Here is a 50,265-nt window from a genome sequence, read left to right as displayed (position 1 = left end):
GAGGAAGGCGATCACGGGCACGATGTCGTCCACGGTGGCGTGCCTGCCGATTGTCGCCTTCACGGTGTCGAGGACATCCTTGCCCATCGACGCCTCGAAGTCGGCCAGGATCGGCGTCTCGGTCGGCCCCGGGCTCACGGTGTTCACCCGGATCCCGTATTTCTGCCAGGCCGACGGTGCCAGCCGCTTCGCGTAGATTATCGCGGCCTGTTTCGACGTGCTGTACACCGGATACGCCGGGTCCTGGCCCTCTTGCCAGCGCTCGACGGTCTCGGCGTCGGTCGCGGCGAGCAGCCCGGCCAGGTCGTCGAGGCGCTGCTGCCAACCGAGGGCCGCCACCGAGGCGACGGTGACGATCGCGCCGCCGTGCCGCAGCAGCGGCAGCATGCCCTCGACCGCCAGTCGCATGCCGAGATAGTTCACCTTCAGCACATCCGCGGCGGGCGCGGTGCCGGGCACGCCGGCAACGTAGGCCAGCAGATCCCAGCCGGGACCGATCCGCTCCAGCAACGCCGCGATGGCCGCGGCGTCGCGCAGGTCGCACTGTTCGTGCCGCGCGGCCGGGGTTTCGTTGGGGCGCAGATCCACCGCGAGTACGTGGTCGCCGCTGTGGTGGAAGTGGGTGGCGGTCGCCGCACCGATTCCCGATCCGGCGCCTATCACCACGATTTTGCGTTGCCCGGAGTCCATGAATACCACCGTTCCGCTGCGCGGATGCGCGTTATAGAATGCTTGACAGTAAGGGTAACTATAAATCAGGCTGTTGGCCGATACAAACGATCTGGGACGCGGTGTGCCCGCCGGATCGCATGAAGACGGATGGAATGGAAGTGCCGCTGATGAGCATGCCGAGCGTCGACGATGCCGCCAGTGTCCTCGCGGACCCGACCGCGTATACCGACGAGGCACGATTGCACGGCGCGCTCACCGCGCTGCGGGCGAAGACTCCGGTGTCGCTGGTCGACGTGCCCGGGTACAAGCCGTTCTGGGCGATCACCAAACATGCCGACATCATGGCGATCGAGCGGGCCAACCGGCTGTTCACGAACTGGCCTCGACCGGTGCTGATGACCGCCGAATCGGATGAGATGCAGGCGGCTGCCGGTATTCGCACGCTGATCCATATGGATGAGCCGCAGCACCGGGTCGTGCGCGCGATCGCGGCGGATTGGTTCAGCCCGAAAGCCATGAAGGCACTGGGTGATCGGGTCGAGCAACTGGCGAAACGCTATGTCGACAAGATGCGCGATGCCGGCGGGGAATGCGACTTCGTGCAGGAGGTCGCGGTGAATTTCCCGCTGTATGTGATCATGTCGCTGCTCGGCGTCCCCGAGACCGATTTCCCCCGGATGCTGAAGCTCACGCAGGAATTGGTCGGCAGCGACGACGCCGAATTGCAGCGCAGCGCACCGTCGGACGAGAAGATGAACTCGCTGATCGAGATGTTCGAGTACTTCAAGCATCTGACCGAGTCCTGGCGGGCGAATCCCACCGGAGACCTCGGATCCACGATCGCCAATGCGCGGATCGACGGCGAACCGCTCTCGGATGTGGACACCATGTCGTACTACGCCATCATCGCCACGGCCGGACACGACACCACCAGCAGCAGCATCTCGGGTGGCGTGCGCGCCCTGATCGAACGTCCTGATCAGCGCGAACGGTTGTGTGCCAATCTGGATTCGATGCCGCAGGCGACCGAGGAGATCATCCGCTGGGTCACGCCGGTCAAGGCGTTCATGCGGACCGCCGCCGAGGATACGACGGTCCACGATGTGCCCATCGCTGCCGGGGAATCGGTATTGCTGTCCTACGTGTCGGCGAACCGTGACGAGGACGCATTCGAAGACCCGTTCCGCTTCGATATCGAGCGGGAGCCCAATAAGCACGTCGCGTTCGGATTCGGCGTGCACTTCTGTCTCGGCGCCGGACTGGCCCGGATGGAGATCAACAAATTCCTCACCGAACTGCTGCCGCGATTGACCTCGATCGAGCTGAACGGTGTACCCGAGCTCAGTGCGACCACATTCGTGGGCGGGCTCAAACATCTGCCGATTCGTTACTCGCTGATGTGACCGGAACACCAGACTCGAATCGACGAACGATCAATGTGGATGAGGACGTAGCGATGACGAATGCCCAGACCTGGGACGAAACCCTCGAAGACCTCGGGCGCCGCCGTGCGCGCGCACAGGCGATGGGCGGGCCCGAACGGGTCGCCAAACATCGCGGCAAAGGCAAGCTCGACGCCAGGGCGCGCATCGAGCGGCTGCTCGATCCCGGCACCTTCCAGGAATTCGGCACCCTGGTCGGTGGTGAGGTCGCCGCCGACGCGATCGTGACCGGTTCCGGACTCATCGATGGCGCGCCGGTGATGGTGGGGGCGGAAGATTTCACAACCCTGGCGGGCAGTATCGCGCCGGGCAGCAATTCCAAACGCTACCGGCTCGCCGAACTCGCACTGCGCAACAAGGTGCCGCTGATAATGCTGTTGGAGGGTGCGGGATTTCGGCCCACCGGCGACCATTACGGGCGCACGCCAACCGATTTGCTGGCCCAGGCGCGATGCTCCGGCCGGGTGCCGATGGTCACCGGGGTGCTCGGCCCCTCGGCCGGGCACGGTGCACTGATCGCCCCGGTGGCCGATTTCGCGATCATGAGCCGGCAGGGCGCGATCTTCACCGCCGGGCCGCCGGTGGTGAAAGTGTCTACGGGGGAAGATATTTCGAAGGAGGATCTCGGCGGGCCGGATGTCGCGCTGCCGAGCGGGCTGATCCACAATCTCGGCGAAACCGACGAAGATGTGCTCGACGCGATCCGCCGTTACCTGTCGTATTTCCCGTCGAGCGCGTGGTCGTATCCACCGGCGGTGGCGCCCGACGAATCGGCCGGGCCGCGGCCGACGCCGGAACTGCTCGACATCATCTCCCGCGACAACCGGCGCACCTACGATATGCGTGCGGTGCTCGATGTGGTCCTTGATCATCCCGACTGGTTCGAGGTGCAGCCCGATTTCGGTGAGGCGATCATCTGCGCGCTGGGCCATCTGGGTGGTCACCCGGTCGCGGTGGTGGCCAACCAGCCACAGGTGTTGGCCGGGTCGATCGATGCCGCGGCCGCCGACAAGGCCGCCCATTTCATCACCGTCGCGGACTCGTTCCATCTGCCGATCGTGTTCCTCGCCGACAATCCGGGAATGCTGCCGGGCAGCGAATCCGAGCAGGATGGCGTATTGCGCAGTGGCGCAAGGATGTTCGTCGCACAGACGGCGGCAACGACACTGAAGCTGCATCTCACATTGCGCAAGGCGTACGGATTCGGGTCCATGGTGATGTCCCTGATCGGATTCGACAGCCAGGTGGCGACCTTCGCCTACCCGGGGGCGACCATGGGTGCGATGAGCGCCGCCGCCCTGAGCAGCGCCTCGCATGCCGAAGAAGATCTCTCGGCATCCCTGCGTGCCATGGAATTGCAGGCGTCGTACCACTCGGCCGAGCACATGGGCTTCGACGAGCTCATCCGTCCGGAGGAGACGCGCAACGCGCTACTGCTGTCACTGCAGCGGGGCATCTACGCCAGGCAGGCCGCGGCCGAGCCGGTTTCTCGCACCGTCATCGTGCCCTGAGTCTCGGGGGGAGACGCCGGACTCTGCCGGCGTCTCGCGACGTGACGTGTGCCCCGTCGAAATTACGTTGCGAGTCAGGCTGTTTCGGCGGCAGCGGTGGCCGCAATACCGAGGAAGGCAGCTACCACTCCACCAGCAGATCGGTGCCGGTGACGAATGCCGCGTCCGGGCCGAGCGGGAAGGCCACCGCGACGGCGATATCGTCCGGCGTGCCCGGTCGCTCGGCCGCGGATATGCCGATCATGGCGCGTATACCGTCGCCGGTGCCGGCCGAGGAGAATTCCTGGCGCCCCATCGCGCTGGAAATGATTGCGGTTCATTTTTGAGAATCACATTCTCTACAGTGGTAACGCTGCTGTACATTCAGGACATGCTGGCGGCGATCTCCGTATCGGACCGGGTTCTATCCCGGGCGCGAAATACTGCCAATTCGCGACTGCCGATACTACAGTATCGCTTACTGTATGCCAGCTACAATGTACTCGAGATGAGGATTTCCATGCGTGTTCCGTCCCTTCGCGCTGTCGCAGCGTCTTGTGGTCTGGTGGTCGTCGCGGCCGCGGCTCTGACCGGTTGTTCCGGCGATGACTCCAGCGCGACCGCTCCGACATCGGCGGTGTCGTCCAGCGCTGCCGCGGCACAAGCCGATCCGGCGACCGTCAAAGCCGTCACCGACGCGTACGTGACCTTCTTCAACGGGGCGGCAACGGCGGATGCGCGGATCGCGGCCGTGGAGAAGGGGCAGGTCTTCGCGCCGGTGCTGCAGGCGCAGGCGGGTAACCCCCAGGCGCAGGGCACATCCGCCACAGTGTCGGCGGTGAAACCGCTCGACGCCACCCATGCCGATGTCACCTACACCCTGCTGGTCGCGGGCAATCCGGTGCTGCCGGATCAGCTCGGCCAGGCGGTCAAGGACGGCTCGCAGTGGAAGGTCACCGCGGAGACCTTCTGTGGCCTGCTGGTGCTGCAGGGAGGTCAGTCCCCGGCCTGCTGATCGGTCGCGGAGCGGGAGCGCCCGGGTGCCGGAACGAAAGTTCCGGCACCCGGGCGCTTTGCGTTGGGGCCCGGCTCTGGCGTGGGGTGGTCGGCTCCGATCGGCGGCCTTTGGTCGAACTCTTGTGCACGGCGTTATCGATAGGTATACAGTAGACATATCTATTCGACCTGCGGCAGGTCGTACGGTAGCAGCAGGCGGCACCCGGAATGGACTGTCACACCGCACTATTCGGTCAGGTCGGTCCGCGCGGCAAGGCTGCGACCACCGCTGTCGTCGAAGCCGGTGCTCGGGTCGGCCACCGGACAGGTCGAAAACGACCATCCGGCGAATTGAAAGGACGCTGATGACTGCGCTCGACTACAAGGCGATCGACGTCGACAACCACTACTACGAGCCGATGGACGCATTCACCCGGCACCTGGACAAGAAGTTCCGGCGGCGGGGTGTGCAGATCGTCCAGGACGGCAAGCACCACACGGCGATCATCGGCAACCGGGTGAACCGGTTCATTCCCAATCCGACCTTCGACCCGATCATCGTGCCGGGCTGCCTGGATCTGATCTTCCGCGGTCAGGTCCCCGAGGGCGTGGACCCGGCGACGCTGATGCAGGTCGAGAGCCTGGAAATGCGGCCCGAATACCAGGATCGGGATGCCCGCGTTGCCGTGCTCGACAAGCAGGGCATCGAAACGATCTTCATGTTCCCGACCTTCGGCTGCGGCGTGGAAGAGGCCCTCAGGGACGATGTCGAGGCGACGGCGGCGTCCCTGCACGCCTTCAACCTGTGGCTGGACGAGGACTGGGGTTTCGACCGGCCGGACCACCGGATCCTGTCGGCCCCGATGATCTCGCTGGCCGATCCGGCGGCCGCGGTCGCCGAGGTCGACTTCGTGCTGGCCCGTGGCGCGCGCGTCGTGCATATCCGGCCCGCCCCGGTGCCCGGTGTCGGCAAGCCGCGCTCGCTCGGTGATCGATCGCACGATCCGGTGTGGGCGCGACTGGCGGAGGCGAATGTGCCGGTCGCCTTCCACCTCGGCGATAGCGGATATCTGAAGATCGCCGCCATGTGGGGCGGTAAGGACACCTTCGAGCCGTTCGGACCGGGGGATGCGCTGGACAAGATCCTCGTCGACGACCGCGCCATCCACGACACCATGGCCTCGTTGATCATCCACGGTGTGTTCGATCGGCATCCGAAGTTGCGGGTCGCCAGTATCGAGAACGGCTCGGACTTCGTGCACCGGCTGGCCAAGCGGATGAAGAAGCTGGCCAACCAGTCGCCCCGCTCGTTCCCGAACGACCCGGTCGACACCCTGCGCGAGCATGTCTGGGTTGCCCCGTACTACGAGGACGATCTGCCGCTGCTGAAGGAGAAGATCGGCGCCGAGCGCATTCTGTTCGGTTCGGACTGGCCGCACGGCGAAGGGCTGGCCGAGCCGGTGGCCTTCACCGACGAGCTGACCGCCTTCGACGCGACCGACGTGCGAAAGATCATGCGCGACAACGCTGTCGAATTCCTGGGGCTGCCCGTCGCGGCCGCCGCGTGAAATCGAGCCCGCGTTGACCGAATGGACTATCGGGGCCGTCTTCGACGCTGTCGCGGCGGCGGTTCCGGACCGGACGATGACAGTCTGCGGCGACCGGCGCAGTACCTTCGGCGAGTCGGCGCTGCGGATCCGGCGGTTCGCGAATTTCATTGCGGCTCGGGGTTTCGGCGAGCACACCCTGCGGCACCGGCTCGATCGGTGGGAGTGCGGTCAGGATCGGGTCGCGCTGCTCATGCGCAACGACCTTTATCTCGACGTGCTGATCGGCTGTATGAAGGCTCGTGTCGTACCCGCGAATATCAACTACCACTACACGGCGCGCGAGATCCGGGACCTGCTGGCGTATGTCCGGCCCCGTGGCATCGTCTTCCATCGATCATTCGGGCCGGTGGTGGCCGAAGCTGCGCCGGACGATGTGGAGTTGCTGATCTCGATCGAGGACGGCAGTGACGCGCCCGTGCCGGTGGGTACGGTGCCGTTCGCGGACACGGTGCTCGAGGGCGACACCGCTGAGGTAATCACCGCTACGCCCGACGATCTGGTGATGTTGTGCACCGGCGGGACCACAGGGCGACCCAAAGGCGTCCTCTGGCGGCAGAGTGATCTCTATGTGGCGTCGATGAACGGCGCCGATCACGAATCTCTCACGCCCGTACAGGATCTCGCGCGATCGACCGAACACGTGTGGTTCGCGGTGTCACCGCTGTCGCACGCCGCCGGCATCATGACCGCCTGCGCGGGGCTGCTGGTCGGGCAGACGATCGTGCTGTACGACGACCGAAAAACCTTCGACGCGCGCACCGCTCTGGAAATAGCGGAACTCGAGAACGCGGCGTTGATGACGATCGTGGGCGACGCCTACGCCGGCCCGCTGGTCCAAGAGCTCCGGGAGCGCTCGTACAACCTGTCCTCGCTGCTGGCCGTCGGGACCGGGGGAGCGGCGACCAACCCACGCCACAAACGGCAACTGCTCGAGTTGCTTCCGCACGTGATGGTCGTCGAGGGGTATGGAGCCTCGGAGACCGGCGGTATGGCCTTCGGGCGGAGTCGACACGGCGCCGAGGTCGAGACGTTCGATCCGGGCCCGGGGGCCACCGCGGTGTCGGCGGACCGCACCCGTTTTCTCGCGCCCGGGGACACCGAGATCGGGTGGGCGGCCAGAATCGGCCGGGTTCCTCTCGGCTATTTCGACGACCGTGCGGCCACCGAGCGCACCTTTCCGGAAATCGGTGGGCAGCGCATGGCAATCCCCGGTGATCGGGCGAGCGTCGCGGCCGATGGCACGCTCCGGTTGCTCGGCCGCGATTCGCTGGTTGTGAATACCGGCGGTGAAAAGGTTTTCGTCGAAGAGGTCGAGGAGGTGCTGCGGGCGCATCCGGGGATATTCGACGCATTGGTGGTTGGGCGGCCGAGTCCACGTTGGGGTCAGGAGGTCGTCGCGCTGGTATGCCTTCGAGTGGGGGAGGAAGTCACCGATGTGGCACTGCGGCAAGTTTGCAAACTCGAGCTGGCCGGATTCAAGGTGCCGAAGGAATTCATTTTCGTAGCGGAGATCCGACGCCTCGGCAACGGTAAGCCCGACTACCGCTGGGCCGCGAAGCGGGTGCTGCCGGGTGTCGCGGAGGAAATTGGGGCATGACTGTGCGCAAGGTAATCGACTGCCTGGTGAACGTGCATTTCGGTGAGCGAGACCAACCGGACTGGATGCTGAAGGTCCGAGACGACTATTTCAAGGGACCGGCGTCGTTGTACGCGCAGGTCGATCTCGCCGAATTGCTCGACGAGATGGACGAGCAGGGCGTCGAGAAGGCGGTCCTGATGTATTCGATGGCGAAACCGTCGAAGACCGCGCTGAAATTCGTCGAAGCGCGGCCGGACCGATTCGATCTGGCTATCAACGGGGTCGATCTACTGCATCCGATTCCTTCCCTGCGCGAACTGGATGCGCTGGTGAACGATCTGCCGGTGGTCTACACGACCGCGGGGCCGAGTTTCTGGGGTGACGGCCGGTATCCGCCGACCGATGCGGTCTACTATCCCCTGTACTACAAATGCGCCGAGCTGGGTCTGCCATTGTGCATGAATACCGGACTACCGGGACCGCCGATTCCGGGTGAGGTGCAGAATCCCATCTACCTGGATCGGGTGTGCTTCCGATTCCCAGAGCTTCGTCTGTGCATGATCCACGGCGCCGATCCGTGGTGGGATATCGCGATTCGGCTGCTCATGAAATACGAGAATCTTCGGCTCATGACATCGGCATGGTCGCCCAAACGGCTGCCGGAGAGTTTGGTGCATTTCATGCGGACCCGGGGCAAGCAGAAGGTGATCTTCGGCTCGGATTGGCCGGTGCTTCGCATGCACAGGGTGGTACCGGAGGCCCTGGCGCTCGATCTTCCCGAAGACGTGCTGGACAACTATCTCTACAACAACGCACAGGAATTCTTTTTCGGTGACCGAGCGGTCGTCGACTGAGTCGCGCGCCGGAACGAGGAGCAAGGGAAATATGGACCGCTACGAATTGCGCAGGCAGGATTACAGCCTGTCGGAAGACCAGACGGAACTCCAAGCGGTATACGCGAAGTTCTTCAAGAGCCGGTGCCCCCTCGAGGTCGTACGGGCGGCCGAACCGACGGGTTTCGACAAGAATCTGTGGGAGCAGCTGTGCGGTACCGGCGCGACCACGATGGCGCTGCCCGAGTCAGTGGGCGGTGACGGTGCGACACTGGTCGACCTCGCCCTGGTCGCGGAGGAACTCGGCCGCGCCATCGCGCCGGTGCCGTGGATCGATCACGTCTGCGCGGCGCGTTTGCTGGCGCGGCTCGGCGCATTGCGGGCCGATGCCGACGGCACGGCCGATGTGGTCGAAGGCAGACAGGCGGTCGCGCTGGATCCGCGCATCGACGCCGCAGCCGGGATCCGGCTCATCCCGTCGGGGTCGGTCGCTGATCAGATCATCGTCCGCGACGGCGACGATATCGTCGGGCTGACCTTCGCCACCCGGCCGGCGAAGGTCGACAATATCGGTCGCTTGCCCATGGCGTGGGTTGATCCGGCGGCGGCCGACCGGCGGATCGTGCTGGCCAGTGGTGTCGAGGCGCTCGCGCACTATGAGCGCGCCCTCGATGAATGGCGGGTGCTCACCGCGGCCGCGCTGGTCGGGCTCGTCGAAGAGACCATGCGGATCGCGGCCGAATTCGCGAAAACCCGCTACACGATGGGTGTTCCGATCTCGACCCTGCAGGGCATCTCCCATCCGCTGGCGAATATCGCGATCGTCGTGCAGTCCGGGCGCAACCTGGCTCGCCGGGCCGCCTGGTTCCTCGAATACGAACCCGATGTCCAGCCCGGACTCGCGGCGGCGGCCTTCGTGTACATGGCCGAGGAGGCCACCATGGCGGCCACCATGGCCGTGCACGTCCAGGGCGGACTGGGGGTGACGACCGAGTCGGCCGCCTCGGCCTATTTGGTGCGTGCCCGGGGGTGGCCGCTGGCGGCGGGCGATCCGGGCGCCAGCGCCGTGCGAGTCGCCGAACTGTTCGCTCGGGCCTAGGACGGAGCTACCGATGGACTTTTCTCTCGTTGAACTCTCCGCCGAGGACGCGGCCTTCCACGATCGGGTGCGAAAGTTTCTCGGCAGCCACGTCACCGAGGAGGTGCGTCGGCGCGATCGCGAAACCGGCGACAACTTCGACGCGGGCGTGCACCTGGCCATGGGCGCCGAGGGATGGCTGACGGCCGAGATGAATACCGGCGCCGACGGCGGGATGACTCGTGTGCAGCGGCGCATCTGGGATCTGGAGAAGCGGCGCGTGCACGTGCCCTGGGTCACCTGGGGCACCACCATCATCGTGGCGCAATCCGTCGAGCAGTTCGGATCGGCCGAGCTGCGCGCGGATGTGTTGCCGCGCGTACTCACCGGCGAGGTCCGGTTGTGCCTGGGCTACACCGAGCCCGAAGGCGGGTCCGACGTCGCGACGTGCAAGACCCGCGCGGTCCGCGACGGGGACCAGTGGGTCATCAACGGCGCCAAGATGTTCACCACCGGCGCGCACAACTGCCAGTACGTCTTCCTGATCACCAATACCGATCCCGAGGCGCGAAAACACAAGAGCCTCACCATGTTCCTGGTCCCGTTGGACACTCCGGGTATCGAGATCCAGGGTATCCGGACGGTGGACGGCGATCGCACCAATATCGTCTACTACAGCGACGTCCGGATCGACGACAAATATCGGCTCGGCGAGGTGAACGACGGCTGGCGCGTGCTCATGGAGCCGCTCAGCGTCGAGCACGGCGTGGTCGACGTTGCCGCGGACGGCTTGCAGGATGTGTCGGTTCTGGTGCATCAGGGCCTGGTGATGGCGACGTCGGCGGATAAGGTGGCGGCGATAACCGCGCGGCGCGGTCCGGACGGTCGTCGGCTGCTCGACGATGGATCGGTCGCGTATCGGCTCGGCCGTAGTATCGCCCGGATGGAGGCCGCGCTGTCGGCGCCGAATATGTTCGGCCGGGTCGCGATCGCACAGGCGATGCGTGATATCGCACCGGATCTGATGGACATTCTCGGGTCCGCGTCGGCCTTGCCGATCGATACCGACGGCGCCATCGATGACGGTGGCGCCGAATACATCTACCGCTGGGCGCCGCTGTGCGGCATCTACGGCGGCACTCTCGAGGTCTTCCGGAACCTGATCGCGCAGCACGTGCTCGGACTCGGACGTCCCAACTATGCCGCGCCGGCCAAGTCGAAGACGAGCTGACAGGGAGTGTGCGGCTATGCCGTCACGACACGATCGTCGGCGGCAAGCCGATCGCGTTCCGGCGGCCCTCGCCGAGATCCAGGCGCTGTTTCGCGTCGCACCTCGATTCGTGACCAATGCCCAGGCGGCCAGCGGGCACAACTTCGGCGTGCACTCGATCGTCGAGGAATGCGCGCTGCACTCGGCAAGGAGACCAGCGCAATGAAATTCGTGCTCGAATATCCGAGCGAACTGCCGGCCGCCTCCGATGCGTTTCTGCGGCCGGAGGTGATTCGCGCGGTCGTCACGGCGGCCGAGGAGTCCGGATTCTCGGCGGTGGCATTGAGCGAACATCCGGCCCCGTCGCTGAAATGGCGGCGCAACGGCGGGCACAACACCCTCGATCCGGTCGCGGCGCTGAGTTTCATGGCCGGCGTCACCGCGCGAATTCGCTTGCTGACCAACCTCTATGTCCTCCCGTTCCGCAATCCCTATCTGTCCGCGAAAGCGCTCGGCAGTCTGGATATCGTCTCGGGCGGGCGGTTGATCGCCGGTGTGGGTGCGGGCTATCTGCGGGCGGAGTTCGCCGCGGTCGGCGTGGTCCACGAACGCCGCGCCGAACTCCTCGACGAGGCATTGGGTGCGCTGCGGCGGATCTGGATTGAACCCGAAAAACCGTTCGAGGGTAGAGATTTCGCGGCTCCGGGGCCATTGTGGCTGCAGGCGCCTGCACAACGACCACATCCGCCGATCTGGATCGGTGGCAACGGTCCGGCCGCCCTGCGGCGGGTGGTGCAGCACGGCGATGGGTGGATGCCGATCATCGCCGGCGCGGATATGGCCGCCGCGATGCGCACCAAGGCCATCGAGAATCCCGATCAGTTCGGCGACGGCGTCAGCGCACTGCGCCGTCGGCTGGCCGCGGCGGGCCGTGATCCGGATTCGGTCGACGTCCAGGTCGTATGCCCGCATTTGGATTTCGCCGACCCGAGCACGGTGCGCACGGCTCTGGCCTACCTCGACGATCTCGAAAAGCGCGGTGCCGCTTGGGCGGTGGTGCACGTCGACGGCTCGAGCCCCGCAGCCGCAGCGAACTTCATCCGAACGTTCGGGAATGTCGTCATCGCCGATCGATGACGTGCTCGCTCGGACCGGGACAACCGTCCCGCAGGGTCGCGGGACGCATGCCATATGTATTACTGTAATGATATCAGTATCGGCGGTTTCCGCCTTCGCAAGACTGGAGGTGTCACGTGAAGGTCCCCTTCACATGGAAGGTCACCGGGTGGTTCATGGTGGGGTGGTCGGCCGAATTCCCGCAAGGTGAGGTGCGCCCGCTCCGATACTTCGGCGAGGATCTGGTCGCCTACCGTGACGAATCCGGTGAACTGCACATATTGACCGGGCACTGCCGGCATCTCGGTGCGCATATCGGCTACGGCGGCAAAGTGGTCGGCGACTGTGTCGAATGCCCGTTCCACGGTTGGCGGTGGGGCCCAGACGGTACCAATCGCCGCATTCCCGGCGAGGATCGGACCAACCGCGGTCTGCGGTTGCGGGTCTATCCGGTCAACGAGCAGAACGGCTGCGTGTTCATGTGGCATCAGCCCGACGGCAAGGAACCGCAGTGGGAGATGCCCGATATCCTGCGGCTGTTCCCGGAACTCGAGACCGACCCGGACAACTTCTATCGTCCGTATCCGGAGTTCTCCCGCAAGACCGAACGCGAGCCGGTGCACCCCCAGGTCGTGCTGGAGAACGGCCCGGACAGTCTGCATTTCGAGTACGTGCACGGCGCCACCGTCACCCCGCGGATGCTGGATTACAGCGTCGTCGACCACACCTGGAACTTCCTGACCGGCTGGCCCGACGCGCGCAGTGACGATCCGGACCGGATGGCGTTGAAGATCCACGCGCAGATGTTCGGTCTCGGCGGCTCCATCAGCGCGTTCGACGGATCATCCAAGCACCGGCTCATCTTCGCCACGACACCCGTCGACGACGAATGCTCGGACCTGTTCTATTCGATCTGGTGGCCGCGCAATCCGGGCGACGATTCCGATGTCCCGCCGCCGGCGGTTCGTGAGCGTGTCGAGAAGCAGTTCCTGGTCACCGTGTGGGAAGACCTGAGCATCTGGCGTCATCAGAAGTACGTCGAGCGCCCGCCGCTTTCACCCAAGGACGCGAAACCGTATCTGTCGCTTCGCAAGTGGGCCACCCAGTTCTACGATGTGCCGCCGGTCGGCACGGCGTGAGTCGGCTCGCCCTGCCGGATCTGGTCGCGCCCGAGCACACGGCCATCGTCACCCAGGAGTGCCAGGGCGCGGTCGTCGGGCCCGACGCCGGTCTGCCCGCCCTGGCGGATGAGGCGCGTCGCGAGGCACTGCCCAATATCGGCAAGTTGCTACCCGCGGCGCGCACGGCCGGAGTTCGGGTGGTGCACTGCGTGGTATCGCGGCGGGCCGATGGCCAAGGCTCGAATCACAATGCCAAACTCTTTGCCATCGGCCGCCGCGGTGTCGCAGTGACTCCCGGCAGTGCCGGTGCCACGCTGCTGCCGGAACTCGGGCCGGAACCGAGCGACCTGGTGCTCACGCGGGGGCACGGCCTCGGTCCCATGGGCGGCACCGATCTGGATGCGGTGCTGCGCAATCTCGGTGTCTCGACGATCGTCGCGGTCGGGGTATCGCTCAATGTGGCCATCCCGAACTTGGTCATGGACGCGGTGAATGCCGCCTATCACGTTGTGCTGCCCCGCGATGCCGTCGCGGGAGTGCCACGCGAGTACGGGGACGCCGTCATCGAAAACACTCTGTCTCTACTGGCCACCGTGACCACGACCGAGGACCTGCTGCAGGCCTGGGGGCGATAGGGATACCTCGCGGCCGAGCTGGATCCCGATTCGAGCGACGGCTGGAACCGGATGTGTGAGCGCCTGTGGGATCTGGAGAGACGGCGGGTGCGGGCGCCTCGGGGCAACCCGCGTCGCCGTGAAGTCCGTGCGGCAGTTCGGATCACCGAAAGTCGACGCGCAGATGGCATCTCACTCAAGTCGCACCCGTACAGCTGATCGATGCCCGCCGCGGTTGCCAGGGGCGATCTTCGCCGGTTCGGCGCGCGGCAGCAGTGTGCAGATACCATGCCACGCACCGAACTGGCCAGTTCTGCGCCATTGGCTTTTCGGTGGCGGGATCAGGTGGTGACGATTGTTGCCCCGGCGGTGCCCGGAGCGCCGTAGAGAAGCGCGAAGCCGGCCTTGGGATCACCGGATACCTGACGGTCGCCGGCGGTCCCGCGCAGTTGCAGGACGAGTTCGTGGAGCTGACGCATACCCGAGGCGCCGATAGGCTCGCCGTTCGCGATGAGTCCGCCGTCGGTGTTCACCGGCATCGAACCGGAGATTTCGGTGACACCGTCGGCGATCAGCTTCTCCTGGTCTCCGTCGGCGCAGAATCCGGCCTCGGCCATGTGAATGACCTCGGCTCCGGCATCGGTGTCCTGGAGTTGGAGGACGTCGATGTCCCTTGGTGAGATACCTGCGGACTCGAACGCCGCGCGCGATGCGTAGACCGAGGGGGACACGTCTTCCTGCACCGGTGCGTAGGTCGTATTGACCTCGTACGCGCCGTATTTGCGCGTCCGCACCTCGACAGCGCGCACGTAGATCGGCTTGCTGGTGTAGCGGTGCGCGATGTCGGCTCGGCACATGATCACAGCGGCGGCGCCTTCGTCCGGCGCACAGAACATGTAGTGGGTCAGTGGGTAGTTGAGCATCGGCGCGGCGAGGATGTCCGCCTCGGAGATCGCCTTGCGGCGGAAAGCGTTCGGATTCGATACGCCGTTGCGGTAGTTCTTGGCGGCGACCTTGGCCAGGGTCTGCACGGAGATCCCGTGGTCGTGCAGGTAGCGGTTGGCCTTCATCCCGAAGAACTGTGTGGTCAGGTATTGACCGTTCTCGCCGTACCACTTGGGCATGCCGACGAGGGTGGGGTCGACGGTGAACGCGCCGCGCGGATGCTTGTCCATGCCGATCGCGATGCCGATGTCGTACTTGCCGAGCCGGATTCCGTCGGCGCAGACTTCGGTGGCACTGGCCGAGGTGGCGCAGGCGTTGAAGACATTGGTGAAGGGGATCCCGGTCAGTCCCATCAGGCTCACGATCGCGTCGGGATTGGCGACCTCCCAACTGCCACCGACGGCGAATTGGATGTCGCGCCATTCCAATCCGGCGTCGGCGAGTGCGGCGCGGATGGCGTGTGTCCCCATCTGCATCGCGGTCTTGCCTTCGAAGCGGCCGAATGGGTGCATACCCACGCCGATGATCGCTACATCGTTGGTCATGTGAAAAGTCCTGCCCCTCAGGCTGGTTGGAAGGCGAAGGTGAGCACCTCGTTGCCTTCGGGGTCCGTGCCGAGCGGCACGGTCGTCAGCACGACTTCCATTCCGAATTCCAGCTTGTCCGGGTTGTTTTCGGTGAGCCGGCCTTCGATCCGGATGACATCGCCGAGCTGGACCAGACCGACCCCGAAGGGAACGAAGGTTTTCGGCGTCTCGTCGCCGAGATAGGGCGCCCCTGGGAGGAAGCCCTGGGTGGTCCAGGCCACCAGGGTTCCGTTGCGCGGGAGTGTGGTCGGCTCGATCGACTGCCGACTGCACCGCGGGCACAGGTCCTGGATGGGGAAGACGGTCGCGCCGCATCCGCCACACGATCCGCCGACGAGCCGGAAGTCTTCGTCCGGCCAGTTGGAGATCTCGGGGGCAATTATTCTCCGCATACTCGTTCCTCCAGATTGTAGACTTATATACAGTAAGCCATACCGGAAGTGGTGTCACAACCATGTCGTCTCGAGGGCTCGGCGGCCGTCCGCGGTGCTTGCGGCGGTCTCCAGTGAGTATTACGGTATGTATTTCGATACTAGTGGCGAACGGGTGGTGGAATCATGACGTCGAAAGTGCCTGCCGGATTCGAGGACCTCCTGCGGCGCCCGATCGTCGGCGTGCTCGCAACCGTGACCCCGCACGGATCTCCGGACCAGACGCCGATGCGATTCACCTGGGACGGCGCACATCTACGCATGAGCCATACGATTCCGCGGCGGAAGTTCACGAGCCTGCAGGCGAACCCCAACTATTCCTTCCTCATCACCGATCCGGACGCCCCTTCCCGGGTCTTGGAGGCGCAAGGATGGCTGGTCACCGTGGAAGGGGATGAGCGGGGGTCGTTCTATTCGATGTTGAACGAGTTGTACGGCGAAACCGAGAACGGCCTGCCCGCCGACGTGCACGATCGCGTCGTCCTGCTTCTCGACGCAACCAGGTTCATCGCCAAATAGACTGTGTGCCTGGCGTTTACGCCGTTCGGGCCGCTCGGTCAGGCGCCACGAAGGAGACAAGACATGAGGCAGCCGATAGCCGCCCCGATCTTCGATGCCGACTCGCACATGTACGAGACCGCCGAAGCTCTCACTCGGTACCTGCCCGAGCAGTACCGGCAGGCCGTCCAGTACGTCCAGATCGGACGCCACACCCGGATCGCCATCAACGGCCGGATCACGGATTTCATCCCGAATCCGACTTTCGATCGTGTCGCCGCGCCGGGCGCGCACGAGAAGTTCTTCGCCGGCGAGAACACCGAGGGCCTCACCTTGCGTGAAATGCAGGGCGCCGCAATCGAAGCGCCCACCGCCGCCCGCAATCCGGAAGACCGGATCATCGAACTCGACCGCCAAGGCGTCCGCGAAACACTCAACTATCCGACACTGGCGAGCCTCGTCGAGCACTCCGCGGCCGATGATCCGGAGCTGACCCAGGCCATCATCCACGCGCTCAACCAGTGGATGCTGGAGCACTGGAGCTTCGCCTACCAGGACCGGATCTTCAGCACGCCGATCATCAACTGCGCCGAAGTCGACGGCGCGCAGCGGGAACTCGAATATCTGCTCGAGAACGGCGCGAAGGCGGTGCTGATCAAACCGGCGCCGGTGAAGAACCACCGCGGATGGCGCTCGCCCGCACTGCCGGAGTTCGATCCGTTCTGGCGTGACGTGGAGAACGCGGGCCTGCCGATCGTGCTGCATGCCAGCCAGCCGCCGCTCGACGAGTACGTCAACAAGTGGGAACCGCCGGCCACCAAGAACTTCATGGCCATGAGTTCGTTCCGGTGGCTGGCCCTCGGGCATCGGGAGATCTCCGACATGATCGGCAGCCTGATATGCCACGGCACCCTCACCCGATTCCCGGGGCTGCGCATCGCCAGTGTGGAGAACGGCAGTTCGTGGATCCATCCACTTTTCCACGACCTGGCAGACCTGACCAAGAAGATGCCGCAGAACTTCCCCGAAGACCCGCTGGAGGTCTTCCGGCGCAATATCTGGGTCAGCCCGTTCTGGGAGGGATCGGTCGCCGACGTCGTCGAGACGGTCGGCTGGGATCGGGTGATGTTCGGCTCGGATTACCCACATCCGGAGGGACTCCCGGAGCCGAAAAGCTACTGGAAGTACGCCGAGGGTATGGACCAGCGCCGCACCTGGGACTTCATGGGCGACAACGCACGCCGATTCATGGGGTTGCCCATCGCGAATCCCGATCCGGCCGCGCAGCATCCGCCGGTCTTCGAGAGCAGCCGGTGAGCGTGCCGCGTCCACAGCCGTCCATCACACCAGAGAACGAGTTCTTCTGGACCTCCGGCGCGGACGGCCGCCTGCGTATCCGGGAATGCCTGTCCTGTGCCGCGTTGATCCATCCGCCGCAACCGGTCTGCCGCTACTGCCGCGGCGACCGGATGAGCGTGCGGGTGGTGAGCGGATTCGCCACCCTCATCGGCTTCACCGTGAACCACCGCTTCCGGGTGCCCGGCCTGCCCACGCCGTACGTAGTGGCACAGGTTGCCCTGGAAGAGGATCCGCGCGTGCGGCTGACCACCAATGCGGTGGCATGTGAAGCGGAGCAGCTGACCCTCGGAATCCGTATGCAGGTGGAGTTCGAGCATCTCGGCGAGGTGTGGCTGCCGCTGTTCCGCCCGGCGGACGAGCAGAAGCCGTTGGCTCCCTTGCCATCCGACGACATCGAGCCTGCCTCGGTGTCGCGCCACGTGCGGCCGATGGCGTCACCGGAGAAGTTCGAGGACAAGGTCGCGCTCACCGGAATCGGGATGTCGGACCTCGGGCGGCGGTTGATGGCCGATCCGCTGTCGCTGACGGTGCAGGCCTGCCGGGCGGCGGTCGAGGACGCGGGCCTGCGCCTGGAGGATATCGACGGGCTGTCGACCTATCCGGGAGCCGGCGGGTTCGGCCCGTTCGGCGAGGGCGGTGTCACCGCCATCGAATCGGCCCTGGGTATCCGGCCGACCTGGTACAACGGCAGCGCGGAGACTTTCGGGCCGGGGGGTTCGGTCATCGCCGCAATGCTGGCGGTCGCCGGCGGGCTCGCCCGGCACGTGCTGTGCTTCCGCACCGTGTGGGAGTCCACCTACGGGGAATTGGTTCGCGCCGGGCGCATTTCGCGATCCGGCGGGATCGCCGACGGCTGGCTGGCGCCGTTCGGCGCGATCTCGGCGGCGCATCTACTGGCGCAGACCGCGCAGCGCCACTTCCACCGCTACGGCACCGATCGCGAGACGCTCGGCTGGATCGCCCTCAACCAACGCGCCAATGCCGCACTGGATCCCACCGCGATCTACCGCGACCCGCTCACCATGGACGACTACCTCTCGGCACGTCCTATCACCACACCCTTCGGGCTTTACGACTGCGACGTGCCATGCGACGGGGCGGTGGCGGTGATCGTCTCCGCCCGGGAAACCGGAGGGGATCTGGCCCAGCCGCCGGTTCTGGTGGAGGCTGTCGGAACCCAGATCATCGAACGGCTGGAATGGGATCAGAGCAGCCTCACCCATGAGCCGCAGGTGCTGGGCCAGGCCGCGCACATGTGGACGCGCACCGACCTGACGCCCGCCGACGTCGATGTGGCCGAACTCTACGACGGATTCACCTTCAACTGTCTGTCCTGGATCGAGGCGCTGGGCTTCTGCGGTATCGGGGAGGCGAAAGACTTTCTGGCGCAGGGCAAGAGCATCGCCCGCGACGGTGTACTGCCGCTCAATACCCACGGCGGGCAGCTGTCACACGGCCGCACCCACGGCATGGGCCTGGTCCGCGAGGCCGTACTCCAACTCCGGGGTCAAGCCGGAGCCAGACAGATTCCCGACGCTCGGGTCGGTGTGGTCACCAGCGGTGGGCTGACGCCCAGCGGTGTGCTGCTGCTACGGGCGGACCGGTGACGGCGGCGGGGACCGACCTGCTGATCGCGCGGTGCCGGAGTGTTTCTGCCGGTGCACCTGCCCTATCAGGCTGATCAAGTCGCCGCGAGCGATAGGGCACGACCGAAACAGTCCAGACTGGTCCTCAACCACGCCTTGCGGGCGATTGATCGAATGGGCTTGGGCACCATGGTCGAGCGTGCCCCGTGGCGGGGTTCCGCGTCACCGGGGGCATCTGCCGCATCTGCCGCAGTCAGTGCCGCCGGTGGTTGGCCGTCGGCGGCGGCTGGGGCAGCCAGCGAGTGGTGGAGCCGCGCAGAGTAAGCGCGATCGTGGCGATCGTGGGAGGATGCCGATGGCCAGCACCGTGGGGCGCCGAACTCGTACGCCTGCCCTACGTCCTCGTTGTCGGCGGCGATGGCGGCCCACATCATTCGGCGGCGGTGTGGGGTGTTCGGTGGTTGTCCTCGCTGCTTCTGCCTCCCGGAAACGTTTGTGTGCCGTGGTCCACGGAGGGCTCGGCGAGCCGGATGCGGAACCTGATGATCCTCAGGTGAGCCGTGGCCGGTTATCGGCGAACACCGAGTGTGGTTGGTGCCGGAACGTTTCGAGCTCGTGCGTGGTCACAATGGGGCCGTGACCGAAATCAACAAGTGCTCGGTTCTCGTGCACGTGCCCGCGCCGCAGGGCACGGTGATGCGGGCGCCGGCATTGAATCTGTGGCCTGGTGAGCAGGCGATGTTCGGGCGAGGGTCGGACACCCGTCGGGTCGATGTTCGTCTCGATCGGCCCGGAATCTCCCGTTTGGCCGGGCGCATCGAGGCGCTCGACGAGTACTGGATCCTGACGAACTACGCGAGTAAGGCGGACGCGACCTATGTGGTGCACAACGACGAGGGCCGTGGCGAGCACTTCACCATTCGCCCAGGCGAACGTCTTCCGGTGCCGTTTACCGAATCCCGGATAGAGCTGCTGGACGCGGAGTCGAACGTGGTCGAGTTCAAGGTGTTCGTGCTGCGCCGCGCCGCCGCCCCGATTCTTATTACAACCGCCACCGTCGGTGGGACCGGGGACCCTGTCCGACGGGTCGACGAGACTACCAAGCACTTTATGGTGCTGGTCGCGCTGTGCGAACCGCGGATGGTGCATGGCTCCACCGCGGTGCCGACGATCCCCGAACTGCTCCGACGGGTCCAGCGTACGAAGACCGGGCGAGACATCAGGACACTGTCGGCGGTGAACTTCCATATCGAGTATCTGGTCGACCGTCTCGGTTTGCGCGGCTACGACGGATTGGACGATCGGCGTGCTGGATTGATCAACCGTGCGTTGTGGTTCGGCATCGTCCGTGAGGAACACCTCGGCTTGTTGGCCGACGATGTTTGACCCGCGAGCGTCGACGACACACCATCGGACACCACCCGGTGACTCTCCTCGTCGGGCGGGGCCCCTGTCGATCGTCAGGTAGCGCCGTAATGATGTTGCGGGTGACGATGATCCGCAACAGTGCACGTTTTCCTGGCAAGCAGTTGGTGCGAGGGCGTGACCGTCGACAAGAACACGAAAACGGGGGCGCGTAATGATGAGCGAGGACTTCGACTCGGACGCAAGCCGATTCGGGCCGTGGCGGGTCGGAGAGGTGGTCGCGGACCTGTACGAGGTCCGCGACGTGATCACTTCTGGCGGGATGGGGTTGGTGTATCGGGTATGGCATCGCGGCTGGCGGGTGGAGTTGGCGGTGAAGACGCCGCGCCCGGATCTGGTGGATTCGCCAAAGCACTTGCGGGACTTCGAATCCGAGGCCGAGGCGTGGGTGGGGTTGGGCGTGCATCCGAACACGGTGTCGTGTGCTTACGTGCGTCGACTCGACGATCCGGTGCCGCAGGTGTTCGCCGAGTGGGTGGACGGCGGCAGTCTCGCCGACGCCATCCGCCACCGAACGTTGTACGAGGGTGACCAGCAGCAGGTGGTCGGTCGGTTGCTTGATGTGGCGATCCAGTTCGCCTGGGGGCTCGAGCACGCCCATGAGCAGGGGCTGATCCATCAGGACGTGAAGCCGGCCAATGTAATGCTCACCGGTGATGGGATCGTGAAGGTCACTGATTTCGGGTTGGCGAAGGCCCGCGCCGTCGCGGGTGAGTCTGCGAGTGTGCGACCGGGTCCGAGTGTGTTGGTCGGGTTCGGCGGCATGACACCGGCCTATTGCTCGCCGGAGCAGGCGCTGGCGGGCCACGACGCATCGGTGCGACTGTCTCGGGCGACGGATGTGTGGTCGTGGGCGATCAGCGTGTGGGAGCTGTTCGCGGGCGGCCCACCGTGCCGATTCGGACAGACCGCGGGCGAGGTGTTCGAGTCGTTTGTCGCCGACGGCGGCACGCAGGCGGCCGGGATCCCTTCGCTACCACCACAATTAGCCGTTTTGCTGCGGCAATGCTTCGCGGCGGACCCCACCGCGCGACCGAGAATAGAAGCGTTGGCGGACGGTCTGACCGAGCTGTACACCAACTTCGTCGGCGAACCATATCCGCGGTCGCGGCCGGTCGCGGCTGAGTTGCTGGCCGACGGGTTGTCGAACAAGGCGTTGTCGCTGCTGGATCTCGGCCGGCAGGAAGAGGCCGAGAAGGCGTGGCAGCAAGCGGTCGCGATCGATCCACACCACCTGCCCTCGGTCTACAACTTCGGTCTGTATCGGTGGAGGTCAGGACTGTGCACCGGAGAGGATGTCGTCTCGGATCTCCAGGCCGCACGAGCCGCGGATACCGGCGCTCCGGCCGGGCTCGGCGCGCTGCTCCTGGGGACAGTACAGCTCGAGCGTGACGACGAGCGGGCCGAGGATCTGCTGCGGGAGGCGGCCGTCGCCGACCCGAGCTCGCCGGACTGCGCTGCCGCACTGGTGGAGTGGGAGCGCCGCCCTCGGCGAATCGACGCCGACTTCGACGGCCACGCCGAAAAGGACGTGTCGGCGGTGGCGGTCAACGCCGACGGTAGCCTCGTCATATCCGGTGACCGTGCGGGCAGGCTGTTGCTGTGGTCGCCGGGGGAACACCGACCCCGACACACCCTGACGCCGAGTGGATTACCGATTGCCGCGCTCGCGATCGACGACGCGGGCACCGTCGGCGCGGCCGTCCGGGAAGATGGACGGATCGAGCTGTGGGACCTGGAACGCGGCCGCGCCCAGCAGGGAAAGCCTGCCATGAACGAAGAGAGCGACAACGTCGCCGTCGCGATGAGTGGTGACGGCCGCTACGTCGCAACAGGATCCACGAGCGGAACAATCCGGGTCTGGGCGCTCGATCTGCCACGGTGTGTCGCCACCCTGCCCGGTCACATCGGACCGATCACGTCACTGGCACTGAGTGGAGACGGCCGCAGGGCCTTGTCCGCATCGTTCCGGGGGCTGGACGGTGACTGCACGGTCCGCTCGTGGGATGTGGCCGGTGGCCGCTGCATCGCCACATTGACGGGACCGGTCCGGGGAAGTCTGAACGGCAGGGACGTACTCACCAGCCCGATGGATGTCGCGGCCGTTTCGCAGGACGCCCGGTGGGCCGTGGTCGCCTGGTGGCATGGGCCGCGCACGCTGTGGGACGCGTCGCGGGGCACTGTAGTGAGCGAGGTGCCACACCGGTTGCGAGACGTGACGCAGCTGGCGGTTCATTCGGCCGGGCCCACCGTGCTCACCGCGGGTGACGTCAGTGTGCCGATCCGCGTGTGGGACGCGCGCACGGGCCGCTGCCTGCGCACGCTGGATGCGGATGTGCCCGCTGCCGTCCGGTGGGTGCGCACCGCGGCTGTCGCCGGTCACGGCCGGGTCGCGGTGCTCGGCGGTAACGGCATCGCCGTGGCCCGTCCGTTGCCGACCACCGGCTATTGGGCACCGTGGTGTTACGTACGCCCACGGTCGGCCGGCGAGCTCACCCGGACCGCGGAGGCGTTCGGCGAATTGGTGGAGCGCGCGCGACATCTCGCGGAACAAGGGCAATTCGCATCCGCCGCGGCGATGTTGCGGTCCGCGCAGCAGGTGCCGGGCTTCGCCCGCCACCCGGCTCTGCGAGAGATTTGGGCGCAGGTGGGCGTGCACGGACGCAGGTCCACGCTGCGCAGCGTGGCTGCTCTGTACTCCTTCGACGGGCGCGGGTTACTCACGCAGCCACCGACACTGGCACTACGCGAGGACGGCCTCGTCGCGGTGACCGGATGCTGGACCGGCGAGGTGGATGTTTGGGATTGCCTGGCAGGAGAGGTGGTGCACACCTTCGACCGGGGTGAGGGCGGCGCCGCGCGGGATATCCAGTTCGCCGTCGATGGCATGTTGCTCGCGGTACTGACCTCGGCGGGAACGATCCGGCAACTGAGCCTGCGGGATTGGTCCAAGCGCATCTTCACCGACGAGACCGGCGCTATCACCGCATTTGCGGTGACACCCACGGGCGACCGGATTCTCATCGGCGACGAGAACGGCGCCCTCCGACTGCGCAACCTACCTGCCGGTGAGGTCCTGCGCACGCTGCAGGCGGATCACGGCAAGATCTCCGCGGTCGCGGTCAGCTCCGACGCCCGCAGCCTGGCCACCCACGGCGGCACGCATCCGGATGCGAATCGCTTCGGTGGCCCGTCGGGCGAGAACGTAATCCACCTGTGGTCGCCGGATTCGGAGCGTCCCGCGTGGACGTTGCCGTCACGCTCGCGTGACGAGCGCCTGGCCTTCAGCGCGGACGGCCGCACGCTGTTCGTGTACCAGCAGATGTTCGTCGGCGCGTGGGACGTGGGTACCGGTGAACTCCGCTACAGCCTCCGCAATGACGGAACTGCCAACACCGCCATCGCGTTCAGTGCCGACGGCATTCGAGCCGCGACCTCGTGCGCGGAAGGTTTGCAAGTATGGGCCACTGCAACGGGGGAGGTACTGCACACCGTGTTGATGCCGAGCAGCGGGCTGGTCTTCGCTCTCAGCTCCGACGGCTCGTTCCTGGTCACCGGCGGCTGGGACCGCCTGGTGCGAGTGTGGGACGTCGGCTCCGGGCGCTGCCTGCAGACACTGGACGGTCACCAGGGACCGCTCTGCCAGGTGGCACTGAGCCGGGACGACAGCGTGCTGGCCACTGTGGATCTCGACTCGTGCCTACGGGTATGGGAGTTGTCGTGGGATTCCGAGCTCCCGCCCGAGGACGGTGAGTGACCCATGCCCGCCTCGGTGCGATTGTCGGTGATCGAGGGTCCCACCGCCGGTGCGGAGTTCGTGTTCGGTGAGAAGGCACATTGTGTGCTCGGGCGTGCGGACGACTGTGATCCGCGGATTGTCGAGAATGGGCCGCGCCCGTTGGTGTCGCGGCATCACTGCCTGTTCGACGTCAACCCGCCGGATGTTCGCGTGCGGGATTTCGGCAGTCTCAACGGAACTCACGTCAACGGGGTGGAGATCGGGCGCCGGTTGCCGGGGCAGACGCCGGAAGAGGGTGCACTGCTGGAGTTTCGGGAGCGTGATCTGGTCGACGGCGATGAGGTTCGACTGGGTGACACCGTGATCCGAATCAGCGTGGTCGTCCCGCCGAGCTGTCGCCGCTGCGGTACCGAGGTCGCCGCGGGAATCATTGTGTGCGATCGGTGCCAGGCCACGAAACTGAATGCGCGGGTGGTGGCGAGCTGCACACTGTGCAGACGCGAGCTGCGCGACCGTCGGGCCGGAAAGCTGGTGTGCGACAAGTGCAAACGCGATCCGGGTGCGCTGGCACTCGCGCTGTTGCGCAACGGCGCCGCAGGCCGGGAGGGAATGTCGGCGATCCGTGGTTACGACCCGATCCGCGAGCTCGGCAGGGGCGGCCAGGGCGTCGTTTACCTTGTACGCCATGCCGATTCGGGCGAGGCGCGGGCTGTGAAGGTGCTGCCGGCGCAAGTGGCGGTCGATTCGAAAGCCGAACAGAGCTTTCTGCGCGAGATGGACATCGTTCGAGGGTTGGACCACCCGAATATCGTCGCCTACCGCGAGGGCGGTGTGTCCGGGGCGACGTTCTACTTCGTGTGCGAGTACTGCGACGGCGGGAGCGTCGATCAGGTGGTCAAACGCAACGGCCCGTTCGGGATCGAGGCAGCGGTGCACATCGCAGTGCAGGCGCTGGAGGCGCTGGACTACGCCCACCACGTACCGGTCGATTGGGCCACCGGCGATGTCGGGCCCGCCGCCATCGGGCTGGTGCACCGCGATGTCAAACCGGCCAACATCCTGCTCACCGGCTCCGCCGAAGTGCCGGTGGCCAAGCTCGCCGATTTCGGGCTCGCCAAGGCGTTCGATCGTGCCGGCCTGTCCGGTCACACGATGACCGGGGCTATGGCCGGGACGGTCGGGTATATGGCGCGCCCGCAGTTGACCGACTACCGGTTCGCCAGGCCGGAGGTCGATGTCTGGTCGATGGCGGCGACGCTGTACTACATGCTCACCGGTCATACCCCGAGGGAGTTCCCACGTGGCGCCGATCCGATCGCGATCATGTTGCGCGACAACGCGATTCCGATCCTGAGGCGAAATCCCAAGATTTCGAAGACGCTGGCTGCGGTCATCGACGAGGCGTTGATCGATCACCCGAACATCCGAATCACCAGTGCGAGCGAGCTGCGGCAAGCGTTGCTGGACGCGCTGTGACAAGTTGGTCCACGTCTGACCTGGTGTTTCTCGGTATGGTCATTTCGGGATCATCTTGAAGATCTCGTTGACCTGAGGAAACGCTGCCGCAGGTTTGCGCCCTCTGCTGGGCATGTCGAATATGGGGACGGGGACGACCTGCGGTTTTCGGCCGGAGACTGGTGATCGAAGCCGATTACACCAGGCCCACAATCTCGTCCACAGCGGCGACGTGGGTCAAGCATGCGCACTCCTCACCGACAACTTCGAGGCGATTTCCGATCGGGACTCTGCCCGGTTGCAGCAACGGCTGGATGCCTTCGCCGATACGGTTCGACCGCATGCCAAGGTGCCGGAAGTACGGGAGTTCCTGGGGATGCTGGCGGAGGCGATCGTGTCTTCGAGTCTTGCCGATCAAAGCACCGGATCGGCCGCGTCCGCTCCGCTGCTGTACCGGTTCATGGCAATCCGGATCAGTTCGCGGGCACGGTTGCCAATCGCTGCCTGTTCGGTCAACGCCGTGAACGCCTTTTCGTACAGCGCAACTTCGCGCGGCTGAGTCACCGTCAGCTGCGCGGTGAGCGTCTCGGCCTGCACCATCTTCCGGTCGAAGATGGTGAAGTTCATCAGCGGTATCCGGTAGGCAGCATCCAGGCGGATCACGCCGAGCACGATGCGCGGCAGGGTCATCGCCACCAGGAGCCGATCCAATTGTTCGATCATCACTTCCGGGCCGCCGACAACCGTGCGTAAGGCTTGTTCACCGATGAGGAAGTGGAAGCGGTGCCGTCCCCGGTACAGAACGGTCTGCCGCTCCAGCCGGGCCGCCAGCGACGCTTCGACGACAGTGGGGCCGCCGTAGAGGGCTTCGACGGTTTCCAAGACACCCCGAATGTAGCGCGGTGTCTGTAGCAGGCCGGGGACGAGGCCGGGCTCGTACCAGCGGACTAACTCGGCGTCGGCTTCCATTTTGGCGATCACCCGCTGCCACTGTGGGATACGCATTCGCCGGACTTCGAGGTAGGCGGCTTCGACGTTGTGCAGGGTGGCGATCAGGTCGGGCAGTTGGTTGGTGGCATGGCAATGCAGACACCATGCCCGTAGGTCCTTTTCGGAGGGTGTCTGCTTGCCATGTTCGATTTTCGAGACCTTCGACTCGTGCCACCCCTCGAGATCCGCCAGGGCACGGCCGGTCAGACCGGCGCCCTTACGGATCTCGCGCAGTCGCTGGCCGAGCGCCTCGCGGGCTTCCCGCAGATTGGTCACTGATGCAGTACGTGCACGTATTCGTCGTGTGGAACCGCCAATGGCCAGACACGGTCACGGACGCTGCGGAAATGCGCCGTGATCACCGGATCGGTGGTGACGGCGAAGCCGGCACCCTCCCCGGTTGTCGTGAAGACGCTGAACGCCGCCAGGTGGTCATCGAACAGCCAGTAGTCGTCACCTGTCAGATCGGACGGTGCGATGGAATGCCGTGGCAGCCAACGGATTTGCTCACCGGCTGCGATGTTGCGCGGTGATACCGATAGTGCCCACCGCGTGTAGTCGGTGTGCGGTTCGGTCACCACGCGTACCCGTTGCACCTCCTTGCCGGTACCGGTGATTTCGCGGACGAGATCAAGCCAGGACTGCTGCCAGGCGGTGTCCTCGGGTTCCCCGGACAGGAACTGCCGCAGCGGTTCGAACTCCCCGGATACGGCATACGTGTCCTGTAGTTCGAGGTGGAAGGCGCGTTGCCACGGTGACCGGAACAGTTCATCGAGTTCGTCACCGGTCAGCGAGTACATCGCGGCGGATCTCCTTTCCTATCGGCACCTCCACGCACGTTTCGTGCGGCGGAATGTCCATCTGCGCCAATGCTTCCGCATCGGTCACGGGTTCTCCCGTGAGGGTGAACGTTCCGTGTCCGGTGTCGTGAAGCAGTGTGCCCAAACAGGTTCCGGGCTCGAGGAACCCGAGGAGGGGGTGCGGTATTTCGATCAGTTCTGGGTGGCCCGGTACCCGCCATCCCTGCACAAAACGTAGGTGCTGTGGTCGCTGGCATACAGCGTGGGTGACTGGTGGGAACCGGTGTTCTTGCCGAGGAAACGTAAACGCATGATGGAGACCCCTGCCAACTGGTGTGCGTCAGCTTGCTTGCCGAGCAGGTTCATCGTCGCCGCTGGCACAGTGCGAGGTCAATGATTCATTGGTTCTCAAGCAAGTTCACGCAAGGTCGTTGCTGCCGCACGATAAACGTTCGTAGCGTCATCACCCAAGCCCCGGCACCAGGTGGATACCCGTGAGAGCCGCCCGAGCTTCGACGGTCCCTGGTGCCGGGCGCTGACCACCATGAAGCATGGAGGGGAGTGAATGACGTTGCGCCAGTATCTAGTCAAAGTGCACTGCTGCGGCAGCCGGTGGCTGGTTCATGTGCCGGCGGTTGATCGCTGGACGCCGGTCGATGACAAGAAGGCCATCGCGACGACGGCGAAACAGATGATCTCGACTATCACCGGCGCGGCACCCGACGCATTCGGCATTGATCTCATCGAGGGCAGGGTTCTTTCCCATCTCGATGAATTCGCAGTGGGGACGACGTTGCTTCGGCGCTGGGACATAACAGCACCTACTGCCGCCAGCCCGAGCAATGCAGCCCAATAGGCGGTATCCACACGAAATACGTTACAACACAACTGAATACAGAAGCGCCGCTGTCCTCGTCGGTGGCGTTGTCTTCACCATTGCTCGAAGGGTTTGATCCAAGGGGGAATTGCTATGCGTACCATCACGTTTCGGCTCGGCTTCGTGGCCGCGGTTGTTCTGACCATAGTGACGTTGGCCATGGGCCAGGCGGGGGCGGTCACCATCGACCAGTGCGTTGATGGCGGCGGGATTGTCGTCCGCCGCCGCGCCGAGATCGGCGTCGTAGCGGCCGTAGTCGTGATAGAAGGCGCGGCCCCGTTCTCTCCGATTACAGATTCGGCCGGATCACCACGCCCGAGGCATGGCTGTCCACCTGGTCGGGCCTGTCCTCCAACGCGTGGGTGAACGTGATGATCCGTAGTGGCCCATTGCTCACCCAGGCGAAGCGCGATCGGATCTCATCAGCCTCGAACTCGGGTTACCGGCGCCGGACAGCGGCACACCGTAGCGCACGCATGACACTGCGGATTCAACGGTGACTGCCGTGCCAGATGACACCACTGCCGAGCGGGCCGATGCAGCCCGCAACCGCGCCCGGCTGCTGGAAGCAGCCGCACGACTGGTTGCCGAACGCGGAGCCGAACATGTCACGATGCAGGCGGTCGCAAAGGCGGCCGGGGTAGGAAAGGGCACGCTCTTTCGCCGGTTCGGCGACCGCGACGGACTCCTGCTCGCTCTTCTCGGTGAAGCCGAGGCCGCGTTTCGAAAGGCTTACGTTTCAGGTCCCCCTCCGCTGGGACCAGGCGCACCCGCGACGGAACGGCTGGTGGCGTTCGGTCGCGCTCTCATCGAGCGCACCGGCGCACACGTTCGCCGAAGCACGGTCCGAATCCGACTGGGGCACAACCACAATCGTCATGGTTTTCCTGGCGACTGTGCCGACACCACTGAGTCCGGGAATCGGTCATCGGCCCGCTGTAACTTGTTCGCATCGTAGAAACGGCGCGCCCAGTACGAGTTCGGTTTGGCCAGCCTGATCGCGTCGAACCACCAGATGGGGTGGATGAACACACCAAGGGCGAGCATGCCGAATTTGCCTTTCAACGCGGTGACGACGATGGGCAGGGCTAACAGGAAAGCAAATGCGGTGATGCCCAGCAAAGCGGCCAGCATATCGGTGGTGCCCGAGTCTTGCATGGGGTCTCGATTCATTGAGGGCTGACAGTGCACAGCACGCTGGCCAGACATCGCGGGACCCCTCCCGAACTCGCCTGTAACGAGCGGCGCAAGAATCCGAAAACCAGTGTCTACCAGTGGTCTACGCCATATCCGCCCGATTGCGGCGGATATTACGGGTTCCCCGTGCCGGAAGTACTTCTCCAAAAGGAAATGTCCGGCCGGTCTGGTGCGATCTACTTAGCGGATTGCGACTGGCGGGAGGCGCGATGCACAACGACATGAAGCTGGCGGCCAAACTGGCGACGTCACCGCTTCGGTGGCCCCCGGGATGCTGAGAAGAGTTCACCCCGCAGAACCGTCACAGTGACGATGTCGGGAACTGTCGGGAGTGAGAAGAATACGACGACGGTGAACATGATGAGACAGCGTGGTTGCCAAATCAGTTGGGTTCGGTGAGAGAGGGGATGGAAGATGAAGTAGGCCGGGACGATTCAGATGATCACGGCCTATGGAAAAACCCCTGAGTGAGCCTCGCACCGTGCTCGAGTTCAGGGCCCGGTTGGTTTTGCGATTCGTCGATGATTGCGGCTGGGCGCTGCGGGCGATCAGTCGGGGAGATTGTTGGTGTCGCGTTGGCAGGTGAGGTCGGCATTGGGGAGGGTGCCGTCACGGAAGTAGGTATTGACGGCCTCGTTCACGCAATGGCTCAGGTCGGAGCCGAGGACGCCGTGAACGCGGGTGTCTGCCAGTGTGACCATTCGTGACGCTGTCAGGTCCTGGTGTAATGCAAGGCCCTGCTGATAGGCGGTGCGGGTGTCGCGGGTTGCCTGCAGGATCAGGGCCGGTGTCGGGTTGTGCACGGCGGTGGGTGGCTCGACCGGATCCGGCCAAAACGCGCATGCGGTGATGTTGTTGGCGAACGCGCCGAACACCGGTTGGGTCGCCCGGACGCTTTCGATGTTGTGGCGATACCAGGCCAGATCTCGGGGTGCGGCCTTGTCGCCGCACAGGACCGCGGCCATACCCGAGGCGTCCAGTGGAACGGGACCGCTGATCTTCGCTTTCAGCTGTTCCATGTCGATGGGCAGCCCGGATACTGCGTCGGCCAGGGTCCGCACGAGCTCGGCGAGGTTGGTGTTCTTCTTGGGATTCGACAACAGCGACAGCAGCATCATCGGAACGGTGTGTTCGTCGATGAGATAACCGTTGCCGATGACCGGATGCGTTGCGGCACGTCGGATCATGTCCTCGACAAAGGCTCGGACCTGCGGTCCGCTGCTACCGAAGTGGTAGTCGGCGTCGTGGCGGGCCGCCCAGATCGCCCAGTCGTCGAGTCCGGCCTCGTTGACGGCGCCCATGTCCTGGTACGTGCCGATCCAGTAGCGGTCCGGGTCGATGGCACTGTCCAGCACGATCCGGTCACTGTGCTGGGGGAACATCTGCGTGTACACCGCGCCCAGGTAGGTGCCGTAGGAGTCGCCGTAGTAGTTGAGCTCGCGTTCGCCGAATGCGCTGCGGATGACATCCATGTCTCGGGCGGTGTTGCGGGTGGTGATGGACCGGGCCTTCTCGGGATCGGGTGCTACGCAGGAAGCCGCGAGCGCGGCGGCCAGGGTGGCGTCGCGTGCGTAGCCGAAGGCGTCGAAGCCGGCCGAGAACAGCATGGTGGGCAGCGGCAGCGCACAACTCATTCGGTCCGATCGGCCGATGCCACGCGGATCCATGCCGATCAGGTCGTACCGGGCGCGGACATCCGGTGTGAGCCGATCCCGGAGGTCGGTAATCATGCTCAGGCCCGGACCGCCGGGACCGCCGGGGTTGGACAGCATGATCCCGCGTCTGCGGGCCGGGTCGGTGGCCGGGATACGCGAGATCGCTACGGTCAGCGTGCGTGTGTCCGGTCGGTTGTAGTCGAGTGGTACGACAACGCCCGCGCACTGAGCCCCCGCGCCGTCGAGTACCGCGTCGTTACATGGCTTCCAGTCCAGCGGCTGGTGATAGAACGACTCCAGCCCACCCGGGATGTCATCGACCGGATCGGCGCTTGCCGGTCCCATGGGCAACGTGGCGAATGCAGCTGCCGATATGACTCCCAGAACGAGCCATCGTAACCATGTTGTCGGCATTGCATCTCCTGCCCGCGACCTCCGTGTACGCATCCCTGATTCCGCCGCACAGCCGTTTTCGGGGTCTCGGACCAGCACCCTACTGCCGTTTGCTGAAACCGGCTCGGCGAGGCCGAGATTCTCAGGAGCGTCATACATGCTTGCCCGGTCACATCAGGGTTGTGCCTCCGACATCTGGTTTTGTCGTGCGTGCGACGTGCACGACTCACAGGCCGACGCCATATCGGCGTATGCCGAGCAATAGCCCGCCGAGTCGAGACCGGGCACCAGCGTTGGTATCCGCTCGGTCCAGCGAGCCTTTCTCCGCCCTATTGGGCGGCCTTGGCCGTTGTTGGAAAATTGCAGCTGTGAATGCGAGATCGTTATGTTATCGTGACCTAGATCTCGAATTGGTGTGACTGGTTGTGCGGGCCCGAGTGCCTGCGCGTCGGATAGTTGGACGCGGGAGGCGTGATGGAATCCCGGCATATGTTGTCGACGTATCGGAAAAGTGCTCGCCGCACAGCGTGTTCGGCAATCGATACGCCCAGCCTGCTGGTTGACAGCGCGCCCGGGCTACCAGTGATGTGGTGGCGGATCGGCCTGCAATGGCTTGCGGCCCTCACTCTCGCCATGGTCATGCTGCTGGCAGAATTGTCGATGCCGGTCGCGCGAGCCGCAGTGCTATCTCCTGGTGACGATCTCTTCTATGCCGCACCCCCCGATCTCGCGTCACATCCGAACGGCGCGGTACTCGGCGCGCGGACGATCCCACTGCTCGGTCTGCCGATACCGGTGGCGGCATGGCAATTGCGTTATCGCACAACTGATTCCGAAGAGCGTCCGCAGCTGAACGTGACCACGGTGCTGGTGCCACCGGTGCCCTGGAACGGGCCGCGGCCGGTGTTGTCGTACCAGGTACCCGAGAACAGTCTCGACACCCGGTGCGCGCCGTCGGCCACGCTGCGCGGTGGAAGCGAGAACGACATGGCGAGCGCCATGCAGGATGCGCCGTTCATCGCGGACGCACTGCTGCGGGGATGGGCCGTCGTGGTCAGCGACTACGAAGGGCCGCAGTCCCGGCTCTTCGACGGCGTGACATCCGGGCGTGGAGTTCTGGACGGAATCCGGGCCGCACGATCCTTCTCGCCGACCGGCATCGATGCCTCGAGCCCGATCGGCGCCTGGGGATACTCGAGCGGAGCCTTCGCCACCCTGTGGGCCACACAGTTGCGTCGGGAATACGCACCAGACGTGCAATTGGTCGGTACCAGCGCCGGCGGAATCCCCACCGATATCCCGGCCGTGGTACAACGCGCCGACAATGCCGCGGGGGCGATACTGATCCTGCTCGGGCTGGCCCGCAATGAACCCGACTCCCGGTTGGCCGACTTGTTGAACGAGCGGGGCCGCCGTGCGCTGCTCGCCGCGGACACCTCCGGCTGCGGTGCGGATCTGGCTCAGGAATACTCCGACACCCACGTCGACGATTTCGCTACAGTCCCGAACCTGTTGGCGCAGCCCGCTTTCCGCAACGCCGCCCTGCCCAATGAACTCGGCCGCACCGCCCCCGACACCCCGCTGTACCTGTACCACAGCGTCGCCGACGAGAAGATCCCCGTTGCCGGCTACACCGCCCTCGTCGATACCTACTGCGCTCAGGGCGCCACCCTCACCGCGATCCACTCGCTGTTCCCGACGCACATCGGAGCCGCCGCGGGCGAAGCCTTCGGCGGCATGAACTTCCTCGCCGACCGCTTCGCAGGCACCCCACAAGCCCCAGGGTGCGTGGTGCAGTAAGCGCCGGCCCGCCCGGTACCCTCGCCGGGCCGCTGGCCGGACTTTCAGAGTCACCGCCAGTGCCGCCGCGGTAGTGAGCGCGATCTGGAAGGTCGCGCAACTGTTCGCAATGCCGAGCCACTACGCCGAGGGACATCGGTGCCGCAGGACCGGCGCACCAGCGTGGGCAAGCAGCGGTTTGTGGCGTTCGCGGTGGCGACAATCGGCCCGTCCAGGTGAGCAGCGATCTGCTCGAGGGCGGTGTCGACGGATCAGTTGGAGCACATTCTCGCGTTGAGGCGCGCTCAGAGAAGCCTGCGCGAGGACGCGACTGGCATGGATATCACGGTCTTGGTGTCTGGAGTGGCGCGGGCATTTATCGACCTCGGCATCCGCGACGCCGATGTCTGGCGCCGCTACGCGCGGCTCGCGTTGGCGGCTCTGCGTGCTCTCGCCCAACGGCTTTACAGGCGCCGACTGAGTCGTCGACGCCTGGCAGTCTTCGAATCAGTTGTTGGGTGTGCGACTGGTGAAATCGAAGGAGCCGCCGTCGATGCCCCAGGAGATGATCCGTTCGGGATGGATCCGAATGATCGAGCGCTCTTGGGGAGGGAACGGCGGCTCCTGGTCGTCGAGCGCCTCGGCTGTGCCGCGCACCTCGATGCCGCGAATAACGTACGGCTCCAACGAGACCTGCTGGTCGACGACGAACGACACCCGACTGCCGGCCTCGACGTTTCGGTACTTACGGCTGGTGCGCATGTGCATACCGCCGATGTCGATGGTGCCGTCGGCATTCACCCGATAGCTGGTCGGGTTGTTCTGCACAACGCCGTCGGGCGATACCGTGGCCAGCCGACCGATCCCGGCCTCCGCGAGGAACTGCTGTTCATTCGTAGTGAAAGTCACCAATGAACGGTAGTGCGATGCCTCGGCAGCGATCACGCCGTCCTTGGGCGCCGGGGTTGATGCACGATTGCTCCTACATGTCAGTCGCTGGATGGCAGTGCTTTGGCCTGCTTGAGTTCCAACGGTGTGTCATGCACGGCGAGCGTGCCGGATCCGGGTCGGGTGACGAGGATTTCGGCTCCGGTCTCGTGGACGTACCGTTTGCCGAGGGCGGTGCCGTCGGCAAACTTCGGGTCGAGGTCGGTAGTGGTCTTCTCGGCTCCGATCGGCACCATCGGTGCGCCGCCGCAGCGCAGCCCGTCGAGGGCGTCGGTGGCTCTGATGACGATTACCTGGGTTTCGCAGACCTGGCTTTCCAGTCGGGCGCCACTGTTGATCACGATGCTTCCTCGATGGTCGGAGTGAGTTCTTCGATCAGGTTGCGCCGCAGCACTTTCCCGGTCGGTGTGGTGGGCAGCTGATCGCGGAACACGATGCGGTCCGGTGTTCGCGACCCGCGGAGATTGGCTCGGACGTAGTCGCGCAGTACTTCCGATTCCGGGTCGCTGCCGGGCGCCGCAACGACCACGGCGACGATGATCTGACCCCACTGCGGGTCGGGGACGCCGATCACCGCGGCCTTGTGGACGTGCGGGTGTTCGACGAGCACGTCCTCGAGTTCGGCCGGTGCGATGTTCTCACCGCCCCGGATGATGGTGTCGTCGCTGCGGCCGCCCAGGAACAGGTAGCCATCGTCGTCGAGGGCGGCGAGATCGTTGGTGGGGAACCAGCCGTCGCCGTCGAGCACGGAACCGATATCGGCGTAGGAGCCCGACACCTGGGGGCCGCGGACGAACAGCGCGCCGGTCTCGCCGGGGGCGGCGGTCATGCCGTCCGCGGCCCGGATCTGCAGTTCGATGCCGGGGACCGCGCGGCCGACCGAGCTCAGCCGTTTCGCTACGGCGGGATCGTCGGCATGATAGGCGCTGCGGTGATCCTCGGGAGTGAGCACCGCGATGGTCGAACTGGTCTCGGTCAGGCCATAGGCGTTCACCAGGCCGACATCGGGCAGCAGCTCGAGGGTCTTGCGCACGAGCGGCAGCGGTGCGTTCGAACCGCCGTAGGCGAGGGTGCGCAGGGTCGGCAGTGTCACCGGTGTTTCTTCCAGCGTGCTGACGATCCGATCGAGCATCGTCGGCACCACGGTCGCGTTGGTGATCCGCTCGTCGTTCACCAGCCGGATCCAATCCCGTGGCTCGAACTGCCTGAGATACACCATCTTTCGTCCGGCATAGAGATTCGACAGTGCCGCGCCGACGCCCGCGATGTGATACGGCGGCACACAGATCAGCGCGGCGTCGCCGGGCGCGGCCGAGCCGAAGTCGACAGTGCCCATGACGTAGCTGGTCAGGTTGGCATGGGTCAGCTCGACCGCCTTGGGACGTGCGGTCGTGCCGGAGGTGAACAGTACGACCGCAACGTCCTCGGGTGCGGCCTCGACGATCTCGGTGTCCGATGCCGCTGCCCGGGTGGCGGCGAGGAACAGATCGGTGTCGATGATCTGTTTGCCCGCACCCTCGACCGCGTCGGCGTAGTCGGCGTCGACCACCACCAGCGGTGCGGGCAACCGGTCGATCAGCTCGCGCAGCGCCGAGGCGCTGAGGCGGTAGTTCAACGGGGTGAACGCCCTTCCGGCTCGGGCGGAGCCGAACAGCAGAAGGGGCACCATGACACCACCGGTCCCGACGTATGCGACATGTCCGACGCCCGACGAACGGATCAGTCCCGCCGCGGCGCGGGCCATGGCATTCAGTTCCGCGGTGGTGACCCGAACAGCGCCGGATACCGCCGCGAGCCGATCGGGATCGCCGGCCTCGACCATGTCGAGCAAAAGCGAAATGCTCAAACCTCAGCCCGCGTTCTGGGCGGTGGCCGCTTTGATCTGCGCCTGGAACTGCCGCAGCTTCTCCTCGGCCGCGGTCGACTTGTGGCTGCGAGCCTGGATGCTGACATCGTGGTCGGCGGCGGCCGCGCGCAACGCGCCGACGGTGGCCTTCTCCTTCGGCACATGAGCGAACGGGTCGAAGGAGTACCAGCGCATCGCGTTCAGATGTGTCATCTTGTCGATCTCGTCATCGGGCACCTGCTCGCGCTGCAGCACCTCGTGCAGTGCCTCCGGAGCATCGGGCCACATCGAGTCGCTGTGCGGGTAATCGGCTTCCCACGAGATATTGTCGATCCCGATCTCGTTGCGCAGCCGCACACCGATCGGATCGCTGATGAAACAGGTCAGGAAGTGGTCCCGGAAGACCTCCGACGGCACCTTGCCGCCGAAATCCTGCAGGGTCCACGCCGAATGCATTTCGAAGGTGCGGTCGACACGTTCGAGGAAGTACGGGATCCAGCCGGTGCCGCCTTCGGACAGTGCGATCTTCAGATCCGGGTAGTCCTTGACCGGCCTGGACCAGAGCAGATCCGCGGCGGCCTGCACGATATTCATCGGCTGCAGGGTGATCATCACATCCGGTGGCGAGTCGACCGCGGGTATCGAGAGCCGTCCCGATGATCCGATGTGGACGCTGCACACGGTGTCGGTGTCGACCAGGGCCTGCCACAGCGGATTCCAGTGCGGGTCATGGAAACTGGGGTAGCCCAACGCCGCGGGGTTCTCCGTGAACGTCAGCGAATGCACACCCTTGGCCGCGCACCGGCGCACCTCGGCGGCGCACAGTTCGGCATCCCAGATCACCGGCAGTGCCATCGGAATGAAGCGCCCCGGGTAGGCGCCGCACCACTCATCGATGTGCCAGTCGTTGTAGGCCCGCACCAGGGCCAGTGAGAAGTCCGAATCGTCGGTGGCGAACAGGCGGGCCGCGAAGCCGGGAAACGACGGGAAGTTCATCGACGCCAGAATGCCGCCGGCGTTCATATCCTTGACGCGCTCGTCGACGTCGTAGCAGCCGGGCCGGATCTCGTCGAGCCCTTCGGGTTCGAGCCCGTACTCGTGCTTCGGCCGCCCCGCCACCGCGTTGAGCGCCACATTGGGAACCACGATGTCGCGGAACTTCCACATGTCCGCACCGTCGTCGGTGTGTATCAACCGTGGCGCGTCGGCTGCGTACTTGCTCGGCAGGTGGTTTTTGAACATGTCCGGCGGTTCGATGATGTGGTCATCGACGCTGATCAGGATCATGTCGGTTTTATCCACGTCCACACTCCTTCGTGGAGGTTACAGTATGGCTTACAATATAGTCCATGGTGCGACTTCGCGGGATGGTCGACGGGATCCGGTTCAGAGGATCGTGCCCGCATCCTTGGCGGCGACGATGTCGTCCCAGTCCATGCCGAGTTCGAGCAGGATGGTCTCGGTGTGTTCGCCGTACTCCGGTGAGCGGCTCGGTGGCGCCGGCGTCTCGTCGAATTGCACTGGGGCGCTGACGGTTCGGTAGGATTTATCGGCGCTGTCGGTCAATGTCATCAGATAGCCGTTGGCGGCCACCTGGGGGTCGTCGAGCACCTCCTGCGGGCTGGCGATGGTGGCCCACACGCCCGGCTCCTCGGCGAGGACCTTTTGCCATTCGGCGAGATCGCGTTCGGCGAAGGTCTTGCGGAGTTCGGCGGTGGCGGCCTCGTGGTTGACGACCAGATTCGCCAGCGGAACGAACCGTTCGTCGGTGGCCATATCGGCCCGGCCGATGCGCTCGCAGAATCCGCGCCAGTAGCGGTCCGCCTGCAACAGCATCATCTGCACCCAGCGGCCGTCGCGCGTCTTGTACCGGTTGACCGCGGGATTGAGTGCGGTGCCCGCCGGGTTCGGCGGAATCCGGTCGATGTCGTAGTAATCGGCCGCCGCGATATCCGGGGCCACGGCCCACATGCCTTGCGCCAGTAGGGAACTGTCGACGATCGGGGCGTGTCCGGTGCGCTCGCGGTGGAACAGGGCGGCCGTGACACCGCCCGCCAGGGTGATGCCGCCCTGGAGATCGCCGAACGCGGGTCCCTGGGCCACGGGGTATTCGGCGTCGGGCGGGGTGAGCGCGTAGGCGACGCCGGCGCGCGCCAGGTAGCTGGCGCCGTCGAATCCGCCGCGCTCGCGTTCGGGTCCGCGACTGCCGTGGCCGCTGCCTCGGGCGATGATGATCTTCGGGTTGAATTCGCGAATCCGGTCGACGGACAATCCGGCCCGTTCGAGGGGGCCGGGCAGCCAATTGGTCAGGAACACATCGGCATTCGCGATCAGCTTGCCGAGGATCTCGTGCCCGCCCTCGGATTTGATGTCCACGCCGATGCTGCGCTTGCCGTGGTTGCCGAGTTCCATCATGTAGTTGGCCTGCACCGGTGACCGCGCGGGGTCCAGGCCGCCGACGACCAGGGCGCGACATGGATCGCCGCCCCTGGTGTCCTCGATCTTGATCACATCCGCGCCCCAATCCGCCAGCGCGGCGCCGGCGCTTGGCACGTACGTCCACGACGCCAGTTCGACCACTCGGACGCCATTGAGCAGACCCGACATAGGAGCTCCCTTTCCTGCGATTGCTCACCGTCTTGAAGTAATATACGGTAATGCTTACAGTTAAGCATCCAGGATGGATAATCCCGGCGGGTCTCGGACAACGTCGTTCGAAGGGGATCAGTGTCGCTTCCTGCGTACCCGGAGCCCACCGCCTGCTGCGCGCGAGGCGGTGACGCTCGGTAACTGTTTGCGGATGATCAGGAGGAGATGTGAGCGAGCGCACCGAGCGAGCCGACCAACACGGTGCGCCTTCGCGCACGACGGAGCCGAGCGCCGGCGAAGCGAGCGAACCATCAATACAGCGCGCATCGCGCACGGCGGAGCCGAGCGCCAGTGAGGTGAGGCCGTGAGCGGGCGTCAGCGAGTGAACCATCAGCATGGCGCGCCTGCGCGCACGGCGGAGCCGAGTGCCAGTGAGGCGGAGTCGTGAGCGAGATCGTCGGGGAGAGACCGGCGCCCATTATCGAGGTGGGGCGCCGAGCCGCCGAGCGGGCTGAATACCGGATGCTGATCGACGGCGAATTGGTCGAGGCGGCCTCGGGTGCCGCGTTCGACAATGTCAGCCCCGCCACCGGCGAGGTACTCGGCGGCACAGCCGCGGCGGGCTCGGCGGATATGCAGCGGGCGATCGGGGCGGCGCGTCGGGCCTTCGACGAAACCGACTGGTCGACGAATCGGGCGCTGCGGCAGCGGTGCCTGGATCAACTGCGGCAGGCCCTGGAGGCCGAAAAGTACGAGCTGGGGGAGGAACTCGTCGCCGAGGCCGGATGTCCGGCGATGACGCTGCGCAATGCGCAACTCGACTGGCCGCTGGCGGAATCCCTGCGCTATCCATCGCGGCTGATCGACGAATTCGGCTGGGAGCGGGTGCTCGAGGGCGGCGGTCTGTTCGGTGACCGCAACGTGCGCACCGTGATACAGGAACCGGTGGGTGTGGTCGCGGCGATCTGCCCGTCGAACTTCCCGCTCGAGGTCGCGCTGAACAAGCTCGGCCCCGCGCTGGCCGCGGGAAATACGGTGGTGCTCAAGCCCGATCCGAATACGCCGTGGCATGCCACCCGACTAGGGCGCCTGATCGCCGAGCGCACCGACTTTCCGCCGGGGGTCGTCAATGTCGTCTCCACGCCGTCCAACGAGGTCGCCGGATTGCTGGCGACCGATCGGCGGGTGGACATGATCTCGTTCACCGGGTCGACGGCGGTCGGACGCGCGCTCATGCGGCTGGGTGCGGACACCATGAAGCGGACTTTTCTCGAACTGGGCGGAAAGTCGGCGCTGATCGTATTGGACGACGCCGATCCGGTGGCGGCACTGCGCAGCGCGGTCGGCGTCTGCGTGCACGCTGGTCAGGCATGTGCCGCGACCAGCAGGATGCTGGTGCACCGGTCGAGGTTCGACGAGATGGTCGCGAGTGTGGCCGCGGCGTTCGAGGCGGTGCCGGTGGGTGATCCGGCACTGCCGGAAACTCTGGTGGGACCGGTGATCAGCGCGGCGCAGCGCGGCCGCGTCCTGGATGCGTGCACACGCGCGACCCTCGACGGCGCGCGCCTTGTCACCGGCGGTGCAGCAGTGCAGAATCTGCCACCGCATCTTGCCGGTGGTCATTTCGTCGAGCCGACGGTATTCGTTTGCGACGATCCGAGCCTGCCGATCGCCCAGGAGGAGATCTTCGGTCCGGTCCTGGTGCTGATGCCGTTCTCCGACGACGAGGAGGCCGTGCGCATCGCCAACGACAGCGCCTACGGTCTTGCGGGCGCGGTGCTCTCGGGGTCGCTCGAGCGGGGCATGGGCATCGCGCGACGCATCCGGACCGGCGCGATCGGTGTCAACGGCGGCATGTTCTACGGCGCTGATGCCCCTTTCGGCGGCTACAAGAACAGCGGCATCGGCCGCCAGTGCGGCGTGGAGGGTTTCCAGCAGTATCTGGAGACCAAAACCATCGGCAGCCGAATTTCGAGGCGGCACTGAACAATTCGCGATGCCGTGGCCATTACCGGCGCGCGGCCCGCCACTGAGTGACGGAAAGGGTGTAACCCGTGGGGAAATTGGACAACAAGGTCGCGGTGATATCGGGTGCCGCACGCGGGCAGGGCCGTTCACATGCGGTCAATCTGGCCGCCGAGGGTGCGAGCATCATCGCATTGGATATCTGCGCCGACCTCGAGGGGAATACCTACCCGCTGGCCCGTCCGGAGGATCTGGAGGAGACCGCCCGGCTGGTCGAAAAGGAAGGCGTCCGTGTCCATCCCGTGATCGTGGATGTGCGGGAACGCAGCGCGGTCTGGAGTGCTATCGCGGCGGGTGTCGAGGCATTGGGTCGGCTCGACATCGTGGTGGCCAATGCCGGGATCTCCGCGATGGGCAAGGGCCAGACCATGCAGTCGTGGTCGGATACCGTCGATACCGACCTGGTCGGGGTATTCAATGTCATCCAGGCCAGCATTCCGTACCTCGGCGCCGGAGCTTCCATCATCGCGACCGGATCTCTGGCGGCCCAGCTGGGCAGCTCCACCAAGCAGGGCCCCGGTGGCTCGGCATACAGCTTCGCGAAACAAGTTGTCGCACACTACGTCAACGATCTGTCGATTCAGTTGGCGAAGCAGTCGATCCGGGTCAACGCGGTGCATCCGACCAATGTGAACACCGACATGCTGCACAACGAGGGCATGTACAAGGTCTTCCGGCCCGACAAGGAGGCGCCGACCCGCGAGGACGCCGAGGCCGCATTCCCGGTGATGCAGGCGATGCCCATCCCGTACATCGAGCCGCAGGACGTCTCCAATCTCGTTGTCTTCCTGGCCGGTGACGACGCGCGCTACATCACCGGCAGCCAATTGCGGGTGGACGCGGGCGGTTTCGTCAAAGCCGTGCCGTGGGGCAAGGGCCGATGAACGAGACGGCGACCACCTACCGGCTGTTCCGCTGCCTGATCTGCGGATTCGAATACGACGAGGAACTGGGCCGGCCCGATGACGGCATCGCGCCCGGCACCCCGTGGAACGAAATTCCTGACGACTGGACGTGTCCGGACTGCGGCGCCGAGAAGTCCGACTTCGAAATGGTCGAGGTGGCCCGATGACCGCCTCGTAGGGGCCGTCGGCGTCGGGCGGCCGCGCGATGTCCGTGCGGCTGGCTCGTTGATCGAGGACGGAGCGTTTTTGCCGCGGGAACTGCTCGACGGTGACGGTGTCGATCTCGTCGAGATAGCTGCCGTACCAGGCCGTTTCGGTGGCAACGCCGGTCGAATGAAGAGTCGGTGGTGGATAGTACTGTATTGCTAACCGTAAGGTGTAAAACGACATTCGAGGACGCTGCGCCCGAGGGTGCGGCTCGATAGCTCAGAGGTTGAGAGATATGGCCAAACCTGTCATCGTCAGCGCCGTCAGGACTGCGATCGGACGATCATTCAAAGGGGCGCTGGCGAATGTGCCCTCCGAAACCCTGGCGACCACGATCCTGCCCGAGGCGGTTCGCCGGGCCGGTATCGATCCGGCCGCCGTCGACGACGTCATACTCGCCGAATTGAATTACGGCGGTGGCGATCTGGCGCGGCATGCCGCCGTGGCCAGCGGCATGCTGACCGTGCCGGGCCAGGCGGTCAATCGGCACTGCACAGGCAGTCTCACCGCGATCGGAAACGGTGCGGCGCACATCGTCTCGGGAATGGAGCGGGTGATCGTCGCCGGTGGTGTGCAGTCCCTGTCGACTGCGCCGCTGATGAAGTGGCGGGTGCCGGGCCGGGCCGAGCTCGAGTTTATCGAGCCGTGGATCCCGCCGTCACATCCGGAGACGCCGGACGCGCCGACCCTCGATATGGCGATCACGGTCGGCTGGAATACGGCCAAGAAGGCAGGCATCAGTCGCGCGGAGATGGACGCGTGGGCGCTACGGTCGCATCAGCGCGCGGTCGCCGCGATCGACGCCGGAAAGTTCGTCGACGAGATCGTCCCGATGAAGATCCAGCAGCTCGACGGTTCGGTGATCGACTTCGCGGTCGACGAATTCCCGCGCCGCGAAACCACTTTGGAGCGGCTGGCGGCATTGCCCGTGCTGCATCCCGAGATCGAGGGCTTCTCGATCACGGCCGGTAACAGCAGTGGGATCAACGATGCCGCCGCGGCGGTGACGCTGGTCGGCGACGACTATGCCGCGGCCGAGGGGCTCGAGGTCCTCGGCGCGGTGCGGGCCTGGGCCAATGCCGCTATGACTCCGGCCGACAACGGACTGGCAGCGGGCAAGGTGATCGGCAAGATCCTCGACCGCGCGGGTTTGAAGCCCGCGGATGTGGCGCTGTGGGAGATCAACGAGGCCTTCGCGTCGGTACCGATCGCCGCGTGCCGCGAGCACGGACTCGACGAAGAACTGGTGAACTTCTCCGGCAGTGGATGCAGTCTGGGCCATCCGATCTCGGCTTCCGGTGCCCGCATGGTGACCACGTTGCTCTACGAACTGCGGCGGCGCGGTGGCGGCATCGGCGTTGCCGCGATGTGCGCGGGCGGCGGCCAGGGCGGCGCTCTCATCGTGGAGGTCTGACCTCGCTCGGCCGGGTGCCGGTTCGTTGATCAGCGGCCCGGGCGACCGGCTGCGGTTCTCATACTGAAATACTTATAGTAAGCTTTTCTAAAGCTGACGATACGAGTGGAGGCTATCGGTGTCGGATGAAGTTCTGCGGGAACGCCGCGGGCGCACCCTGGTGATCACGATCAACCGGCCGGATGCGCGCAATGCGATCAATACCGCGGTCAGTCAGGGATTGGCCGATGCGGTCGACGAGCTCGACGAGAGCCCGGAACTGTCGGTCGCCGTGGTGACCGGCGCCGGTGGGAATTTCTGTGCGGGTATGGATTTGAAGGCATTCTCGGCCGGTGAGATCGTGATCGTGCCGGGGCGCGGCCTCGGATTCACCGAAAAGCCGCCGGTCAAGCCGATCATCGCCGCGGTCGAGGGGTACGCGCTGGCAGGTGGCACCGAGGTGGTGCTGGCGACCGACCTGATCGTTGCCTCGAAGACCGCGACATTCGGTGTGCCCGAGGTCAAGCGCGGCTTGGTCGCGGCGGGCGGCGCGTTGCTGCGGCTACAGCGCCGCATCCCCTATCAGAAGGCCGTCGAACTGGCACTGACCGGTGACAATTTCACGGCCGCGGAGGCAGCGGCCTACGGCCTGGTCAACGTGCTCGCCGAGCCCGGTAGGGCACTCGAGGAAGCACTGGCCCTGGCCGAGCGGATCACGGCGAACGGACCGCTGGCTGTCGCGAAAACCAAAGAGGTCCTCGTCAAATCCAGCGACTGGACCTCCGACGAGATGTGGCAGAAGCAGCTGGAACTGGTCATTCCGGTGTTCCAGTCGAAGGACGCGCAGGAGGGGGCGCTGGCCTTCGCCGAGAAGCGCGCCCCCAAATGGACCGGCGCGTAAGGGCTTTCGGCTCGCGTGCCGCATCACAATCGACCCATTGAGTAAGGAGACGCTGTGTCGTTCGAAGGTGAAGTAGTGCTGGTGACCGGCGGTGCCGGCGGGTTGGGCGATGCCACGGTGCGCCGGTTGCACGGCGCGGGCGCCGCCGTCGTCATCGCCGATGTCAACGACGAGAAGGCGACGGCGCTGGCCGACGAACTCGGCAACAAGGTCGCCTATGTGCGCACCGATGTGCTCGACGATGCGACCATCGAGGCCGCGCTCGCGAAGGCGGATGAGCTGGGTGTGCTGCGGTATGCGGTCATCGCCCACGGTGGTTTCGGTGTGTTGGAGCGCGTCATCAACCGGGACGGCAGCCCGGCCACGCTGAAGGGCTTCACCGACACCATCGCGCTGTACCTCACCGGTACCTACAACGTGCTGCGTCTCACCGCCGCGAGGATCGCGAAGCTGGACCCCAAGCCGAACGGGGAGCGCGGCGCGATCGTGATGACGAGCTCGATCGCCGGGTACGAGGGGCAGATCGGTCAGTCCGCCTACTCGGCGGCCAAGGGTGGGGTGATCTCGCTGACCTTGTCGGGCGCAAGGGATCTCAGCTCGGTGGGCATCCGGTTGAACAGCATCGCACCTGGCACCATTCACACGCCGCTGATGGACTTCCTCGGCGAGGAGCGGCTGGCGAAATTCGCCGCGTCGGTGCCCTTCCCGAAGCGGCTCGGCGCACCGGACGAGTACGCCTCGCTCGCACAGCACCTGCTGGAAAACCCGTACATCAACGGCGAGGTCGTGCGGATCGATGGCGCGCAACGATTCCAGCCGAGGTAGGTATTTACCGCGCGGCTTTGTCGGTGGTGCGCCGTTTCGGACTGGGGTCTGACGGTACAGAATCTCGACGGTCTGGTGCGGGTTCGACAACAACACGACCGGCCCTGCACTGCGGGGCCGGTTGGTCGAAAACGCTTGGGTGACAAGGTCTAGAGGCGGTAGTCGCGCAGTACACCCTTGCTGATGATCCGTTTCTGGATCTCGCTGGTGCCTTCGCCGATCAGCATGAACGGCGCCTCGCGCATCAGCCGCTCGATTTCGTATTCGGTGGAGTAGCCGTAGCCGCCGTGGATGCGGAAGCTGGCCTGGGTGACTTCGTTGCAGAATTCGCTGGCCAGGTATTTGGCCATGCCCGCGGCGACGTCGTTGCGTTCGCCGGAATCCTTGAGCCGCGCGGCATTGACCATCATCAGATGTGCCGCTTCGACTTTGGTCGCCATCTCCGCCAGGGCGAAGCCGATGGCCTGGTGCTCGACGATGGGTTTGCCGAAGGCCGATCGTTGCTGGGCGTAGCGGGCGCCGAGTTCGAATGCGCGGATGGCTATTCCGCAGGCGCGCGCGGCGACATTGACGCGGCCGACTTCGATGCCGTCCATCATCTGTTTGAAGCCTTCGCCCGGGGTCCCGCCGAGCACGGTGTCCGCGGCTGCCGCGTAGTTGTCGAACAGCAGCTCGGTGGTATCGATGCCCTTGTAGCCCATTTTGTGGATCTTGCCGGGAATGGTCAGGCCCGGCGCCACCGTGCCGTATCCGGCGGGCTTTTCGATCAGGAAGGTGGTGAGGTTGTCGTGCGGACGTTCGCGTCCTTCGTCGGTGCGGACCAGGACCGCGACCACGGTCGCGGTCGACCCGTTGGTCAGCCACATCTTGCGGCCGTCGATGATGTAGTCGCCCGCATCGTCGCGGACGCCCTTGGTGCGAATGGCGGCCACATCCGAACCGAGTTCGGGCTCCGACATCGAGAATGCGCCGCGGATCTCGCCGGTGGCCATCCGGGGCAGGAAGTACCGCTTCTGCTCCAGGGTCCCGTGGTGCTGAAGCAGATACGCCACGATGAAATGCGTGTTGATCACCCCCGAAATGCTCATCCAGCCCCGTGCCAGTTCTTCGACGCAGAGTGCGTAGGTGAGCAGCGATTCGCCGAGTCCACCGTATTCCTCGGGGATCATGAGGCCGAACAGCCCCATCTCCGCCATACGGTCGACAATGGCCTGCGGGTAGGTGTCGGCGTGTTCGAGTTCCTGAGCGCTGGGAATGATCTCCTTGTCCACGAATGCGCGGACCGTATTCAGGATTTCGGTCTGGACCTCGGAAAGACCTTGTGTTCGTGCGAGTTTCACAGCACCACCACCGTAAGTGTTTCCGCGACACATGCGGGTTTGGGCTGTCCTTCGCTCTCGATGGTCCAGCGGACGGTCAGTTGTGCCCGCGACTGTTCGACGCGCAGGTCCGCGATGGTCGCGGTGGCACGGATGCGGTCGCCCGAGCGGACCGCCGACGGGAAGCGAACGGTGTTGCTGCCGTAGTTGATTCGGGCCGTGCCGAAATCGAGGGTGTAGATGTCGCGGCCGAGCAGCGGGATCAGCGAGAGCGTGAGGTAGCCGTGGGCGATGGTCGCGCCGTAGGGCCCGTCAGCGGCGCGCTGCGGGTCCACGTGGATCCACTGGTCATCGCCGGTGGCTTCGGCGAAGGCATCGATGCGTGCCTGGTCGATCGTCAGCCACGGGCCCGGTCCGATGGATTCGCCGACCGCGGCACGCAGCTGGTCCAGTGAGGTGAATACGCGTGTGGTCATGCCACCCTCTCGAAGACGGCGGCGAGGCCCTGACCGCCGCCGATACACATGGTTTCCAGACCGTAACGCAGTTCGCGCCGGTGCATTTCGCGCGCGAGCGTCGCCAGCATTCGTCCGCCGGTGGCGCCCACCGGATGGCCGAGCGAGATGCCGGAGCCGTGCACATTCGTGCGTTCGAGATCCTGCTCGCCGAACTTCCACTCGCGCAGCACGGCGAGGGCCTGTGCGGCGAACGCCTCGTTGAGTTCGATCAGGTCGATATCGGCGAGGGTGAGCCCGGCCCGGCTCAGCGCCGCCTCGGTCGCGGGCACCGGGCCGATGCCCATGATGTCGGGTCGCACTCCCGCCACCGCCCACGATTTGAGAGTGACCAGTGCGGTGAGCCCGAGTTGCTCGGCTTTGTCGCGGGTGGTGACAAGGCACATGGCGGCGGCGTCGTTCTGGCCGCTGGAATTGCCCGCCGTCACCGTGGCATCCGGGTCGAGCTGTGCGCGAATGGGTTTCAACTTGGCGAGCGCCTCGACGGTGGTATCGGCGCGGGGGTGTTCATCGATCTCGATCCGGCTTTCCGCACCCCGTGTGGATACGGTGACCGGGATGATCTGCTCGGCGCTCGCGCCGCTCTGCTGCGCCGCGACCGCACGCTGATGCGACAGCACGGCGAGTCGATCCTGCTCCTCGCGGGTTATCTCGTAGGTCCTGCGCAGGTTCTCCGCGGTCTCCAACATGCCCCCGGGGACCGGATGATGTTGTCCGCCCGCCGTTTCGCGGCCGCGCACGAGACCGTCGTGCACCTGGACACCCCCGCGTGCGCCGCCCCACCGCATATCGAGTGAATAGAACGCGGCATTGCTCATGCTCTCGGCGCCACCCGCGAAGACCACCTCATTGGCGCCGCTCTGCACCTGCAGCACGGCCTGGATGACGGCCTGCAGACCGGAACCGCACCGCCGGTCGATCTGCATCCCGCCGACCGTGACCGGCAATCCGGCATCCAGTGCGACCACGCGGCCGATGGCGGGGGCCTCGCTGTTCGGATAGCAGTGGCCGAGCACGACGTCCTCGACGAGTTCGGGGTCGATTCCGGTGCGCCGTAACAGACCTTGTAATGCGGCGACGCCGAGGTCGGCCGCGGTCAGCGACCGCAACGATCCACCGTATCGTCCGATGGGGGTGCGGACGGGTTCGCAGATCACAACTTCACGCATGGAATTCGTCTCCAGGAGCAGGGAAATCGACTTGATCCGTGGCGATCACATGAATCGCCCGCCGGTGACCTCCAAGGTGGTGCCCGTCATGTAGGAGGACAGGTCCGAGGCCAGGAACAGTGCGACGTTCGCGACCTCGGTCGGCTCACCTGCGCGCGACATCGGAATCTCGGACATCTTCTGCGCCCAAACGTGTTCGGGCATTGCCAAGGTCATCGGCGAACGAATCAACCCGGGCTGGATCGCATTGATCCGCACACCATGTCCGGCCGTTTCCTTGGCGGCGGCCTTCGTCAATCCGATGATGCCCGCCTTCGCGGCGGAGTAGTTGGTCTGACCGGCCATCCCGACCTTGCCCGAGAGCGAGGATATGTTCACGATGCTGCCGCGTCGGGCTTCCCGCATGATCGCGGCGGCCATCCTGGTGCCGTGCCAGGTGCCTTTGAGATGTACGGCGATCACCTCGTCGAAGTCCTCCTCGGACATCTTCCGCATCGAGGCGTCGCGGGTGATACCCGCGTTGTTCACCATGATGTCGAGCGCACCGAATTCGGTGAGCGCCGTATCGAGCAGAGCCCCGATATCGGTTGCCTGCGTGACATCGCAGCGCACCGCACGCGAGACCTCATCGCCCAGAATTCGTTGTGTATCACCGGGATTCAGATCACCCACCACCACACGCGCCCCGTGCCGCACGAATGTTTCGGCGATGGCGAGTCCGATGCCCTGGGCGCCGCCGGTGACAACGGCGACGCGGCCTTCGAGTAGCGACATGGATATGTCCTTTTGGCTGAGCTCAGTACTGAGTGGATCCGAGGTCGACCGATATCTGGGCGGCCGTGATGAAGCGTGCTTCGTCGCTGGCCAGCCAGCACACGGCATTGGATACGTCCTCCGGCTCGGCGACCCACGCCGGGAGGAACGGTGTGGTCATATGTGCCAGTTGCGGATTGGATTCGAACGCCCGGGCCAGCGAGGTAACCATGTCACCGCTGCCCATGGGCGTATTGACCGCACCCGGGTGCACGCTGTTCACGCGGATGTCGTGCTTGCCGAGTTCGGCCGCCAATGATCGGGCCATTCCGGTGATGGCGTGCTTGCTGGCCGTGTAGTGCACCATGAACGGCTGCATTTTCACGCCTGCGGCGGAGCTGATCAAGATGATGGACCCGCCGCGGCCGCCGTCGACAATGTGTTGGGCGCCTGCGACGACGGTATTCCAGGTTCCGATGACATTGACGTCGATGACGTCGCGGAAGGATTCGGGGGTTATCGCGTCCCAGGTTTCGGGGATGCAGATTCCGGCGTTGGCGACAATGGTGTCGAGGCGACCCAGGGTGTCGACCCCCTCGTTCACGGCCTTGCGCAGCCCGTCCAGGTCGCGGATGTCGACAGTGGAGGCGAGTATGCGACGGCCGGTCGCTTCGACCAGGCGAACCGTCTCGGCGAGATCGTCGGGGGTTGCCGAATCGTAGGGAACCGCCTGCGGGAGTGGGCCTGCCACGTCGACGGCGATGATGTCGGCGCCTTCGGTCGCCATGCGCACCGCGTGCGCGCGGCCCTGGCCTCGCGCTGCTCCGGTTATGAACGCCACCTTATCCGTGAGTCGGCTGGTCACTTGCTCTCCTTTGCCTGCGGCGTCGTATGCGGATGGATCATATCCGCGAGCGGAGAACCGGCCTCTCGTTACCGTATCGCCGATCCACCGAAATATATATCGTATTATCTATCGTAAGTGCAACGGTAGCCTCGTGGGGACGGCCAAGTGGATCGAGTGAGGAGTGCGCGTATGTCGCAGGTCATCGGGTTTGTCGGTGCGGGACAGATGGGCGAGCCGATGGTGATTCGGCTGGTGCGAGCCGGCTATCGGGTGGTGGTCTACGCGCGCCGTGAACCGGTGCGGGAACGTTTGCGGGCATGCGGTGCGGAGGTGGTGGATTCGGCGGCCGCTGCGGCCGCGGCTGCCGATATCGTGATCGTCTGCGTGTTCTCCGACGCACAGTTGGTCGAGGTCGTGGGCGGCCCCGACGGTGTGTTGGTGGCGGCCGGCCCGGATACGGTCGTGGTGTCGCATACGACGGGCGCGGTGTCGACGGTAAAGGATTTGGCCGCAACGCATCCGGACGGACCGGTGCTGCTGGACGGG

Annotated in this window: 45 protein-coding genes and 1 pseudogene; 28 read left to right on the top strand and 18 right to left on the bottom strand. The window is 65.3% G+C overall.

Annotation, left to right across the window (positions count from 1 at the left end; translation table 11 throughout):
* On the bottom strand, positions 1 to 690 hold a 690-nt coding region (locus ON44_RS38925; RefSeq protein ID WP_040699764.1), incomplete at its 3' end, for an SDR family oxidoreductase.
* 149 nt (positions 691 to 839) lie between these two features.
* On the opposite strand from ON44_RS38925, the gene ON44_RS38920 reads away from it, so the two are divergent.
* Together ON44_RS38920 and ON44_RS38915 are read left to right on the top strand one after the other, a co-directional pair.
* Positions 840 to 2,075 carry a cytochrome P450 gene (locus tag ON44_RS38920; protein ID WP_040699762.1) on the top strand — a complete coding sequence of 412 codons (1,236 nt, stop codon included), beginning with the start codon at positions 840 to 842 and terminating at the stop codon, positions 2,073 to 2,075.
* A gap of 53 nt (positions 2,076 to 2,128) precedes the next feature.
* Entirely contained in the window at positions 2,129 to 3,625 is a 1,497-nt protein-coding gene (locus tag ON44_RS38915) for an acyl-CoA carboxylase subunit beta (RefSeq protein ID WP_040699747.1), read from the top strand.
* Positions 3,626 to 3,746: 121 nt separating this feature from the next.
* Here the strand turns inward: ON44_RS38915 and ON44_RS51030 are convergent, their stop codons facing one another.
* Positions 3,747 to 3,920 (bottom strand): hypothetical protein, encoded by a 174-nt coding sequence (locus tag ON44_RS51030; protein WP_157187524.1) that lies wholly within the window; start codon positions 3,918 to 3,920, stop codon positions 3,747 to 3,749.
* A 204-nt stretch (positions 3,921 to 4,124) separates the two neighbouring features.
* Between ON44_RS51030 and ON44_RS38910 the strand changes: the two genes are divergently transcribed.
* The 10 genes from ON44_RS38910 to ON44_RS38870 all read left to right on the top strand — a co-directional run bounded on the left by ON44_RS38910 (position 4,125) and on the right by ON44_RS38870 (position 13,782).
* Positions 4,125 to 4,619: an MTB12 C-terminal domain-containing protein gene (locus ON44_RS38910; protein WP_040699760.1), complete on the top strand. Its 495-nt coding sequence runs from the start codon at positions 4,125 to 4,127 to the stop codon at positions 4,617 to 4,619.
* Positions 4,620 to 4,965: 346 nt separating this feature from the next.
* The gene (locus tag ON44_RS38905) at positions 4,966 to 6,168 is read left to right on the top strand and encodes an amidohydrolase family protein (RefSeq protein ID WP_040699745.1); all 1,203 of its coding nucleotides are present in this window, start codon (positions 4,966 to 4,968) and stop codon (positions 6,166 to 6,168) included.
* A 13-nt stretch (positions 6,169 to 6,181) separates the two neighbouring features.
* Positions 6,182 to 7,807 carry an AMP-binding protein gene (locus ON44_RS38900; RefSeq protein ID WP_040699744.1) on the top strand — a complete coding sequence of 542 codons (1,626 nt, stop codon included), beginning with the start codon at positions 6,182 to 6,184 and terminating at the stop codon, positions 7,805 to 7,807.
* Entirely contained in the window at positions 7,804 to 8,643 is an 840-nt protein-coding gene (locus ON44_RS38895; RefSeq protein WP_040699743.1) for an amidohydrolase family protein, read from the top strand. Before ON44_RS38900 ends, ON44_RS38895 begins: the two co-directional genes overlap by 4 nt.
* A gap of 31 nt (positions 8,644 to 8,674) precedes the next feature.
* Entirely contained in the window at positions 8,675 to 9,721 is a 1,047-nt protein-coding gene (locus ON44_RS38890; RefSeq protein ID WP_040699742.1) for an acyl-CoA dehydrogenase family protein, read from the top strand.
* 13 nt (positions 9,722 to 9,734) lie between these two features.
* Positions 9,735 to 10,931, top strand: a complete 1,197-nt coding sequence (locus tag ON44_RS38885; protein ID WP_040699741.1) for an acyl-CoA dehydrogenase family protein — start codon at positions 9,735 to 9,737, stop codon at positions 10,929 to 10,931.
* A 16-nt stretch (positions 10,932 to 10,947) separates the two neighbouring features.
* Positions 10,948 to 11,136, top strand: a complete 189-nt coding sequence (locus tag ON44_RS51025; protein WP_157187523.1) for a hypothetical protein — start codon at positions 10,948 to 10,950, stop codon at positions 11,134 to 11,136.
* Positions 11,100 to 12,047: a TIGR03619 family F420-dependent LLM class oxidoreductase gene (locus ON44_RS38880; protein WP_306306536.1), complete on the top strand. Its 948-nt coding sequence runs from the start codon at positions 11,100 to 11,102 to the stop codon at positions 12,045 to 12,047. Before ON44_RS51025 ends, ON44_RS38880 begins: the two co-directional genes overlap by 37 nt.
* 116 nt (positions 12,048 to 12,163) lie before the next feature.
* On the top strand, positions 12,164 to 13,165 hold the full coding sequence (locus tag ON44_RS38875) for an aromatic ring-hydroxylating oxygenase subunit alpha (RefSeq protein WP_040699740.1): 1,002 nt from the start codon (positions 12,164 to 12,166) through the stop codon (positions 13,163 to 13,165).
* Positions 13,162 to 13,782: a cysteine hydrolase family protein gene (locus tag ON44_RS38870; RefSeq protein WP_245567509.1), complete on the top strand. Its 621-nt coding sequence runs from the start codon at positions 13,162 to 13,164 to the stop codon at positions 13,780 to 13,782. The genes ON44_RS38875 and ON44_RS38870 overlap by 4 nt, the downstream gene beginning before the upstream one ends.
* Before the next feature lie 320 nt (positions 13,783 to 14,102).
* On the opposite strand, the gene ON44_RS38865 is transcribed toward ON44_RS38870, so the two are convergent.
* Positions 14,103 to 15,251, bottom strand: a complete 1,149-nt coding sequence (locus ON44_RS38865; protein ID WP_040699739.1) for a thiolase family protein — start codon at positions 15,249 to 15,251, stop codon at positions 14,103 to 14,105.
* A gap of 17 nt (positions 15,252 to 15,268) precedes the next feature.
* Entirely contained in the window at positions 15,269 to 15,685 is a 417-nt protein-coding gene (locus ON44_RS38860) for a Zn-ribbon domain-containing OB-fold protein (RefSeq protein ID WP_040699738.1), read from the bottom strand.
* 165 nt (positions 15,686 to 15,850) lie between these two features.
* On the opposite strand from ON44_RS38860, the gene ON44_RS38855 reads away from it, so the two are divergent.
* The 6 genes from ON44_RS38855 (at position 15,851) to ON44_RS38825 (ending at position 25,807) form a co-directional block, all read left to right on the top strand.
* On the top strand, positions 15,851 to 16,243 hold the full coding sequence (locus ON44_RS38855) for a pyridoxamine 5'-phosphate oxidase family protein (RefSeq protein ID WP_040699737.1): 393 nt from the start codon (positions 15,851 to 15,853) through the stop codon (positions 16,241 to 16,243).
* Positions 16,244 to 16,306: 63 nt separating this feature from the next.
* Complete coding sequence (locus tag ON44_RS38850) at positions 16,307 to 17,539, top strand: amidohydrolase family protein (RefSeq protein ID WP_040699736.1); 1,233 nt, start codon at positions 16,307 to 16,309, stop codon at positions 17,537 to 17,539.
* The gene (locus ON44_RS38845) at positions 17,536 to 19,188 is read left to right on the top strand and encodes a thiolase C-terminal domain-containing protein (RefSeq protein ID WP_040699735.1); all 1,653 of its coding nucleotides are present in this window, start codon (positions 17,536 to 17,538) and stop codon (positions 19,186 to 19,188) included. Before ON44_RS38850 ends, ON44_RS38845 begins: the two co-directional genes overlap by 4 nt.
* Before the next feature lie 615 nt (positions 19,189 to 19,803).
* Positions 19,804 to 20,553: a serine/threonine protein kinase gene (locus ON44_RS38835; protein WP_157187522.1), complete on the top strand. Its 750-nt coding sequence runs from the start codon at positions 19,804 to 19,806 to the stop codon at positions 20,551 to 20,553.
* Positions 20,554 to 20,746: 193 nt separating this feature from the next.
* The gene (locus ON44_RS38830) at positions 20,747 to 24,349 is read left to right on the top strand and encodes a protein kinase (RefSeq protein WP_051183002.1); all 3,603 of its coding nucleotides are present in this window, start codon (positions 20,747 to 20,749) and stop codon (positions 24,347 to 24,349) included.
* Positions 24,350 to 24,352: 3 nt separating this feature from the next.
* Positions 24,353 to 25,807: a protein kinase domain-containing protein gene (locus ON44_RS38825; protein ID WP_040699733.1), complete on the top strand. Its 1,455-nt coding sequence runs from the start codon at positions 24,353 to 24,355 to the stop codon at positions 25,805 to 25,807.
* Positions 25,808 to 26,200: 393 nt separating this feature from the next.
* Here the strand turns inward: ON44_RS38825 and ON44_RS38820 are convergent, their stop codons facing one another.
* Complete coding sequence (locus ON44_RS38820) at positions 26,201 to 27,052, bottom strand: helix-turn-helix domain-containing protein (protein ID WP_040699731.1); 852 nt, start codon at positions 27,050 to 27,052, stop codon at positions 26,201 to 26,203.
* Positions 27,049 to 27,576, bottom strand: a complete 528-nt coding sequence (locus ON44_RS38815) for a DUF6879 family protein (RefSeq protein ID WP_040699730.1) — start codon at positions 27,574 to 27,576, stop codon at positions 27,049 to 27,051. The genes ON44_RS38820 and ON44_RS38815 overlap by 4 nt, the downstream gene beginning before the upstream one ends.
* Before the next feature lie 565 nt (positions 27,577 to 28,141).
* On the opposite strand from ON44_RS38815, the gene ON44_RS51020 reads away from it, so the two are divergent.
* Together ON44_RS51020 and ON44_RS49075 are read left to right on the top strand one after the other, a co-directional pair.
* Positions 28,142 to 28,432 (top strand): hypothetical protein, encoded by a 291-nt coding sequence (locus tag ON44_RS51020; RefSeq protein WP_157187521.1) that lies wholly within the window; start codon positions 28,142 to 28,144, stop codon positions 28,430 to 28,432.
* Positions 28,433 to 28,958: 526 nt separating this feature from the next.
* Positions 28,959 to 29,327: pseudogene (locus ON44_RS49075) on the top strand (helix-turn-helix domain-containing protein); the annotation flags it as partial.
* 2 nt (positions 29,328 to 29,329) lie between these two features.
* Here the strand turns inward: ON44_RS49075 and ON44_RS51525 are convergent.
* Both ON44_RS51525 and ON44_RS38805 read right to left on the bottom strand, forming a co-directional pair.
* Positions 29,330 to 29,611, bottom strand: a complete 282-nt coding sequence (locus ON44_RS51525) for a hypothetical protein (protein WP_051183000.1) — start codon at positions 29,609 to 29,611, stop codon at positions 29,330 to 29,332.
* A 587-nt stretch (positions 29,612 to 30,198) separates the two neighbouring features.
* Positions 30,199 to 31,650 (bottom strand): alpha/beta fold hydrolase, encoded by a 1,452-nt coding sequence (locus ON44_RS38805; RefSeq protein ID WP_245567508.1) that lies wholly within the window; start codon positions 31,648 to 31,650, stop codon positions 30,199 to 30,201.
* A gap of 633 nt (positions 31,651 to 32,283) precedes the next feature.
* Here ON44_RS38805 and ON44_RS38800 point away from each other — a divergent pair.
* Positions 32,284 to 33,498 (top strand): lipase family protein, encoded by a 1,215-nt coding sequence (locus ON44_RS38800; protein WP_051182999.1) that lies wholly within the window; start codon positions 32,284 to 32,286, stop codon positions 33,496 to 33,498.
* A gap of 486 nt (positions 33,499 to 33,984) precedes the next feature.
* On the opposite strand, the gene ON44_RS38795 is transcribed toward ON44_RS38800, so the two are convergent.
* The 5 genes from ON44_RS38795 to ON44_RS38775 all read right to left on the bottom strand — a co-directional run bounded on the left by ON44_RS38795 (position 33,985) and on the right by ON44_RS38775 (position 38,878).
* Entirely contained in the window at positions 33,985 to 34,386 is a 402-nt protein-coding gene (locus ON44_RS38795; RefSeq protein ID WP_040699750.1) for a PPOX class F420-dependent oxidoreductase, read from the bottom strand.
* An 80-nt stretch (positions 34,387 to 34,466) separates the two neighbouring features.
* Entirely contained in the window at positions 34,467 to 34,766 is a 300-nt protein-coding gene (locus tag ON44_RS38790) for a hypothetical protein (RefSeq protein ID WP_040699726.1), read from the bottom strand.
* A complete protein-coding gene (locus tag ON44_RS38785) occupies positions 34,763 to 36,271 on the bottom strand; it encodes a class I adenylate-forming enzyme family protein (protein ID WP_040699723.1) in 1,509 nt (502 codons plus the stop codon). The genes ON44_RS38790 and ON44_RS38785 overlap by 4 nt, the downstream gene beginning before the upstream one ends.
* 3 nt (positions 36,272 to 36,274) lie before the next feature.
* On the bottom strand, positions 36,275 to 37,573 hold the full coding sequence (locus ON44_RS38780) for an amidohydrolase family protein (RefSeq protein WP_174415240.1): 1,299 nt from the start codon (positions 37,571 to 37,573) through the stop codon (positions 36,275 to 36,277).
* Between the two features lie 84 nt (positions 37,574 to 37,657).
* On the bottom strand, positions 37,658 to 38,878 hold the full coding sequence (locus ON44_RS38775) for a CaiB/BaiF CoA transferase family protein (protein ID WP_040699721.1): 1,221 nt from the start codon (positions 38,876 to 38,878) through the stop codon (positions 37,658 to 37,660).
* A 504-nt stretch (positions 38,879 to 39,382) separates the two neighbouring features.
* On the opposite strand from ON44_RS38775, the gene ON44_RS38770 reads away from it, so the two are divergent.
* The 6 genes from ON44_RS38770 to ON44_RS38745 all read left to right on the top strand — a co-directional run bounded on the left by ON44_RS38770 (position 39,383) and on the right by ON44_RS38745 (position 45,116).
* The gene (locus tag ON44_RS38770; protein WP_373283283.1) at positions 39,383 to 40,846 is read left to right on the top strand and encodes an aldehyde dehydrogenase family protein; all 1,464 of its coding nucleotides are present in this window, start codon (positions 39,383 to 39,385) and stop codon (positions 40,844 to 40,846) included.
* 68 nt (positions 40,847 to 40,914) lie between these two features.
* Positions 40,915 to 41,769, top strand: a complete 855-nt coding sequence (locus tag ON44_RS38765) for a mycofactocin-coupled SDR family oxidoreductase (RefSeq protein WP_040699719.1) — start codon at positions 40,915 to 40,917, stop codon at positions 41,767 to 41,769.
* Positions 41,766 to 41,957 (top strand): rubredoxin, encoded by a 192-nt coding sequence (locus ON44_RS38760; RefSeq protein WP_040699718.1) that lies wholly within the window; start codon positions 41,766 to 41,768, stop codon positions 41,955 to 41,957. The genes ON44_RS38765 and ON44_RS38760 overlap by 4 nt, the downstream gene beginning before the upstream one ends.
* A 275-nt stretch (positions 41,958 to 42,232) precedes the next feature.
* Entirely contained in the window at positions 42,233 to 43,411 is a 1,179-nt protein-coding gene (locus tag ON44_RS38755) for a thiolase family protein (protein WP_040699717.1), read from the top strand.
* A 118-nt stretch (positions 43,412 to 43,529) separates the two neighbouring features.
* On the top strand, positions 43,530 to 44,291 hold the full coding sequence (locus ON44_RS38750; RefSeq protein ID WP_040699716.1) for a crotonase/enoyl-CoA hydratase family protein: 762 nt from the start codon (positions 43,530 to 43,532) through the stop codon (positions 44,289 to 44,291).
* 54 nt (positions 44,292 to 44,345) lie between these two features.
* Positions 44,346 to 45,116: an SDR family NAD(P)-dependent oxidoreductase gene (locus ON44_RS38745; RefSeq protein WP_040699715.1), complete on the top strand. Its 771-nt coding sequence runs from the start codon at positions 44,346 to 44,348 to the stop codon at positions 45,114 to 45,116.
* A gap of 149 nt (positions 45,117 to 45,265) precedes the next feature.
* On the opposite strand, the gene ON44_RS38740 is transcribed toward ON44_RS38745, so the two are convergent.
* The 5 genes from ON44_RS38740 to ON44_RS38720 are packed head-to-tail and all read right to left on the bottom strand — an operon-like array spanning position 45,266 to position 49,737.
* Positions 45,266 to 46,489: an acyl-CoA dehydrogenase family protein gene (locus tag ON44_RS38740; RefSeq protein ID WP_051182997.1), complete on the bottom strand. Its 1,224-nt coding sequence runs from the start codon at positions 46,487 to 46,489 to the stop codon at positions 45,266 to 45,268.
* Positions 46,453 to 46,911, bottom strand: coding sequence for a MaoC family dehydratase (locus tag ON44_RS38735; protein WP_040699710.1), 459 nt, complete (start codon positions 46,909 to 46,911; stop codon positions 46,453 to 46,455). Before ON44_RS38735 ends, ON44_RS38740 begins: the two co-directional genes overlap by 37 nt.
* The gene (locus ON44_RS38730) at positions 46,908 to 48,119 is read right to left on the bottom strand and encodes an acetyl-CoA C-acetyltransferase (RefSeq protein ID WP_040699707.1); all 1,212 of its coding nucleotides are present in this window, start codon (positions 48,117 to 48,119) and stop codon (positions 46,908 to 46,910) included. Before ON44_RS38730 ends, ON44_RS38735 begins: the two co-directional genes overlap by 4 nt.
* A 45-nt stretch (positions 48,120 to 48,164) precedes the next feature.
* Entirely contained in the window at positions 48,165 to 48,893 is a 729-nt protein-coding gene (gene fabG / locus ON44_RS38725) for a 3-oxoacyl-ACP reductase FabG (RefSeq protein WP_040699705.1), read from the bottom strand.
* Positions 48,894 to 48,915: 22 nt separating this feature from the next.
* Entirely contained in the window at positions 48,916 to 49,737 is an 822-nt protein-coding gene (locus ON44_RS38720) for a mycofactocin-coupled SDR family oxidoreductase (protein ID WP_040699703.1), read from the bottom strand.
* Positions 49,738 to 49,908: 171 nt separating this feature from the next.
* On the opposite strand from ON44_RS38720, the gene ON44_RS38715 reads away from it, so the two are divergent.
* A partial coding sequence (locus ON44_RS38715; RefSeq protein ID WP_040699748.1) for an NAD(P)-binding domain-containing protein occupies positions 49,909 to 50,265 on the top strand: 357 nt, incomplete at its 3' end.

Source organism: Nocardia vinacea NBRC 16497, assembly GCF_000308835.1.
GTDB lineage: Bacteria > Actinomycetota > Actinomycetes > Mycobacteriales > Mycobacteriaceae > Nocardia > Nocardia vinacea.
This window is presented reverse-complemented; position numbering and strand designations above follow the sequence as displayed.

Bases quoted from the DNA above. Each gene is read 5' to 3' on its own strand.
- ON44_RS38865 (WP_040699739.1), bottom strand. From the start codon at position 15,251: ATGACCAACGATGTAGCGATCATCGGCGTGGGTATGCACCCATTCGGC.
- ON44_RS38880 (WP_306306536.1), top strand. From the start codon at position 11,100: ATGCGCGCTGCACTCGGCAAGGAGACCAGCGCAATGAAATTCGTGCTC.
- ON44_RS38730 (WP_040699707.1), bottom strand. From the start codon at position 48,119: ATGCGTGAAGTTGTGATCTGCGAACCCGTCCGCACCCCCATCGGACGA.
- ON44_RS38830 (WP_051183002.1), top strand. From the start codon at position 20,747: ATGATGAGCGAGGACTTCGACTCGGACGCAAGCCGATTCGGGCCGTGG.
- ON44_RS38805 (WP_245567508.1), bottom strand. From the start codon at position 31,650: ATGGGACCGGCAAGCGCCGATCCGGTCGATGACATCCCGGGTGGGCTG.
- ON44_RS38920 (WP_040699762.1), top strand. From the start codon at position 840: ATGAGCATGCCGAGCGTCGACGATGCCGCCAGTGTCCTCGCGGACCCG.
- ON44_RS38735 (WP_040699710.1), bottom strand. From the start codon at position 46,911: ATGACCACACGCGTATTCACCTCACTGGACCAGCTGCGTGCCGCGGTC.
- ON44_RS38755 (WP_040699717.1), top strand. From the start codon at position 42,233: ATGGCCAAACCTGTCATCGTCAGCGCCGTCAGGACTGCGATCGGACGA.
- ON44_RS38850 (WP_040699736.1), top strand. From the start codon at position 16,307: ATGAGGCAGCCGATAGCCGCCCCGATCTTCGATGCCGACTCGCACATG.
- ON44_RS38815 (WP_040699730.1), bottom strand. From the start codon at position 27,576: ATGTACTCGCTGACCGGTGACGAACTCGATGAACTGTTCCGGTCACCG.
- ON44_RS38855 (WP_040699737.1), top strand. From the start codon at position 15,851: ATGACGTCGAAAGTGCCTGCCGGATTCGAGGACCTCCTGCGGCGCCCG.
- ON44_RS51020 (WP_157187521.1), top strand. From the start codon at position 28,142: ATGACGTTGCGCCAGTATCTAGTCAAAGTGCACTGCTGCGGCAGCCGG.
- ON44_RS38760 (WP_040699718.1), top strand. From the start codon at position 41,766: ATGAACGAGACGGCGACCACCTACCGGCTGTTCCGCTGCCTGATCTGC.
- ON44_RS38890 (WP_040699742.1), top strand. From the start codon at position 8,675: ATGGACCGCTACGAATTGCGCAGGCAGGATTACAGCCTGTCGGAAGAC.
- ON44_RS38910 (WP_040699760.1), top strand. From the start codon at position 4,125: ATGCGTGTTCCGTCCCTTCGCGCTGTCGCAGCGTCTTGTGGTCTGGTG.
- ON44_RS51525 (WP_051183000.1), bottom strand. From the start codon at position 29,611: ATGCAAGACTCGGGCACCACCGATATGCTGGCCGCTTTGCTGGGCATC.
- ON44_RS38895 (WP_040699743.1), top strand. From the start codon at position 7,804: ATGACTGTGCGCAAGGTAATCGACTGCCTGGTGAACGTGCATTTCGGT.
- ON44_RS38860 (WP_040699738.1), bottom strand. From the start codon at position 15,685: ATGCGGAGAATAATTGCCCCCGAGATCTCCAACTGGCCGGACGAAGAC.
- fabG (WP_040699705.1), bottom strand. From the start codon at position 48,893: ATGTCGCTACTCGAAGGCCGCGTCGCCGTTGTCACCGGCGGCGCCCAG.
- ON44_RS38905 (WP_040699745.1), top strand. From the start codon at position 4,966: ATGACTGCGCTCGACTACAAGGCGATCGACGTCGACAACCACTACTAC.
- ON44_RS38740 (WP_051182997.1), bottom strand. From the start codon at position 46,489: ATGTGTCGCGGAAACACTTACGGTGGTGGTGCTGTGAAACTCGCACGA.
- ON44_RS51030 (WP_157187524.1), bottom strand. From the start codon at position 3,920: ATGGGGCGCCAGGAATTCTCCTCGGCCGGCACCGGCGACGGTATACGC.
- ON44_RS51025 (WP_157187523.1), top strand. From the start codon at position 10,948: ATGCCGTCACGACACGATCGTCGGCGGCAAGCCGATCGCGTTCCGGCG.
- ON44_RS38770 (WP_373283283.1), top strand. From the start codon at position 39,383: ATGCTGATCGACGGCGAATTGGTCGAGGCGGCCTCGGGTGCCGCGTTC.
- ON44_RS38800 (WP_051182999.1), top strand. From the start codon at position 32,284: ATGTGGTGGCGGATCGGCCTGCAATGGCTTGCGGCCCTCACTCTCGCC.
- ON44_RS38775 (WP_040699721.1), bottom strand. From the start codon at position 38,878: ATGTCGGGTCTGCTCAATGGCGTCCGAGTGGTCGAACTGGCGTCGTGG.
- ON44_RS38825 (WP_040699733.1), top strand. From the start codon at position 24,353: ATGCCCGCCTCGGTGCGATTGTCGGTGATCGAGGGTCCCACCGCCGGT.
- ON44_RS38915 (WP_040699747.1), top strand. From the start codon at position 2,129: ATGACGAATGCCCAGACCTGGGACGAAACCCTCGAAGACCTCGGGCGC.
- ON44_RS38885 (WP_040699741.1), top strand. From the start codon at position 9,735: ATGGACTTTTCTCTCGTTGAACTCTCCGCCGAGGACGCGGCCTTCCAC.